This is a genomic window from Paraburkholderia sp. CNPSo 3076 (assembly GCF_026343935.1).
GTDB lineage: Bacteria > Pseudomonadota > Gammaproteobacteria > Burkholderiales > Burkholderiaceae > Paraburkholderia > Paraburkholderia nodosa.
In genome coordinates this window covers 1-57,671 of sequence record NZ_JAPMAL010000020.1, presented here as the reverse complement: position 1 = coordinate 57,671, position 57,671 = coordinate 1, and the positions used below count along the sequence as shown (strand labels likewise).

The 57,671-nt window shown below is 64.2% G+C and carries 45 protein-coding genes, 3 pseudogenes and 1 riboswitch; of the genes and pseudogenes, 31 read left to right on the top strand and 17 right to left on the bottom strand.

Annotated features, from left to right (window positions below; translation table 11 throughout):
- Positions 1-1,394 precede the first annotated feature (1,394 nt).
- From M3A49_RS23580 to M3A49_RS23565, 4 genes are all read left to right on the top strand, one after another.
- On the top strand, positions 1,395-2,645 hold the full coding sequence (locus tag M3A49_RS23580; RefSeq protein WP_266231254.1) for a metallophosphoesterase family protein: 1,251 nt from the start codon (positions 1,395-1,397) through the stop codon (positions 2,643-2,645).
- A gap of 3 nt (positions 2,646-2,648) precedes the next feature.
- Entirely contained in the window at positions 2,649-6,119 is a 3,471-nt protein-coding gene (locus M3A49_RS23575; RefSeq protein WP_266231253.1) for an ATP-binding protein, read from the top strand.
- A gap of 233 nt (positions 6,120-6,352) precedes the next feature.
- Entirely contained in the window at positions 6,353-6,865 is a 513-nt protein-coding gene (locus M3A49_RS23570) for an H-NS histone family protein (RefSeq protein ID WP_266231252.1), read from the top strand.
- Positions 6,866-6,997: 132 nt separating this feature from the next.
- Positions 6,998-7,795 (top strand): sulfite exporter TauE/SafE family protein, encoded by a 798-nt coding sequence (locus M3A49_RS23565; RefSeq protein ID WP_254353069.1) that lies wholly within the window; start codon positions 6,998-7,000, stop codon positions 7,793-7,795.
- Between the two features lie 12 nt (positions 7,796-7,807).
- On the opposite strand, the gene M3A49_RS23560 is transcribed toward M3A49_RS23565, so the two are convergent.
- On the bottom strand, positions 7,808-9,133 hold the full coding sequence (locus M3A49_RS23560; RefSeq protein ID WP_254353233.1) for an MFS transporter: 1,326 nt from the start codon (positions 9,131-9,133) through the stop codon (positions 7,808-7,810).
- A gap of 305 nt (positions 9,134-9,438) precedes the next feature.
- Positions 9,439-10,848, bottom strand: a complete 1,410-nt coding sequence (locus M3A49_RS23555; RefSeq protein ID WP_028208678.1) for a diguanylate cyclase domain-containing protein — start codon at positions 10,846-10,848, stop codon at positions 9,439-9,441.
- A gap of 267 nt (positions 10,849-11,115) precedes the next feature.
- Between M3A49_RS23555 and M3A49_RS23550 the strand changes: the two genes are divergently transcribed.
- From M3A49_RS23550 to M3A49_RS23535, 4 genes are read left to right on the top strand one after another with little or no spacing between them, the layout of a single operon-like run.
- The gene (locus tag M3A49_RS23550; protein ID WP_266231251.1) at positions 11,116-13,002 is read left to right on the top strand and encodes an SPFH domain-containing protein; all 1,887 of its coding nucleotides are present in this window, start codon (positions 11,116-11,118) and stop codon (positions 13,000-13,002) included.
- A gap of 37 nt (positions 13,003-13,039) precedes the next feature.
- The gene (gene hflC, locus M3A49_RS23545) at positions 13,040-14,116 is read left to right on the top strand and encodes a protease modulator HflC (protein ID WP_266231250.1); all 1,077 of its coding nucleotides are present in this window, start codon (positions 13,040-13,042) and stop codon (positions 14,114-14,116) included.
- Positions 14,113-15,147 (top strand): protease modulator HflK, encoded by a 1,035-nt coding sequence (gene hflK / locus M3A49_RS23540; protein WP_266231249.1) that lies wholly within the window; start codon positions 14,113-14,115, stop codon positions 15,145-15,147. Before hflC ends, hflK begins: the two co-directional genes overlap by 4 nt.
- Entirely contained in the window at positions 15,144-17,138 is a 1,995-nt protein-coding gene (locus M3A49_RS23535; protein ID WP_266231248.1) for a heavy metal translocating P-type ATPase, read from the top strand. Before hflK ends, M3A49_RS23535 begins: the two co-directional genes overlap by 4 nt.
- Positions 17,139-17,154: 16 nt before the next feature.
- Here M3A49_RS23535 and M3A49_RS23530 read toward each other — a convergent pair whose 3' ends face one another.
- A complete protein-coding gene (locus M3A49_RS23530) occupies positions 17,155-18,063 on the bottom strand; it encodes a LysR family transcriptional regulator (protein ID WP_254353075.1) in 909 nt (302 codons plus the stop codon).
- 106 nt (positions 18,064-18,169) lie between these two features.
- Between M3A49_RS23530 and mdlC the strand changes: the two genes are divergently transcribed.
- The 5 genes from mdlC to M3A49_RS23505 all read left to right on the top strand — a co-directional run bounded on the left by mdlC (position 18,170) and on the right by M3A49_RS23505 (position 25,046).
- Complete coding sequence (gene mdlC / locus M3A49_RS23525) at positions 18,170-19,813, top strand: benzoylformate decarboxylase (RefSeq protein ID WP_266231247.1); 1,644 nt, start codon at positions 18,170-18,172, stop codon at positions 19,811-19,813.
- 49 nt (positions 19,814-19,862) lie between these two features.
- Complete coding sequence (locus tag M3A49_RS23520; protein ID WP_266231246.1) at positions 19,863-21,314, top strand: aldehyde dehydrogenase; 1,452 nt, start codon at positions 19,863-19,865, stop codon at positions 21,312-21,314.
- A gap of 9 nt (positions 21,315-21,323) precedes the next feature.
- Positions 21,324-22,247: a ketopantoate reductase family protein gene (locus M3A49_RS23515; protein ID WP_266231245.1), complete on the top strand. Its 924-nt coding sequence runs from the start codon at positions 21,324-21,326 to the stop codon at positions 22,245-22,247.
- Between the two features lie 74 nt (positions 22,248-22,321).
- On the top strand, positions 22,322-23,719 hold the full coding sequence (locus M3A49_RS23510; protein ID WP_266231244.1) for an MFS transporter: 1,398 nt from the start codon (positions 22,322-22,324) through the stop codon (positions 23,717-23,719).
- 190 nt (positions 23,720-23,909) lie between these two features.
- Positions 23,910-25,046: a porin gene (locus M3A49_RS23505; RefSeq protein WP_266231243.1), complete on the top strand. Its 1,137-nt coding sequence runs from the start codon at positions 23,910-23,912 to the stop codon at positions 25,044-25,046.
- Positions 25,047-25,126: 80 nt separating this feature from the next.
- On the opposite strand, the gene M3A49_RS23500 is transcribed toward M3A49_RS23505, so the two are convergent.
- On the bottom strand, positions 25,127-26,275 hold the full coding sequence (locus tag M3A49_RS23500; protein WP_266231242.1) for a branched-chain amino acid ABC transporter substrate-binding protein: 1,149 nt from the start codon (positions 26,273-26,275) through the stop codon (positions 25,127-25,129).
- A gap of 395 nt (positions 26,276-26,670) precedes the next feature.
- Here M3A49_RS23500 and M3A49_RS23495 point away from each other — a divergent pair, with 395 nt between their 5' ends.
- Positions 26,671-26,889 carry a hypothetical protein gene (locus tag M3A49_RS23495; RefSeq protein WP_266231241.1) on the top strand — a complete coding sequence of 73 codons (219 nt, stop codon included), beginning with the start codon at positions 26,671-26,673 and terminating at the stop codon, positions 26,887-26,889.
- Positions 26,890-26,973: 84 nt separating this feature from the next.
- A complete protein-coding gene (locus tag M3A49_RS23490) occupies positions 26,974-27,549 on the top strand; it encodes a class I SAM-dependent methyltransferase (protein ID WP_266231240.1) in 576 nt (191 codons plus the stop codon).
- Positions 27,550-27,763: 214 nt separating this feature from the next.
- Here M3A49_RS23490 and M3A49_RS23485 read toward each other — a convergent pair whose 3' ends face one another.
- Both M3A49_RS23485 and M3A49_RS23480 read right to left on the bottom strand, forming a co-directional pair.
- Positions 27,764-28,066: a DUF4148 domain-containing protein gene (locus tag M3A49_RS23485; protein WP_266231239.1), complete on the bottom strand. Its 303-nt coding sequence runs from the start codon at positions 28,064-28,066 to the stop codon at positions 27,764-27,766.
- A 306-nt stretch (positions 28,067-28,372) separates the two neighbouring features.
- Positions 28,373-29,140, bottom strand: coding sequence for a sulfite exporter TauE/SafE family protein (locus M3A49_RS23480; RefSeq protein ID WP_266231238.1), 768 nt, complete (start codon positions 29,138-29,140; stop codon positions 28,373-28,375).
- A gap of 89 nt (positions 29,141-29,229) precedes the next feature.
- On the opposite strand from M3A49_RS23480, the gene M3A49_RS23475 reads away from it, so the two are divergent.
- Positions 29,230-30,111, top strand: a complete 882-nt coding sequence (locus M3A49_RS23475) for a LysR substrate-binding domain-containing protein (RefSeq protein WP_266231237.1) — start codon at positions 29,230-29,232, stop codon at positions 30,109-30,111.
- 266 nt (positions 30,112-30,377) lie between these two features.
- Here the strand turns inward: M3A49_RS23475 and M3A49_RS23470 are convergent, their stop codons facing one another.
- Positions 30,378-31,274, bottom strand: coding sequence for a sensor histidine kinase (locus tag M3A49_RS23470; protein ID WP_266231236.1), 897 nt, complete (start codon positions 31,272-31,274; stop codon positions 30,378-30,380).
- An 18-nt stretch (positions 31,275-31,292) separates the two neighbouring features.
- Here M3A49_RS23470 and M3A49_RS23465 point away from each other — a divergent pair, with 18 nt between their 5' ends.
- Positions 31,293-31,826 carry a hypothetical protein gene (locus M3A49_RS23465; RefSeq protein ID WP_266231235.1) on the top strand — a complete coding sequence of 178 codons (534 nt, stop codon included), beginning with the start codon at positions 31,293-31,295 and terminating at the stop codon, positions 31,824-31,826.
- On the opposite strand, the gene M3A49_RS23460 is transcribed toward M3A49_RS23465, so the two are convergent.
- Positions 31,741-32,424 carry a response regulator transcription factor gene (locus M3A49_RS23460; RefSeq protein WP_266231234.1) on the bottom strand — a complete coding sequence of 228 codons (684 nt, stop codon included), beginning with the start codon at positions 32,422-32,424 and terminating at the stop codon, positions 31,741-31,743. The two genes, M3A49_RS23465 and M3A49_RS23460, sit on opposite strands and share 86 nt — an antisense overlap.
- A 160-nt stretch (positions 32,425-32,584) precedes the next feature.
- On the opposite strand from M3A49_RS23460, the gene M3A49_RS23455 reads away from it, so the two are divergent.
- The 4 genes from M3A49_RS23455 (at position 32,585) to M3A49_RS23440 (ending at position 39,205) form a co-directional block, all read left to right on the top strand.
- On the top strand, positions 32,585-33,262 hold the full coding sequence (locus M3A49_RS23455; protein WP_254353085.1) for a response regulator transcription factor: 678 nt from the start codon (positions 32,585-32,587) through the stop codon (positions 33,260-33,262).
- A 146-nt stretch (positions 33,263-33,408) separates the two neighbouring features.
- Positions 33,409-34,887: an efflux transporter outer membrane subunit gene (locus tag M3A49_RS23450; RefSeq protein ID WP_266231233.1), complete on the top strand. Its 1,479-nt coding sequence runs from the start codon at positions 33,409-33,411 to the stop codon at positions 34,885-34,887.
- Positions 34,888-34,946: 59 nt separating this feature from the next.
- Positions 34,947-36,095: an efflux RND transporter periplasmic adaptor subunit gene (locus M3A49_RS23445; RefSeq protein WP_266231232.1), complete on the top strand. Its 1,149-nt coding sequence runs from the start codon at positions 34,947-34,949 to the stop codon at positions 36,093-36,095.
- Positions 36,092-39,205, top strand: coding sequence for an efflux RND transporter permease subunit (locus M3A49_RS23440; protein ID WP_266231231.1), 3,114 nt, complete (start codon positions 36,092-36,094; stop codon positions 39,203-39,205). The genes M3A49_RS23445 and M3A49_RS23440 overlap by 4 nt, the downstream gene beginning before the upstream one ends.
- Positions 39,206-39,777: 572 nt before the next feature.
- On the opposite strand, the gene M3A49_RS23435 is transcribed toward M3A49_RS23440, so the two are convergent.
- Entirely contained in the window at positions 39,778-40,173 is a 396-nt protein-coding gene (locus M3A49_RS23435) for a DUF3597 domain-containing protein (protein ID WP_266231230.1), read from the bottom strand.
- Positions 40,174-40,361: 188 nt separating this feature from the next.
- Positions 40,362-40,539: riboswitch (yybP-ykoY riboswitch) on the bottom strand.
- Between the two features lie 101 nt (positions 40,540-40,640).
- Here M3A49_RS23435 and M3A49_RS23430 point away from each other — a divergent pair.
- The 3 genes from M3A49_RS23430 to M3A49_RS23420 are packed head-to-tail and all read left to right on the top strand — an operon-like array spanning position 40,641 to position 42,423.
- Positions 40,641-40,916 (top strand): metal/formaldehyde-sensitive transcriptional repressor, encoded by a 276-nt coding sequence (locus M3A49_RS23430; protein ID WP_266231229.1) that lies wholly within the window; start codon positions 40,641-40,643, stop codon positions 40,914-40,916.
- A gap of 7 nt (positions 40,917-40,923) precedes the next feature.
- Positions 40,924-42,219, top strand: a complete 1,296-nt coding sequence (gene dmeF / locus M3A49_RS23425) for a CDF family Co(II)/Ni(II) efflux transporter DmeF (protein ID WP_266231228.1) — start codon at positions 40,924-40,926, stop codon at positions 42,217-42,219.
- Positions 42,220-42,222: 3 nt separating this feature from the next.
- Positions 42,223-42,423: a DUF1289 domain-containing protein gene (locus M3A49_RS23420; RefSeq protein WP_266231227.1), complete on the top strand. Its 201-nt coding sequence runs from the start codon at positions 42,223-42,225 to the stop codon at positions 42,421-42,423.
- Between the two features lie 12 nt (positions 42,424-42,435).
- Here the strand turns inward: M3A49_RS23420 and M3A49_RS23415 are convergent, their stop codons facing one another.
- From M3A49_RS23415 to M3A49_RS23390, 6 genes are read right to left on the bottom strand one after another with little or no spacing between them, the layout of a single operon-like run.
- Entirely contained in the window at positions 42,436-43,479 is a 1,044-nt protein-coding gene (locus M3A49_RS23415) for a hypothetical protein (protein ID WP_416338999.1), read from the bottom strand.
- The gene (locus M3A49_RS23410; protein ID WP_266231226.1) at positions 43,476-44,717 is read right to left on the bottom strand and encodes an MFS transporter; all 1,242 of its coding nucleotides are present in this window, start codon (positions 44,715-44,717) and stop codon (positions 43,476-43,478) included. The genes M3A49_RS23415 and M3A49_RS23410 overlap by 4 nt, the downstream gene beginning before the upstream one ends.
- Positions 44,718-44,762: 45 nt before the next feature.
- Positions 44,763-45,095 carry a Fe-Mn family superoxide dismutase gene (locus M3A49_RS23405; protein ID WP_266231325.1) on the bottom strand — a complete coding sequence of 111 codons (333 nt, stop codon included), beginning with the start codon at positions 45,093-45,095 and terminating at the stop codon, positions 44,763-44,765.
- A 36-nt stretch (positions 45,096-45,131) separates the two neighbouring features.
- Positions 45,132-45,491, bottom strand: a complete 360-nt coding sequence (locus M3A49_RS23400) for a hypothetical protein (RefSeq protein WP_266231225.1) — start codon at positions 45,489-45,491, stop codon at positions 45,132-45,134.
- A gap of 31 nt (positions 45,492-45,522) precedes the next feature.
- Positions 45,523-46,707 (bottom strand): chromate transporter, encoded by a 1,185-nt coding sequence (locus M3A49_RS23395; RefSeq protein ID WP_266231224.1) that lies wholly within the window; start codon positions 46,705-46,707, stop codon positions 45,523-45,525.
- Positions 46,704-47,684, bottom strand: a complete 981-nt coding sequence (locus tag M3A49_RS23390; protein ID WP_266231324.1) for a chromate resistance protein ChrB domain-containing protein — start codon at positions 47,682-47,684, stop codon at positions 46,704-46,706. Before M3A49_RS23390 ends, M3A49_RS23395 begins: the two co-directional genes overlap by 4 nt.
- A gap of 399 nt (positions 47,685-48,083) precedes the next feature.
- Here M3A49_RS23390 and M3A49_RS23385 point away from each other — a divergent pair, with 399 nt between their 5' ends.
- The 4 genes and pseudogenes from M3A49_RS23385 to M3A49_RS23365 all read left to right on the top strand — a co-directional run bounded on the left by M3A49_RS23385 (position 48,084) and on the right by M3A49_RS23365 (position 51,318).
- The gene (locus M3A49_RS23385) at positions 48,084-48,446 is read left to right on the top strand and encodes a DUF2127 domain-containing protein (RefSeq protein ID WP_266231223.1); all 363 of its coding nucleotides are present in this window, start codon (positions 48,084-48,086) and stop codon (positions 48,444-48,446) included.
- Positions 48,447-48,659: 213 nt separating this feature from the next.
- Positions 48,660-48,782, top strand: a pseudogene (locus M3A49_RS42730) (plastocyanin/azurin family copper-binding protein); the annotation flags it as partial.
- 1,075 nt (positions 48,783-49,857) lie between these two features.
- The gene (locus M3A49_RS23370) at positions 49,858-50,655 is read left to right on the top strand and encodes an anti-sigma factor family protein (protein ID WP_266231221.1); all 798 of its coding nucleotides are present in this window, start codon (positions 49,858-49,860) and stop codon (positions 50,653-50,655) included.
- Between the two features lie 3 nt (positions 50,656-50,658).
- On the top strand, positions 50,659-51,318 hold the full coding sequence (locus tag M3A49_RS23365; protein ID WP_266231220.1) for a YceI family protein: 660 nt from the start codon (positions 50,659-50,661) through the stop codon (positions 51,316-51,318).
- A 124-nt stretch (positions 51,319-51,442) separates the two neighbouring features.
- Here M3A49_RS23365 and M3A49_RS23360 read toward each other — a convergent pair.
- Positions 51,443-51,826, bottom strand: a pseudogene (locus M3A49_RS23360) (cytochrome b); the annotation flags it as partial.
- A 356-nt stretch (positions 51,827-52,182) separates the two neighbouring features.
- On the opposite strand from M3A49_RS23360, the gene M3A49_RS23355 reads away from it, so the two are divergent.
- Positions 52,183-52,725 (top strand): hypothetical protein, encoded by a 543-nt coding sequence (locus tag M3A49_RS23355; RefSeq protein ID WP_266231218.1) that lies wholly within the window; start codon positions 52,183-52,185, stop codon positions 52,723-52,725.
- A 64-nt stretch (positions 52,726-52,789) separates the two neighbouring features.
- Complete coding sequence (locus tag M3A49_RS23350) at positions 52,790-53,311, top strand: hypothetical protein (RefSeq protein ID WP_266231217.1); 522 nt, start codon at positions 52,790-52,792, stop codon at positions 53,309-53,311.
- Between the two features lie 924 nt (positions 53,312-54,235).
- Here M3A49_RS23350 and M3A49_RS23345 read toward each other — a convergent pair.
- The gene (locus tag M3A49_RS23345; RefSeq protein ID WP_266231216.1) at positions 54,236-56,158 is read right to left on the bottom strand and encodes a kelch repeat-containing protein; all 1,923 of its coding nucleotides are present in this window, start codon (positions 56,156-56,158) and stop codon (positions 54,236-54,238) included.
- A gap of 379 nt (positions 56,159-56,537) precedes the next feature.
- Between M3A49_RS23345 and M3A49_RS23340 the strand changes: the two are divergent.
- Positions 56,538-57,159 (top strand): annotated as a pseudogene (locus M3A49_RS23340) (tyrosine-type recombinase/integrase).
- Positions 57,160-57,671: the final 512 nt, after the last annotated feature.

The following is a 57,671-nucleotide window of genomic DNA, read 5'->3' as shown; positions in this document are numbered from 1 at the left end:
GGCGGGGGGCCTGGCCATTGCATGGTCCAGTGGGCTACATCGAACGATGTACCGGCCACACCCATGACTTGCAGTTGCTGAGTGCCGTATGCACCAACCGTCACGATGTGCCAACTCCTGGTTTGCCCCGCGAATCGCCAGGACGGAGACCCATCCACGTGGCCTGGAGGCATGGCTTTCGAACACCGCCGGTCTTGATTCGCCCTGACACCTTCTCGGCGATGAGCGCCCGCCCCACTCCCCACAACGAATTTCACGCCTTGCGTTGATGCCGAATCGGTGTGCGGGCGCAGTCCGCCCGTTTAGCCGACGTCTTGACGGCGACGGGCCGCACCATGTCCTCGCATCCGTCGCTCGCGCTTTGCCTGGAGATTCCAACCCGGTTGCCTCCGGCATAGCCGAAGCAGCGCCGCCCAGTCATTCTCATATGACGCTTCTTTTCGGGAGGACCGGCAGGCAAGCGGGTGACAGGATGGATAGCCTGCAGGTCAAAGTCGAGCCCGTTGTGTGCGGCGTGGGAGCGGGGTAGTACCGCTCGTCACGGTGACGTACCACGGCGCTTGATCTCCGCGCTCCTGTGCTGAGCTCGTGCGGTTACTCGTTCCTCAGCCGGCAAGCGACAGTGGAGCACGACTGCTCGTCACTGTATAAATCCCCTTCATCCGTTCAACAGCCGGGTATCACAAATGCAACTAACCGACAAATCCGTTCAGTGCCACCGAGGACGAGGCGAGCAACGTAGGACGCGCGCCCAGTGCTCCGGCCACCTAGAACGAGAAAGCAAAGTAGCGATCGGTGCGCCAACATCGAGGAAATACAGCAGAGGAGTCGAGCACCTCAGATAAGCGAGCCAACCGCACATCGACCTAAACGAGGAGAACAACAGCACCATCGCAGAAAGCTAAACGGCGCGCCGCGCCGATCCTGCCTCAGAAAGCCATCAACTAGCGTGAAACATTTCTCTCTAAACTGAGAAATCGGCGAAACTCTTATCCATCGGGCGTTTCATGCCTGAAACAATCCAAATTCTAGTACTTGTTTCACGGGTATAACGGCTCTCCGACCCCGAAACACGATCAGAATGGTCGCCAACGAGCTAAAGCCCACCTCATCGGCACTAATCGTATATTTCACTACGTATTTTGTAGTTCTCGAACTTGGGGCGAAGTAATGTGCGAAGCAGCGCTTCACCCCTCGACGCACGACATTACCCGAATCCGACCCACCCGCGTCGATTAAAATTGGGCCCCATTGCCGAGCCCCACTCCAGGGCTTCGCGATCCGGGCTCACAGTCATGCCCAAATCGCCAGCGCGCATCACTTGCCGTTCGCGCGATCAAACATCAATCGCCCTTTCTCCATCCAGCGCCCGCAAACACAATAGAGGACACGTCGTGAAGTTCATCCACGCGGCAGACCTACACCTCGACAGCCCGCTACATGGCCTGAGCGCCTATCCCGATGCGCCGGTCGCCCAATTGCGCAATGCCACGCGGGAGGCGTTGCGCCTGCTCGTCGATCGGGCCATCGAAGAAGAGGTCGCGTTCGTCGTCATCGCCGGCGATCTCTACGACGGCGACTGGAAGGACCACAACACCGGCATCTTCTTCGGCCAGCAGATGGGACGTCTGCGCAAGGCCGGCATTCGCGTCTTCGCGTTGTGGGGCAACCACGACGCGGAAAGCGAAATGACCAGGAAGCTCACATTGCCGGACAACGTGGTGGTGTTCAATCATCGCAAGCCTGAAACCCACGCGCTGCACGACATCAAGGTGGCGCTGCATGGACAGAGCTTCAAGGACAAGGTCGTGGTGGAGAATCTCGCCGTGGGCTACCCATCGCCGGTTTCCGGTTACTACAACATCGGTGTGCTCCACACCGCGCTCGAAGGCTATGCCGCGCACGCGACCTACGCGCCATGCACGCGTTCCGAATTGCACGCGAAGGGCTACGACTACTGGGCGCTCGGCCACGTCCACGAATTTCAGCAGTGGGCGGAAGCGTCGACCATCGTATTCCCCGGCAATCTGCAGGGCCGGCACATCCGCGAAACGGGACGCCGGGGCGCCGTGCTCGTGAACGTCGAGGGCGGCCGCACGGAGGTCGAGCGTCTCTATCTCGACGTGCTGCGCTGGGAGTCGGTGCGTGTCGATGCGAGCGACTGCGAAAGCGTCGCGGATCTGTCGCGCAAGATCGGCGCTGCGCTCGAAACGCTGCTGTCCGTAGACGCGCATGTGCCGCGCGCGGTGCGCGTCACGGTGACGGGCAAGTCGCCGGCACATGGACTCTTTTTCGGGCGCGCTACGCAATTGCGCGCTGAAGTGCTCAACCAGATCGGCATTATCGGCAATGACAAGCTGTGGCTGGAAAAGGTCAAGCTCGAAACGAGCGCGGCCGATACGGCTGCTGCACAGAACGAGCAGATCGAAGCGCTCGCCGATCTCAAACTGCTACTCGAAGCCGCCACGCAAGACGCCGAATTTCTCGCGCTGCTCGAACGCGATTTGCGCGCCTTCGTCGGCAAGGTGCGCAGCGAAGTGAAAGAAGACGCGCCACTGCTCGAACTCGCCCGCGAGAGCAAACTCGCCGCGCTGGTGGAGCAGGTCGGCCCCGCGCTGCTTGCGCGCCTTTCCACGGGAGAATGACCGGTGCGTCTCAAGCAACTCGATTTGATCAAATACGGCAAGTTCACCGATACGACCCTGCCGTTTCCCCACGCGGCGCACGATTTCCACGTCATCGTGGGGCCGAACGAAGCGGGCAAGTCCACAGTGCGGACCGCGGTGTCGGAGTTGTTGTTCGGCATGCGCCTGCAAACGCCGCTCGATTTTCTCCATAACACGCCGGAATTGCGCATTGGCGGCGTGCTGGAAAACGGCGCGGCCGAGCAACGATTTCATCGCGCGCGCGGCCGCAACTCGCTGCGCTCCCCGCAAGACGACAAACTGCCCGACGACTTTCTCGCCGCATTTCTCGATGGCACGAGCAAGGAGTTCTTCGAGCAGATGTTCGGCCTCGATCACGCGCGGCTCGTTGAAGGCGGGCGCAGCATTCTCGACGCATCGGACAAGCTCGGCCAGGTGTTGTTCGAATCGGCGGCGGGTGTAGGGAGCCTCGGGCCCGTGCGCGAGGAGCTCGAGAATCGCGCGGCTGAACTTTGGGCTCCACGACGCAGCGGCAGTGCGTACGCACAGGCGGAAACGTCGTTCGCCGAGGCAACGAGCGAACTGAAGGCCGCGCAGGTGCGCACGCGCGATTGGGTCGAGAAGAAAGACGCACTTGAAGCGGTCGAACAGGCAATCGAGCATTTGCGCGCCGAACAGCGCAGTCTCGAGTCGCAGCGCTCGACGCTCGAACGCGTGCGCCGCCTCGCTCCCTATATAGAAGAGCTTTCGCTCAAGCAGAACGAGTTGGCCGCATTGGGCGAGGTCGTCGATTTACCGCCCACCGCGCATGCCGATCTGTTAAAGGCGCAAGCCGACATTGCCGCCGAGCGCAAAGTGCAGGAAGCGCGCCAGGCCGATCTAGCCGGCAAAGAAGCGTCACGTGGTGCGATCGAGCCCGATCGTGCGGCACTTGCGCTCGCCGCTGAAATCGACGCGCTCGACGCGCTGCGCGGCGAATGCGTCAATCATCCGCGCGAATTGCTGGTGCGTGAAACCGAGATCCGCAACCATCTCGACGCCGCGTTCGCGGCTGCGGCACAGCTTGGCTGGCCGGATGACGAAGCCGCATTGCGCGCGGCGTTGCCGGGCGCGCTCGCGCTGAAGACGGTGACGAACCTGCTGCGCGATCACGGTCTTCGCGAGCAGGCGCTCACGACGGCGCGCGAGGCACATGACGAACAGACGCGCAAGCTCGCACAACTGCAGGAGCAGCTTGTGCGCCTGCCCGGCATCGACGTGCCGCATGCGTTGCACGCCGCGCTCGACGATGCGCGCGAATTCCGCAACAGCGTGACGAAGGAAAGCGCGCTCGAGCGCGAACTGGCGGATGCGCAGCGCACGGTTGAAGAGAAATGCCAACTACTGGGCCAGTGGAGCAAGCCGGTGGCAGCGCTGCGCGCGCTCGACCTGCCATCGGCCACGCGCCTGGCCGCCCTGCAAAAGGAAGAAACCGAGCGCATGAGCGCGGTGGCCGCAGCGCGAGAAGCGGCCGCGGCCGCGCAAGAAGATGTCGAGCGTTTCGAACTGCAGGAGACGCATTTCACGCAGGGCAACAAGGTTGTGACGACCACGCAAGTCCAGGCGGCGCGTACGCGCCGCGATCGTGCGTGGGACGAAGTCAAGGCGGCGCGCGTCAGTCTCGCGGAGGGTGCGCCTGCCGTGGACGACGCGATGCGCCTCGCCGACGAACTCGTCGACGCGCAGCTCGGCACTTCGCAGGCGGCGGCCACATTGCAGAATTTGCGTCAGCAAGTCGAAATAGCGCGCGCGAATGCGCAGCGCAAGCTTGCAGCATTACGCGAACGCGAGCGCGAACTCGAAGCCTTTCGCATTACCTGGACGCAAATTGCAATCGACACGCAACTGCCTGGCATGCCGCTTGCGGATATGGGCGCGTGGCTCGCGAATCGCGAAGCGGCACTCAATGCACAGAGCGAAAGCGATCGTCGCGGGAGCGAGCTTGAGGCGCGTCGAGCGGCGCGCATCGCCGCGCATGCGGCGCTACTCGAAACGTTGCGCCCCGTGGCGCAAGCGAATGAAGACGATGCGCTGACGACATTGATCGGCGTGGCCGAAACCGTCGTGCAATCGGCTCAAAAGAGCGCCGTGCAGCGCGAAGGTCTCGAAGCGCACATTCGCGACGCCGAACGCGCGAGCGAAGCTGCGCAATCCCGTTTGACGATTGAACAGGATGCCTATGCAAAGTGGCAGACGCAATGGCGCGAGGCGCTCGCCCAAGCGAATCTCGGCGCGCGCGCGGCAACGCTCGCGGCGGCGGAAGGCGCCGTTGAACTCGCCAATGCCATTGCAGCCGCTTTTTCGGACGCCGAAGCACCCCGCAACCGCATTCGTGCGATCCGCACACAATTAGCGATGCTGGAAACCGACGCGCGCCGCCTCGCCGAGGTGCTCGCGCCCGATTGGCCCGCGTCGAGCGATGGCATTGACGTGACGCGTCAGCTTGCAGCGCGACTCGCTACCGCGCGCGAAACGGCGAAAACCCTCGCCCAGGCCGATGCCGACGTGCAGGTTGCCCGCACGCGCGTAGCCGATGCCGCGGCGGCGGTGGCGGGCGCACAGGCGCGCATCGAGCCCATTCTGAAGCTCGCGGGCGTGGACGAAATCGATGCGGCATTGCCGCTCGCCGAGCGTTCCCACGCGCGCCGCGCGCTGTCGAAAGCGATCTCGGCGGCGCGGGACACGCTCGTGCGCGAAGGCGACGGCCTTGCGCAGGAGGCCATCGCAGCGGAGATCGCGGAGCAGCCCATCACCGAGGTGCCCGCGCTGCTCGCGACCGTGAACCAGAAACGCGAAACGGGCGAGCGCGCGTTGAGCGAGTGCCTGCAGCAACAGGTGAGCGCGAGGCAGGCGTTCGACGCGATCAACGGCCAGGCCAATGCCGCGCTCGCCGAAGCAAAGCGCCAGGAAGCCCTGAGCGCAATGGGCGAAGCCGCGGAGCAATATCTCGAAGCCGCGACTGCGAGCCGCCTGCTCAAATGGGCAACGGATCGCTATCGCGACCAGAAGCAGGGGCCGATGCTGCGTCGCGCGGGTGAAATATTCAGCGGACTCACGCTCGGTGATTTCGCGAGGCTCGTAGTGGATAACGAACGCAATCCGCCCGCATTGCATGCGCGCCGCAGCAATGGCAAAACCGTGGAAGTGAGTGGAATGAGTGAAGGCACGCGCGACCAGCTTTTTCTCGCGCTGCGCATCGCGGCCCTCGAATTGCAACTGGTGAACAAGGCGGCGCTGCCCTTCGTTGCCGACGACCTCTTCATCAATTTCGACGACGAGCGCGCAAAGGCCGGTTTCGCGGCATTACGGAATCTCTCCGCGAAAACCCAGGTGTTGTTTCTCACGCACCATGATCACCTTTTGCCCATGATTCGCGAGATATTTGGCGCGCAGGTCAATGTCGTCGAATTGCAGCGCGCGCCTGCCGTTGCGTAGCGGTGCGAATGTTGCTCAATGAAAATTCATGGGGACTTTGTTTGCGGAATGATCAATAGTCTGATCAGGAAACATGTTTTCCACTACAAAACATTCGTTTAAATTTGCCAGCATGCGTGATTTGACTTCATAATCACCCTGTCTTTCGCGACGCCCCGGCCAACAAGATCGCAATTCGATCGGCCAGTGACGGTTGAAGGGTGTCCGTAAAAACCGTGAATAAGGAGGTGTGAATGGTCACCCTGGATGCAATTCAATCGAAGATCGCAAAGCTGCAAAAGCAGGCCGAATCGATCGTGGAAAAACAAGCGTCGGTCGGTCTCACGAAAATTCGCGATCTGATGGCCAGACATGGCCTGAGCGTGGCCGACATCGACCGTTTTATCGGCAAGAAGCGCGGCCGCAAGCCTGGTAAAGGCGTCAATGCCGCCGGTGCAAAGCGCACCGTTGCGGCCAAATACGCCGATCCGAAAACGGGCGCCACGTGGACGGGCCGCGGCCGTGCGCCGGCATGGATTCGCGACGTGAAAGACCGTTCGAAATTCCTGATCGACGGCAGCGCGGCAATGGCCGCTACCAAGGTTGCACGCAAACCGCGCGCCAATGCGGCGGCGGTGAAAAAGACCGCGGCGAAGCGCGCCAAGGCCGCGCCCGCGAAGAAAGCCGCACCCGCAAAACGGGCGGCGCGTAAAACTGCGGGCCGTAGAGCTGCCGCAAAGCCGGCACAAGCCGCAGCGGCTGCTTAATAAAGCCGCTGAGAAAAGCGCATAAGCGATATTCGCTTGCGAACCGGTGGCCGCGCCCGCGTTTCGACGCCCGCGGCCACTTTCACATGAGCGGCGCGAAACGACGCGCGCCTATTGCCCTGATTGTCACCGATGTCCGGCCTTTCATTATCCTCGGGCCTTCTCGCGCCCCATCTGCAGTCGCTCGACCTACTTCAATTGCTCGGCATTGCGGTTGCGCTCTTGCTGGGCGGTATGGTGAAGGGCGTGACCGGCATTGGCGTGCCGCTCGTGGCCATGCCCATCGTCACGCATTTTTTGCCGGTCAAGGAAGCGGTGCTGCTGCTGTCCATGCCGATCATTCTCGGCAATATTCCGCAGGCGCTGGAGGGGGGCGAAATGCTGCCTACCGTGCGCAATATCGCGGCGCCATTGATTGGCACCGTAATCGGCAATGTGATTGGGGTGTCGGTGCTGATCGCGCTGGAGCCGCATCACGCCCAGGCGGCCTCGGGCGTGGCGTTGATCGTGGCGGCGTTGCTTTTGCTCGTCTCGCCGCGTTTCAAACTCGCGCCTGCGCTCGCGAAGCCAGTGGGTTTCGTGCTCGGTTTTGGGGCGGCGCTCATGGAGAGCATCGCCGCCGTGCCGGGGCCGTTGCTCGCCATGTATCTGATCGCGTCGGGCGCCACGGGCCGCGCCTTCACAAAACAGATTGCGATCATTCTCGTCGTTTCGGTCATCACGCTCATCACGGCGTTCAGCCACGGCGCGCAAGCCAATCTCGTCGATCTCGCGATTTCGGCGGCGGCCAGCGTGCCCGCCATCGCGGGCATGCTGCTCATTCGACCGTTGCGCGACAACCTGCATCCGCTCGCGTTTCGCGTGGTCGTGCTCGTGTGCGTGCTGGCCGCAGCCGTACAAATGATCGTCAAATCGCACGTCCTGTTTTGACGATCGCCTGACTCAATGGCTGATCGCTTCGAGCGAGAGCCCGCGCGTCACCGGCCCAAGCAGAATCATCACGATGCCCACGACCATCGAAGCGCCAATGAACACCGCTACGCCAGGCACACCGTAATGATGGAGCAGGATGCCGATGGCGAGCCCCGCGAACGCGGCGGCAATGCGGCTCCACGAATACACGAAGCCGACGGCGCGAGCGCGGATACGCGTAGGGTAAAGCTCGGCCTGATAACCGTGATAGGCGTAGGACATCACGTTCGAAGCGAGCGTGAACAGCACGCCCAGCACGATCAGCACCCACGGCTGCGTGGCTTGCGCGAATAGCGTAATCACGATCGCCATGATGAGGAGGCCACCGACGATCTGCGTCTTGCGCTCCAGCTTGTCGGCGAACCACACGCCAATCAGCGGTCCGAACGGATTGGCGATGGCAATCACAAAGGCGTACGCAAGACTTTGCGTGATATGGACGCCTCGGGCGATCAGCAGCGTCGGCACCCATGCGGCGAAGCCGTAAAAGCCGATCACCTGCGCCATGTTGAAAATCGACAGAATCACCGTGCGCCGCAAATACGGCGCACGCAATATTTCGCCAAGCGAGCCGCGCCCGGCCTTTTCAAGTGAGATCGCCCCGAGCGGCGGCAAAGCCGTGCCCGTTTCGGCGGCAACGCGCCGCTCGATGTCGGCAACGATGCGTTCCGCTTCGTCCTCACGGCCATTGCGCGCGAGCCAGCGCGGGCTTTCGGGAATACTGCGGCGCAGGAACCACACCACCACCGCGCCCACCGAGCCGATCAGGATCACCACGCGCCAGTAGTCGAGGCCAATAGGATGCGAGTCCTTGAGGATATAGGCGAGAAACGCGACTACGGGCACCACGCTGAACGTGATGAACTGGTTGACCGCATAGGCGCGGCCGCGCTCCCCGCTCGGGATCAGCTCGGAAATGTACGTGTCGATGGTCACGAGCTCGATGCCAATGCCGATGCCGGCGATGAAGCGCCAGATATTGAGCGCCTGGCCGCTCGTCTGAAACGCCATGATCGCCGTGCAGACGATGTACCAGATCAGCGACCACGTGAAGATCATGCGCCGCCCGAACCGGTCAGCGACCTGGCCGAACGCGAGCGCGCCGACCCACAGCCCGGCGAAGGTCGAGAACACGAAAGTGCCGAAGCCGGCCACCTTGAGCGGCCCGAGTGCGGAAAAGAAGCCGAGCGATTCCGGTGTGAAAAGACCCGAATGCACCATGCCGGGCGCGACGTAGCCCGTGAAGAAGAGGTCGTAAAACTCGAATACGCCGCCGAGCGACAGCAGGATCACCATCGACCAGACTGTGCGCGACGGCGGCAGCCGGTCGAAGCGGGCGGCAATTTCCGCCGATTTTTCAATGGACATCCCGATTCCTCATTACATTTTGAAAGCGTGTAGGGAGCAAAATGTGCCTGCGTCGATGTCTTTGCATGGGTTGCGCGCGACGTATGCAAATGCCGATACAGGCCATAGCACGCACTTTATTGATGCATTGACATGGAAGCACCTGGTTGAAACCCAAATGCGTTGCGCTTATGGCAATGCCGCGCTTCGCAATGCCGCTTATGCCAACGCAAGCGGCAACGAATCGGCACGCTTTACGCGATGCTCGCACCTGTGTGGCTCACGCGGTTGCGGCCGGCGTGTTTGGCCGCATACAGCGCGGCATCGGCGGCTTCGATCAGCGCATTGGGGGACGACGCAACGATCGCGTCGCGCGTGGCGCAGCCAGCGCTCACCGTGACGAGGCCGCCTGCGGCGGGAGAGGGAATGCCGAGCTGCTCGACGGCGGCGCGTGCGCGTTCGGCGAGCGCCGCGGCTTCGTCCGCTCCGGTATCGGGCAGGACGAGCGCGAATTCTTCGCCGCCATAGCGCGCGACGAAGCCGCCTGGCGCGTGCAGCGTGCTCGCAAGCGTGGCGGCGAGCGCGCCCGCTACGGCGCCGAGGCAGGCGTCGCCGTGCAGATGGCCGAAGGCGTCGTTGTAGTGCTTGAAGTGATCGACATCGAGCATCACGAGCGAGAGCGGTTGGCCGCTGCGCGCGGCGCGCTCGAAGGCCTGGCGAAACTGCTCGTCGAAATAGCTGCGGTTGTAGACCCGCGTGAGCGCATCGCGCGCGGAGGCGCGGATCAGCGTGGCGTGCTCTTCGGCGAGCTGGCGATAGAGCGCCGTCACTTCCCACACGAGCACGCACACGAGCACGCCAGGCGCGAACATGCTGAACACGCGCGCGACATACCAGCCCACCGTGAAGCGCTCGATGCTGAGCGTATTGAGCGCGGCGTCGACGAGCGAGGCGAGCAGCGCCACCACGATCCACAAATCGAGCACGAGGCGCAGCCGTCCCTTGAGCAGCACGAGTGCGATGGCGATCAGGTTGAGCGCGCAAATCACCAAGCCCGCGAGATTGTTCGCGATGGCCGACGCCGGCGAGGAAGCAGCGGCCGGCGCAGCGTTCGCAACGTCGCGAAACGGCGCGGCGAGATCGACGTGCGTGACGAGCACGCCGAGCAGGGCCGCGACTGCCGCCGGGCCTGCGATCAGCAGCCAGCCGCGTGCGTCGAGACGTTCGCGGGCGAACGGCGGGGCGGGCAGGCGCTTTCTCACCAGTTCGGCCACGATGACGAGCGCGGGAAAGCCCGCGTGCCAGAACACCCACATCCATGCCGCGCTATGCGGGAGCGCGCCGAGCAGCCCCGTGCGCGCGAACACGCCAGGAAACATCAATAGCTGCAGCGCAACGGTAATGGCCGTGAACGCGTAGGCGCCGCCCAGCGCGGCGAGCATGGCCACGCGCGTAGCCGCGAAACGCGCGCCCAGCAGGAATGCCGCGATGCTCGACGTGGTGAACACCGTGAGCGCGCACATCGGCATGAACGGGGCGATGCCGGGCAAAGTGTCGCGCGCATGCGGCGCCGCGAGCGCGAGCGTGAGGAGGATCGCAAACGCGCATACGCTGGCGAAGAGCGCCTGCCTGCGTGTTGCCGGACCGATCAGCAAGCCGTCCATACGATGACTATTGGGTTGATGCGCAGCTCGAGAATGGTGATCGTGGCGTGACAGCGTGAGGGGCCGCTCGCGTCCGGAAAGCAGACTAAATTGACTGAAGGTATTGTGCTCCGAATCGGCTAAATAGTGGGGCACGGATGCACGGGCCCAGTTATATTGAGTTTCGGTTTTGAGCGCGCTACATTGGGCGCGCGAATTTCAGCATCGCGCGATCGGTGGTCGCCACGCGCGGGCCTGTTTCATGTAATTTGCATGTAAGGATTGCTGATGATGCATCGCGTATCGCGCGACCACCGCGAAGGCTATGGCTGGCTCGGTGGTCGTGCGGGCCAGACGAGGCTTGGCTGGTCCGCGTTGGGCTTGGCTTGCGTGTTCGGCGCGCTCGCCTTCGCTTCTGCTCTGCCGTTCGATGCGCGCCTATGCGCCGTGATGTCGAGCGCGTGCCTCAACTTCTTCATCGTCGTCTTCGGCGCGCGGCTGTTGGCGGCGCGCGCGCCAGCCGGCGAACCGGTCTCGAAGACTTCGCTGCGCCTTTTGCGCCTCGCGTTCCAGCGCAATTCGGAGGCCGCCGACATGCGCGGCCTGCTGCGGTCGCTTCCGTGGCAAGGGTGGATCGCGCCGATCGCCGCACTCGTTTCGCTCGCGTTCGCCATCTCTGCGTGGACGTCTCCCGCCTTGGCGCCAACGGTTTCGCAACGTGCATCCGCGCCTTTTCTCGTCGCGGGAGCCGCTGCGCTCGTCATCGCGTTTGCCGCGCTCGTGGCCGAGCGCTTTCATGCGCAGCGCGCCGCGCAGTCGCGCGAATCCGCCGCGCTCGCGGGCCTGTTGCGCGTGGTGCTCGTCGCTGCGTTGAGTATGGCGGCATCGGTGGCGGCGCTGGCTTATGCGGGCGAGGCGCTCACGTGGCTCGTGCGTATCGTCGCCCTGCTTTCTGGCGCGATTGCTGTCGAACTCGGTCTGCGTGCGCTGCACGCCGCGTTGGCAATGCCCGACGAGGGCCGCTTCCTGCATAGCAGCATCGCGGGCGTGCTGAGCGTGCAGGCACGTCCGGTCGCCGCACTCAATGCCCAATTGCGTATGCGCTATGGCATCGATCTGGGGCAGAACTGGGCGCTCCAGAGCTTCGTGCGCCTCCTGCCAGGCGCGCTCGTGGCCATGGTGGCGGCAGGCTGGTTACTCGGCGGCGTGACGATCCTCGGCCCCGATCAGCGCGCCGTGTATGAGCGCTTCGGCGCACCTGTCGCGGTGTGGCAGCCGGGCCTGCATGTGGGCCTGCCCTGGCCCTTCGGCCGCGTGCGCGTGATCGACAACGGCGCGGTCCATCAACTGATCGTCTCGGGCAGCGCGAACGACAGCAGCCGCGCCGCGCCCGCCGTTGCCGCGGATGGCGACACGCCCGCGCAATTGAATCGCCTCTGGGACGTGGCGCATCCCTGGGAGACGACTCAGGTGATCGCGGGCACTAGCGGCGCCCAGCAGGCGTTCCAGATCGTGAGCGCGGACGTGCGGCTCGAGTATCGAGTCGGCCTTACGGACGCAGCGGCGCGCGCCTCGCTCTATCGAGCGGTCGACATGGACGACACGGTGCGCTCGATCGCGAACCGCGAGGTCGTGCGTTACCTCGCGTCGCGTACGCTGCCGTCGCTGCTCGACACGCCGCAAACGGCCATGGCCGGTGCGTTGCGCGGTGCTGTGCAGCACGAGCTGGACCGGCTCGCGAGTGGCATCGAGGTCGTGGCCGTGGTGATCGAGAGTGTGCATCCGCCCGCGGGCGCGGCCGCCGCGTATCACGGGGTGCAGGCCGCGCAGATTCGCGCGCAGGCCAGTGTGGTGCAGGCGCACGGCTTTGCGGCAGCCGCGCTCGGGCAAGCGCAGCAGCAGGCGATCGAGACCGTCGCGCTGGGCAGCGCAAACGCGGCGGACACGCTTGCCGCCGCGCGCGCCCAGCAGATCGGCTTCGACGCCGATGTGATCGCGCAGCAGCTCGGGGGCCCGGCATTCGGCTTCGAGTATTACCTGCACAGCCTGCAAAAAGGGCTGAAAAACGCGAGCGTAACCGTGATCGACGACCGGCTCGCGAGCGGCAGCCGCGCGACGATCGACCTGCGCACGCTGAGCCCGGCTACGGCGGCAGGCATGAAAAAGGCGTGGTGACCCGCTACCCCTATATATATAGCAAGGTGATTCGACAGTGAGCCTTTTGCATACGCACGGCGATGCGCATTCTCATCATCATCATGACCACGGCGCAGGCAGCTCCGGTGGCACGGGTGGACTCGCGCCCGTAGATCCGCGGCGTTTTGCGTTGCGCGTGGCGTTCGCGCTGTTCTGCGTGATCGTCGCGCTCATCGTGGCGAGCGTCGTGCAGGTGCGCGAGGGCGAGGCCACCGTCGTCACGCGCTTTGGCGACCCCGTGCGCGTGCTGCTGCGGCCCGGCCTCGCGTGGCGCCTGCCCGCGCCCATCGAGGCCGCGGTGCCGGTGGACCTGCGTCTGCACACGACCTCGAGCGGCCTGCAGGACGTCGGCACGCGCGATGGTCTGCGCATCATCGTGCAGGCGTATGTGGCATGGCGCGTGCCCGCCAACGCGAATGACATTGGCCGCTTCGTACGCGCCGTACGCAACGAACCCGACGAAGCCGCGCGCCAGATTCGCTCACTGGTCGGCTCGGCCTTGCAGACGACGTCGGCCGGCTTCGATCTCGCGTCGCTCGTGAACACCGATCCGTCGCAGGTCCGCATCGGTGCATTCGAAGAGGCGCTGCGCCGCCAGGTCGATGCGCAGGTGTATGCGGCCTATGGCGTGCACGTCGTGCAGGTGGGTCTCGAGCGTCTCACGCTGCCCGCCGTGACGCTGGCCGCGACGGTCGATCGCATGCGCGCCGAGCGCGAGACCGTGGCCGCGCAGCGCACGGCCGAAGGCCTGCGCGAAGCGGCGCAGATCCGCTCGGACGCCGATCGCGACGCGCGCGTGCTGATCGCCGACGCCAACGTGAAAGCCGCCGATATCGAGGCGCAATCGCGCAAGGATGCAGCGGCGATCTACGGCAAGAGCTACGCCGCCGATCCGCAGCTCTACACGATGCTGCGCTCGCTCGACACGCTCGGGACGGTCGTCAACAGCAACACGAACCTGATCCTGCGCACCGACGCCGCGCCGTTCCGCGCGCTGGTGCAGGGACCGCCCGGGCTCGGTGCGGCCACGGCGCCGTCGGGTGCAGTCGTTGCGCCCGCAACCACTGCGCACGCACGCGGGCGCACGCCATGAGCGCGAGCGACAATTTTCCGGCGCTCGGACCTGGCGCACAGGCGGTGCGTCTGTCATTCTGGTTCGTGGCGGCGCTGGCGGTGCTGGCCGCGCTCGCGTGGGCCACGTCGAACGTGCGCCGCATTCCCGCCGACAGGAGCGCCGTCGTGATGCGCTTTGGCGCCTACGTGCGCAGCCAGGGCGCGGGGCTGCTCGTCGCGTTGCCGCGGCCGTTCGAAACGGTGCTGCTCGTGCCGGGCAGCGAGCGTGTGCTCGAGAGGCGCATCGTCTCGCTCACGCGCGATCCCGCGGCGCCCGCGCAATTGAGCGATGCCAGCGACGCGCTCGCGGGTTCCGGCTACGTGCTCACGGGCGACAACGGCGTCGTGCAGGTGAGCGCGACGCTGTTCTACCGCGTGAGCGACCCTTACGCGTATGCGTTGCAGCTCGAGCATCTCGACGCCGCGCTCGAGCGCATCGTTTCGGCCGCGGTCGCGCAAACCGCCGCGCAACGCGACCTCGATTCAATCCTCGTCGCGCGCCCGGAGATGGTGGCCGCCGATCAGCAGATGGCCGCGCGCCGCGAACAATTGCGTGGCGATCTCGCGCGCGCGGTCCAGCGTCAACTCGACGCGCTGACGGCCGCGCACGCGGGGCTCGGCATCGAGGTCTCGCGCATGGATCTGCAAGCGTCGTTTCCGGCCTCGGCTGTCGATGCGTTCAACGCGGTGCTGACTTCGCTGCAGAACGCCGAACGCGATGTCGCGCAGGCGCGCACGCTCGCCGAAAAGACGCGGCAGCACGCGCAGCAAAGCGCCGACCGCATCGTGCAGGACGCGCAAGCCAGCGCGGCGGAGCGCGTGGCGACGGCGCAGTCGGAAACCTCGACGATCGCACAGCTCGAAGCGGCGCTCGGCGCGAACCGCGATCCGGGGCTGCTCGCGCGCGCGTATCGCGACCGCGTGCAGGCGGTGCTCGCGCACGCCGCGCGCGTGACGACGCTCGACCCCAACGACGCATCGAGCCTCGTGCTACCGGGGCGCGCGCCATGACCACGCCATACGACACGCCGGCGAGTCATCGCGCACCCGGCGCCGCACAGGAAGCCAGATCGGAGCCCGCACCCGATCATGCGCGCGAAGGGCACGGAGGTCACGACGGTCACGCAGGGCAATCCGTCGCCACGCTCGTCATGTCGGAAGCCGAGCGCCGCGCCATCACGCGCCACACGTTGCTCGCGCTGTTCGCGGGCGCGTTGCTGCTGCTCTCGCTCGCGTGGCCGCATCTGGCGCGCGGCGACGCCACGCTCGCGCAAGTGCTGGCGGCGGTCGCCTCGCTCGTGGTCGCGCCGCCCGTGTTCGCGGGCGCGTGGCGCAGCCTCAGGACGCCTTGTCTGCACGGCGTGACCGACCGGCTCATCGCGCTCGCCATGCTGGGCGCGTGGGCCGTGGGCGACATGACGACGGCCGCGCTCCTGCCCATCGTGATGACTTTCGGCCACGCGCTCGAAGAGCGCAGCGTGCTCGGCTCGCAGGAGGCGATCCGGGCGCTAGGCCGCCTCACTGCCGGCGACGTGCGGCGCGTGAGCACCACGGGCGCGATCGAGACCGTGCCCTATGACGCGCTGCGTCCCGGCGACGTCGTCGATGTGCTGCCCGGCTCGCGCGTGCCCGCGGACGGCATCGTGCGGCACGGCCGCTCGGCCATCGACAACGGGCCGATCACGGGCGAATCGTTGCCGCAGGACGCGGGCGAGGGCGCGCGCGTCTTCGGCGGCGCGATGAATCTGGACGGCCCGCTGCGCGTAGAGATCACGCACGTCGGCAAGGCCTCGACGCTGGGCAAAGTTGTCGAGCTGATGCAGCGTGCGGAGGCCGCGAAGCCGCCCATCACGCAGGCGCTTGAACGCTATATGGACGCGTACCTCGCGCTCGTGCTGCTGATCGCGGCGATCGTGTGGTTCGTGAGCGCGAACGCTTCGGCCATGCTGGCGGTGATCGTCGCCGCCTGCCCATGCGCGCTCGTGCTGGCGGCGCCTTCCACCGCGATCGCCGGGATTGCGGCGGGCGCGCGCCGCGGGATCTTGTTCAGGAATGCGGCCTTTATCGACGCGCTGGCCGAAATCGATACGCTCGTGATCGACAAGACGGGTACGCTCACGCACGGCGAGTTGCGCGTGACGACGGTGGTGCTGCAGCCGGGCGCGGACGAAGCCGGCACGCTGGCGCTGGCCGTGCAGCTCGCCCAGGTCAGCGCGCATCCGGTGTGTCGCGCGCTGTTGCGCTACGGCGCGCCGGGAACGCCGCACACCGCGCCGCCTCCGCACGCGCGCGAGATGCGCGGACTCGGCGTGCTCGCGACAGTGCCGGAAGGCGAAGCCGTGCTGGGCCGCCATGACCTGCTCGCACAATACGTGAGCGTGCTGCCGCCGATGCCTGCGGAGCTGGACGGCCCATGCGCAGGCATCGCGCTGAATGGCCGTCTGCTCGCATGGTTCGGTTTTGCCGACACGGTGCGCCCGGAAGCCCGCGACGCGTTGGACGGGCTGCGTGCGCTCGGCATCGAGCGTGCGACGCTGCTCACGGGCGACCGCGAGCGTGTGGCGCGCCGCGTGGCCGCCGAAGTGGGCATCGACACCGTGGTGGCGCATGCGCTGCCGCACGACAAGCTCGACTATGTGCTGGGCGAGATCGGCGCGGGGCGCCGCCCGATGGTGGTCGGCGACGGCCTGAACGACGTGCTTGCGATCAAGGCCGGCGCGACCAGCGTGGCGATGGGCGAGCGCGGCATCGATATCGCCGTGGCCGCCGCCGATATTGTGCTGCTCGCCGACGACCTGCGCCGGGTGCCGGACAGCGTGCGCCTCGGGCGGCGCTGCCGGCGCATTGCGACGGCGAATGCGGCGATCGGGCTCGCGTGGACGGTGGCCGTCATCACGCTGGCGGCGCTAGGCGTGGTGAGCGCCGTGGCGAGCGCGGTGCTGCACAACGTGGGCACGTTCGTGGTGATCGCGAACGCGGGGCGTCTCCTGCGCGAGGAGTGACGAACGACGAACTGCGTTAGTGCGGCACCGCCGTCAAGGTGCGCAGCTGCTCCAGCAGCTTCACCGCCGGGCTCGGCAGAATGCCGTGGCGCCGGCGAAACGCGGTGAGCATGCGCCGGCCCTCCACCCCCGGCATGTCCAGCGTATCGAACACGCCCGCCTTGCTTTCCGTGAGGTACATCGTCGATGCCATCCAGCTCAGGAACCCCGAGCGCGCCACGAGACTTTTGAGCGCCGTGATCGAGCGCGTTTGCACCACCACGTTCGGCAGGCCCAGCCCTTGCGCCGCGAAGACCTGCTCCATGTGCTCGAACGGCGCCGTGCCGCGCGGCGGAATCGCCCATTGTTCGTTCAGGGTGTCCGCGAGCGTGAGTTCGGGCTTCGCGCGCAACGGATGATCGTGCGCCGCCACCACGTAGCTGGAATCCTCCCAGCGGCAATCGCTGATCGCTGCGATTTCGTCGGTGTCGGGCACGGCCATGCTGAGCGCGAGATCGATCTCGCGTTTGACGAGCGCATCCGCGAGCCGGTCCCACACGCCTTCGAGAATTTCGACGCGCAGCCCCGGCCAGCGCCGCAGCACGCCGCTCACGGCGAGCGGCAGCACGAGGCTCGCAATGCTGCCCACCGCGCCCACGCGGATCGTGCCGCGCGCGAGGCCGCGCATGGCGTCGATTTCCTCGCGCGCCTGCTCGGCTTCGCGCTGCAGCAGGATGGCGTGCGGCAGGAGCGCCTCGCCCACGGCGGTGAGGTGCATGCCGCGCGAATGCCGCTCGAAAAGCGGCGCGCCCACCTGCTCCTCGAGGCGGCGGATCGCGCGCGAGAGCGCGGGCTGGGTCACGTGCAGCGTTTCCGCCGCGCGCCCGAGACTGCCCGCGGAGACGATGGTCGCGAACGCCTGCAGTTGCTGGAGGTTGTAAGTCATGCCCAAAGGTAATGCCTTTTGGCGAAATCCGCAATTTTCGGTTACCCGTAGCGTCGCGATAATGATCCTCCATTGAACGACGCGCTTTTTCGACAGGAGGCCTTGGATGACTGGCAGCGCGCCTCAGCAGAACCAGCAGAAGCAGGACCCCACGGCGACCCGCGGCGCCTTTACCGTGCGCGACGCGGTCATCGACTTCGCGCGCCGCGTGGGCATGACCTCGGTCTTCGCGAACCCCGGCTCGACCGAGCTGCCCATGTTCCGAGACTTTCCCGCCGACTTCCGCTACGTGCTCGGCCTCCAGGAAGCGGTCGTGGTCGGCATGGCCGACGGCTATGCGCAGGCCACCGGCAACGCGGCGCTCGTGAACCTGCACTCGGCGGCGGGCGTGGGCAACGCCATGGGCAACCTCTTCACGGCGTTTCGCAACCGCACGCCGCTCGTCGTCACGGCGGGCCAGCAGGCGCGCTCGATCTTGCCGTTCGACCCATTTCTCGCAGCCACCCAGGCCACTGAGCTGCCCAAGCCCTATGTGAAGTGGAGCATCGAGCCGGCGCGCGCGCAGGACGTGCCGCTCGCCATCGCGCGCGCTTATGCGATTGCCATGCAGGAGCCGCGCGGTCCGGTGTTCGTGTCGATTCCCGTGGACGACTGGGACCAGCCGGCCGAACGCGTGCCCGCGCGCTCGCTCGCGCACACCACGCGCCCCGAGCCCGCGATGCTGGCGAACATCGGCGCAGCGCTCGACGCGTGCGCGCGCCCCGCCTTCGTGGTGGGCGGCGCGGTGGATCGCGCGGGCGCGGCCGGCGAAGTGGTTCGGCTCGCGGAGCGCCATCGCGCGCGCGTATTCGTCGCCCCCATGACGGGCCGTTGCAGCTTTCCGGAAAAGCATCCGCTGTTCGCGGGCTTTCTGCCCGCCATGCGCGAGCGCATCGTCGAACTGCTCAGCGGGCACGATCTCGTGTTCGCGATCGGCGCGCCGGCGTTCACGTATCACGTGGAGGGCCACGGGCCGCACGTGCCGCCAGGCGCTGCGCTGTGCCAGTTGATCGACGACCCGAACACCGCCGCGTGGACGCCCGAGGGCATGGCCGCCGTGGGCAATGTGAGGCTGGGCGCGCTGGATCTACTGGAGCGGCCCGCGCCGGCCGTCGAGCGTGCGATGCCCGCGCCGCGCGCCGTGCCGCCGCGCGCCACGCCGCCCGCAGTGACGGGCGAGCGCATGTCGGTCGCCTATGCGCTGCAAACGCTCGCCGAAGTGCGCGACGCGGGCACGACCGTCGTCGAGGAAGCGCCCAGCTCGCGCCCGGTGATGCAGACGTATCTGCCCTACGAGCGCCCCGGCACCTTCCTCACGATGGACAGCGGCGGCCTGGGCTACGGCATGCCCGCCGCCGTGGGCGTGGCGCTCGCCAAGCCCGGCGAGCGCGTGATCGCGCTGATCGGCGACGGCTCCAGCATGTACTCGATCCAGGCGATCTGGAGCGCGGTGCAGCTCGAGCTGCCGATTACCTTCGTCATCCTGAACAACACGCGCTACGCCGCGCTGCAGGACTTCGCGCCCGTGTTCGGCTTCGCGCCGACCGACCCCGTGCAGGGCACCGACCTCCCGGGGCTCGATTTCGTCACGCTGGCCGCGGGCATGGGCTGCCCCGGTGTGCGTGTGAGCGAGGCGGGGCCGTTGCGCGATACGCTTGGCCGCGCGCTGGCCGGGCAGGGCCCGAAGCTGGTCGAGATGCTCGTCGCCTGAACGGTGCGCGCGCAACCCATCGAATTCACGTAAAGCGAGGAAAAAGGACATGCAAACCGTAACGATGCTGATCGACGGCGAAGCGGTGCAGGCACGCAACGGGGCGACGTTCGAGCGCCGCAATCCGCTCGACGGCACGGTGGCGAGCCGCGCGCCCGCGGCTACGGTGGAAGATGCCGTGGCCGCCGTCGATGCCGCCGCCGCCGCATTTCCGGTGTGGTCAGCCATGGGCCCGAGTGAGCGGCGTGCGCTGCTGACCCGGGCCGCGCATGCGCTCGAAGCCAAAGCCGAAGCGTTCGCCGCTGCGATGGCCGCGGAAACCGGCGCGTCGGGCATCTGGGCGGGCTTCAACGTGCATCTCGCGGCGGCGGGCCTGATCGAGGCTGCCGCGCTCACCACGCAGATCGGCGGCGAGCTGATTCCCTCCGACGTGCCCGGCAGCCTCGCCATGGGCGTGCGCCAGCCGGCCGGCGTCGTGCTCGGCCTCGCGCCGTGGAATGCGCCCGTGATCCTCGCGGTGCGCGCCATCGCGCTGCCGCTCGCATGCGGCAATACCGTCGTGCTCAAGGGTTCGGAGATCTGCCCGGCCACGCACCGTCTCATCGTCGCGGCGATGCAGGAGGCGGGCCTGCCGCGCGGCACCGTCAACTTCGTGACGAACGCGCTCGCCGATGCGGCGCACGTGGTCGAAGCCATGATCGCGCACCCGAAGGTGCGCCGCGTGAACTTCACGGGCTCCACGCGCGTGGGCCGCATCATCGCCGAAACCTGTGCGCGCTATCTGAAGCCATCGGTGCTCGAACTGGGCGGCAAGGCGCCGCTCGTCGTGCTCGACGACGCCGATATCGAAGCGGCAGCGCACGCGGCCGCGTTCGGCGCGTTCGCCAATTCCGGGCAGATCTGCATGTCGACGGAGCGCATCATCGTCGACGAGAGCATTGCCGACGCCTTCGTCGCGCGTCTCGGCGAGCGCGCCCGCGCGCTGCCGCTGGGCGATCCGCGCAAGGGTCCGGTCGTGCTCGGCTCGGTGGTGGACATGAGCACCGTGGAGCGCTGCAACGCGCTGATCGACGACGCGCTCGCCAAAGGCGCGACGCTCGTATGCGGCGGCAAGGCCGACAGCACGCTCATGCCCGCCACGCTGCTCGACCACGTCACGCTCGAGATGCGCCTCTACCACGACGAATCGTTCGGCCCCGTGAAGGGCATCGTGCGTGTGCGCGGCGAGGACGCTGCGATTGCCTGCGCGAATGACAACGCGTACGGGCTTTCGTCGGCGGTGTTCAGCCGCGATACGGCGCGTGCGTGGCGCGTCGCGCAGCGCATCGAATCGGGCATCTGCCACATCAACGGGCCGACCGTGCACGACGAAGCGCAGATGCCGTTCGGCGGCGTGAAGGAGAGCGGCTTTGGGCGCTTCGGCGGCAAGGCGGGGATTGCCGAATTCACCGAACTGCGCTGGATCACGCTGCAGACGGCGCCGCGCCACTATCCGTTCTAAGAGCGCGCCATGCATATCGCCATACTCGGCGCGGGCGCGATGGGTTCGCTGTTTGGCGGCCTGCTCGCTCTTGCGGGCCATCGCGTCACGCTGCTCGACGTCGATGAAGCTCACTTGAAGGCGATCAACGAAGCCGGTCTGCGGCTTACGACCGATGCGGGCGAGCGTGTCGTCACGAATCTCGAAGCGTTACGGCCGGAGGCGGCGACCACGCCAGTCGATCTGCTGATCGTTTTCACCAAGACGCTGCACACGCAGGCGGCGCTCGGCGCGGCGCACGCCGTGCTCGGGCCGCAAACCGCGTTGCTTTCGCTGCAGAACGGCCTCGGCAACGCCGAGCGTCTCGCGCGGTTCGCTGACCCGGCTCGCGTGATGATAGGCGTGACGACCTGGCCTGCCGACAAGAACGGGCCTGGCCGCGTGAGTTCGCACGGCCAGGGCGTGATTCGCCTGATGAGTGCGGACGGCGCGCATTCGCCGATGCTTGCCCGCGCGGTCCAGGCACTCAACGACGCCGGCCTCGCCTGCACCGTGGACGCCGATGTCTGGGCCGCGATCTGGGAGAAGGTCGCGTTCAACGCGGCGCTCAACAGCCTGTGCGCGGTGACGGGCTGCACCGTCGGCGAACTCACCAACGTGCCGGACGGCGAAGCGCTCGCGCTCAAGATCGTCGCGGAAGTCGCGGCGGTGGCGCACGCGCACGGCGTGGCCGTGAACGAAGCACATGTGGCCGACAACGTGCGGCACGCGCTCACGCATCACCGCGCGCATCGGCCTTCGATGCTTCAGGACGTGCTCGCTCGCCGCAAGACCGAGATCGAGGCCATCAACGGCGCGGTCGTCGAGGTCGCGCGCATGCGTGCTATCGCCGTGCCAAATACGGCGGCGCTGCTGCATCTCGTGCGCCTCGTCGATGCAAAGGAATCCGTATGAACTAGCCAATCAACGTCGCGACACCATGACAAACGAATGACTGCGCGTTCACAGCGCAGCAAAGGAGACAATTCATGACTTATGCCACGCCCGCCCCCGCTTCGGGAGCGACGCCGCGCGAGAGCGCCGCCATTACCGGCGGTACGGTCGATATCGGCCGCACGCTCGACGAAGGCGCGTATTCCACGCTGCAGAAGATCGCCGTGGTGCTGGCGGCCCTGTCGATCGTCGTCGATGGCTTCGACAGCCAGTTGATCGGCTTCGCGATTCCGGTGCTGATCAAGGAGTGGGGCATCACGCGCAATGCGTTCGCACCCGTCGTGGCGGCGGGGCTGGTCGGCATGGGCTTCGGCAGCGCATTCGCCGGCCTGTTCGCGGATCGCTTCGGACGCCGCTGGGCCGTGGTGGGCAGCGTGCTTGTGTTCGGCACCGCGACCTGCGCGATCGGCCTCGCGCCGAACGTGGCGGCCATCGCCGCGCTGCGCTTCATTGCCGGTTTTGGCATTGGCGGCGCGCTGCCGAGTTCGACGACGATGACAGCCGAATTCACGCCCGCGCGCCTTCGCACGTTTGCGGTGACGGCAACCATCGTGTGCGTGCCGCTCGGCGGCATGCTGGCGGGTATTTTCGCGGCGCAAGTGCTGCCGGTGTACGGCTGGCGCGGGCTCTTTTTCGCAGGCGGCGTGCTGCCCCTCGTGCTCGCCCTCGTGCTGCTCGTGGCGCTGCCCGAGTCGCCGCGCTTTCTCGCACGCCGCCCGAAGCGCTGGCCCGAACTCGTGCGCCTGCTCGGCCGCATGGCACGCGAGGTTGCCCCGGACGCGGTGTTCACCGACATGCGCGAGCAAAGCGCCGAAAAGCACGTGGGCTTCACGGCGCTCTTTCGCGACGGCCGCGCGCGCGACACCGTGGCGATCTGGTGGGCGTTCTTCATGTGCCTGCTCGCCGTGTACAGCGCGTTCAGCTGGCTGCCCGCCATGCTGACGAGCGAAGGTCTGAGCGTCTCGCTCGCCGGTTACGGGCTGAGCGCGTACAACCTGGGCGGCGTGATCGGCGCGTTGCTGTGTGCGCTCGCCATTGCGCGCTTCGGCTCGCGCGGGCCGCTCCTGCTGTGCTGCGCGGGCGGCGCGGCGAGCGCCTGGGTGATGCTCGGCGTGGGCGCGACCCAGCACACGGGCTTGCTGATTGCGGGTCTCGGCCTGCACGGCCTGTTCGTCAACGCGGTGCAATCGACCATGTACGCGCTGTGTGCCTACGTCTACCCAACGGGCGTGCGCGCGACGGGCACGGCCTCGGCGCTGGCGTTCGGCCGCGTGGGCGCGATCCTGAGCGCGTTTGCCGGAGCGGTGGTGATTACCGCAGGCGGCGCGGCGGCCTATCTGACGATGCTCGGCGCCGCCATGGCGCTGGTGCTGATCGCGCTGGCCGTGGTTGGCCGTCATATCCCGAAACGCGCGGGACAGCAGCGGATTTGACCCATTCCTGAGACCGGACGATGGCGTGGACCCGCGCCATCGCGTCCGGTCGGCCAGTTCATTCAATCAAGAGTCCTAATAAACGGCGCGTAACAAGACTGCGTGTCGGCTTTTTTACGCGTCCAATCCAAAACAACGACCGGCTGGCGGCGAGTCCGCGAGACCGGAACACCAGGAGAACACGGAGATCATGAAACTTCGGATCGCAGCAGGGCTGGCCTGCGCGGGCCTCAGCGCGTCGGCGTTCGCGCAGAGCAGCGTCACGCTCTATGGCATCGTCGATACCGGCGTCGAATACGTTTCGCACGCGAACGCGGCGGGCGACAGCGTGGTGCGCATGCCCGGCATTACCGGCGAAATGCCCTCGCGCTGGGGTGTGCGCGGCAGCGAGGGGCTGGGGGGAGGGTGGTCCACGATTTTCTCGCTGGAGAGTGGCTTCAACATGCGCGGCGGCACCTTGAACCAGGGCGGCCGGCTGTTCGGGCGCCAGGCGTGGGTGGGCATGAGCAGTCCCTATGGCAGCCTGACGTTCGGGCGTCAGTACACCATGACGTTCTGGGCGATCGCCGACGCCGATTTGCTCGGACCGGACATTTACGGCGGCACGGCTTCGTTCGACCAGTACCTGCCAAGCTCGCGCAGCGACAACACGGTCGTCTACAAGGGCAGCTACGGCGGCTTCACACTCGGCGCGACGTGGTCATTCGGGCGCGATTCGGCCGGCACCGGCAATTCGCCGGGCCAGGGCACCTGCGCGGGGCCTGTGCCGGGCAGCGCCCAGTCTTGCCGCGAATGGTCGGCGATGCTGCGCTACGACCGCAATGGCTACGGCGTCGCCGCGGCGTGGGACGAACAGCACGGGGGCCCGGGCGCGGCGGCGAACCTCTACGACGGCACGCCGACCTTCGCGCTGACGAACCCGGGCGACACCGACGTGCGCATCCAGCTCAACGGCTACGGCCATATCGGCGCGCTGCGCATCGGCGGCGGCTGGCTGGGCAGGCGCGTCGACACGGTTTCGGCTGAAACGCCCAACGTGCATACGGACCAGTTCTATCTCACGGCACAGTATCCGGTGACGGCGGCCTTTATCGTCGATGGCGGCGTGTACCACATCGTCAATAGCGACCACGACACGCGCGGCACGATCGCCGCATTGCGCAGCACGTATCAGCTCTCCAAGCGATCAGCCGTTTATCTGCAGGGCGCGTATTTGTGGAACAGCGCGAAGGCGGCCTACACGGTGAGCCAGGGCGGCGGCGGCACGACACCCGCACCGGGGGCGGGACAACTGGGGATCATGGCGGGTATCCGGCATAGCTTCTAGGGATGCGGCTGCCAGTGGCAGCACAACCCCGCGCGTTGCACGCGGACCTCGCCTGAACGAGGCGAGGTCCGCGTGGGCGATCAGAGACCGCTTACCGTCTTGACCGTCACCCACTGGCCGTTCTTCACCTGATAGACCGTGGAGGAACCGTTCTTGAGCGAGCCATTCGCGTTGTACTCGATATGGCCGGTAATGCCGTCGAAGGCGATGCTTTGCATCTTCGCGCGATAGTCGTCGGGCTTGGTCGAATTGGCGGCCTGCATCGCCTTGATGGCGGCCCACGCCGCGTCGTAGCCGAACGGCGCGTAAGAGAGCACGTCCACGCCGTACTTCTGCTTGAAGCGGTCGGCGAACTTCGCGCCGACCGGCGTGCTGTCAAGCGGACGGCCGTACTCCCACGCCATGGCGCCTTCGGACACGTCGCCCGCGAGCTTGACGAAGTCCACATCCTTCACGCCGCCGCCGCCCACGTACTGCGCCTTGATGCCGAGTTGGGCCATCTGCTTCATGATGCCGGCCGCCTGCGGATTAAGGGCGCCCACGAAAATCAGATCGGGGTTCTTGCTCTTGATGTTCGTGAGCTGCGTCTTGAAGTCCGTTGCCTGGTTCGTCGTGTACTCGCGGTCGACGATCTCGCCGCCATGCGCCTTGACGGCCTTCACGAATTCGTCGGCTTCGCCCTGGCCGAACGCCGTGCGGTCGTCGATGACGGCGATGCGCTTGGCCTTCGTCGTCGTGACCGCGTAGGCGCCCGCGGTGCCCGCGTTTTGCGCGTCGCTCGAGATCACCATGAAGATGTTCTTGAAGCCGCGGCCGCTGATGACCGGGTTCGTGGCGGCCGGATCGATGTCGGGCAGGCCTGCCTTTTCGTACAGCTCGGAAGCGGGAATGGTCGTGCCCGAGTTGAAGTGGCCGACGACGACCGAAACGCCTTCGTCCACCAGCTTTTGCGCGACCTGCACGCCCACGCGCGGGTCGGCCTGATCGTCTTCGGCGACGAGTTCGAACGAGACGGGCTGACCGTTGATTTTGACGCCTTGCGCCTTGGCGTCGTCGAGGGCCATCTTGACGCCGTTTTCCAGGTCTTTGCCGTAATTGGCGTTCGGTCCGGTGAGCGGCGCGGCAAAACCGATTTTAACGACGGTATCCGCGCGCGAGGCGAGCGGTGCAACAGCGAGAAGTGCTCCAACGGCAACTGCGATAGGGGTAAGAGTCTTCGCAAAACGCATGTTGTTTCCTTTGTCGGCAAGCATGGGTTTACTGCTGTGGCGTGCATACCGGCCGGGCTTGCCCGCTTCGCGCGGTTGGGGCGGCGGCCGGTTCACGACTCTCTTGTTCGCGTCGACTGCGGGTTGGGCTCCTCCAGAATAGGCGTGGTATCGATCGAACCGCCCCGCACGAAAAAGCGCCGGGGCGAGACGCTGAGAGCGACTATAGGAAGCCAATATCGCTTCGTCTTGGCCATTCACGACGGCTTCCATGCGCATTTCTGCATAGCCGGCCAAATCGGGGCAATCAGGACAAGTACGCCCTGCCGGTGCGAAACAAGACGTAATAGAAATGTAATCGACATGCGTGCCGGCTCCGGTAAATCTTCTTTGCGGAATCGTTGATGGTGACGCTGATGCAACTCGATCCATATCGCGGCCACGCGATCCAGCGCACCACACAGAGCGAAGATCCGGTATTCGCCAATCAGTCCGGCTCGACGATGATCGCAAGCGCGAGCCCGTTCGCCGTTGATGGCCGCGTAACCGGGTTGCGTGCACGCGTGAGCGCGGTGGTCGATCCCGCCGCGCAGCCGCAGCCGGTCGAACCGCTTCCGGGGCCTCCCGCACGCTGATTCCGACCGCACCTGGAGGGCGGTGGCGATGCTGGCCCAGGAGGCGCTGATAGACTTCGCGCATGCAACATAGGGGAAGCGATCATGGGCGCGTTCGAGCGTGTTCTGATGCGAGCGTTCGGTCGACCCGAAGGCATCCTCGGCCGGCTCGGCGGCACAGTCATGGCGCGGATGAACCAACCGTGCGCGGCATGGACGATCCACCTTCTCGAGATTCGGGAAAACGACCGGGTGCTTGAAATCGGGTTTGGGCCCGGCGCGGGTATTCAGCTGCTCGCAGCAGCGGCACCCTCCGGGCATGTTGACGGCATCGACCCATCACAGGAAATGCTGGAGCAGGCCACAGCCCGGAATGCCGCGGCAATCGCTCGTGGCCGGGTCCGCCTGCGAATCGGCGCAGTGGAGCGGTTGCCATTCGAAGACAACACCTTCGACAAGGTGCTGGCCATCAACTCCATGCAGGTTTGGCCGGACTCCGAAACCGGCCTGGCCGAGATACGGCGTGCCATGAAAGACGGGGGCGCAGTCGCACTCGGTTTCACTGCTTATTCGGGCCAACAGCCGGGCGGGTTGATCGAACGTCTAACAGCCGCTGGCTTCGTCGAAGCGAAGCTTGTCGAAACAGAGAAGGCTTTTTGCATGCTCGCTGTCAAACCATGAGCGAACAGGCCAGTATCGGCTATTTGGTAGGAATGCAGAATAAGCGTATAACGCTCCCGCTGACGTTTCCGTCCCGGCCGCCGTCAGCGCCTTCCCCGGCGAGAGCGATCAGGCCCCGCGCAGTTGGGCGAAACGGGCAAGGCACGACGCTCCATGCCGTCTCAGGGAGAGACGGCATGCTCTCCATCGCCCGACCTGGTCAGATGAAAAAAGCTTACGACCCGCCGAAGAACACCGGCTTCATCCCAGTCGGGCTGGCCGGATGGCCCATCTGCGACGTGCCGTTCATTGCAGGGCCATAGCCGCTACCCTGGCCGGCGGCGCTAGCTTCGGTGGCCGGCATGTTGGAGGGAAAGTCGACGGTATTCGCGTTGGCCGGATTGAAGCCGGCTTGCTGTAGCTGAGCGATCTCGGCCTGCACTTGCGCGCGCGTCAGCCCTCCATCCGACTGCGCCAACGATGCGATTGGCACAGCAATGACGGCGACCGCGCAAACTGTGTGGACTAGCGTCTTCATAATGGCCCACCTCCGGGTTAGTGACACCGGCTGACTCGTGCTGCAAACGGCCCGTTCATCCGAACCCTGGTTCGGCCCCTTGCCAGACTTTGCAGCGCTCAAGCGTTATCGTTGTCGTCTATTCCGATCGTATGCGCGAGTGATCGTTTTGGCCTCCATCATTTGATGGATGCTCTCGCCAAGCCGCGTCGAATCGATACCCAGGGCGTTACTGCCGAGGTCTGCGGAACTGTGCCGCAAGACTGGCCAGAATGGCCAGTGTTCCCACCGTTTCCAATAAGGCGCAGAGCATGGTGTCCTCACTGATTAGCGATGCAGCAGCAGGGGCGCATAAGTTTTCACGAAGAACGCCAGCGTGATGCAGGAGGTGACAAGCAGCGTGATGGTGCGAATGACGCGCGGCGGCGTCCGGCGCCCGATCCGGGCGCCGCTGTATCCCCCGATGATTGCGCCCACCAGCATGACCAGCGTCTCGGGCCAGTGCACCGCGTTGGCCACGATGAAGGCGAGTACCGCCACCATGTTCGCCGCACTGACCAGCAGCGTGCGCGGCGCGTTGAGATGCTTAAGGTCGGAGTTGTCGAGCAGTCCCCATATCGCAATCATCATGATCCCGACCGCGCCACCGAAATAGCCGCCATAGACGCCGAGCATGAACTGAACAGCCAGTACCGCGTTCGCGTGAATGTGCCAGCGGGCGCGCAACGCCTCGCCAATGCGCCGCCCGAACGCGAGCGCGATGGAAGCAACCAGCAGCAGCCATGGCAGTACGAACGTGAACGCTGCCGATGAGGTCCACAGCAACAGCAGCGCGCCGGCAAAGCCGCCGCAGAGCGTCGTCCCCAGCAGCGCGCGGAGCGACACGTTGCCCACCGGCCGCAGTCCGTCGCGATAGGCCCACGCGCTGGCCAGCCCACCCGGGAACAGCGCGACCGTGCTCGAAGTGTTCGCCTGAACCGGAGGCACGCCCGCAGCAATCAGGGCCGGCAAACTGACGAACGAGCCGCCCCCTGCCAGCGCGTTCATCGCCCCAGCCGCCAATCCAGCGGAAAAAACTAAAACCATCGTGTTCATGGAAGCGATGTTAGTCGTCACGTCGCACTCTCACAATCTGGCAATTCCGGTGCTAGACTTCGGAAACTCCGAAGATATGACACTTGGCCATGCGCTTCGACTTGACGGATATGCGGCTGTTCCTGAGCGTGGTGGAATGCGGGAGCCTGACACAAGGTGCCCGCACGATGCATCTTGCGCTCGCGTCGGTGAGTGAACGCATTGCCAGCATGGAGGCGGCGTTGGGCGCGCCGCTACTGGAACGCAACCGTCGTGGCGTGCGCACTACCGCTGCGGGCGACGCGCTGGTTCGCCATGCCCGTTCGATTTTGGGCCAGGTCGAAATGATGCGCGGCGAACTGCGAACCTACGCAACGGGCTTGAAAGGCCGCATCAGGTTGCTATCCAACACCGCCGCCATGGCGGCGTTCCTGCCGCCGCAGCTTTGCCGATTTCTGGCAGCGCATCGCGACCTGTCGATCGACCTGGAGGAGCGGCCCAGTGCGGAGATCGTCCAGACGCTCGTGGACAGGCGCGCAGATCTGGGCGTCGTTGCGGACATAACGGACCTCGGCACGCTGCAGACGCATCTGATCGCCCGTGACCGGCTCGTCGTGGTCGTCGGCCGGTCGCATCGTTTCGCCCAGCAGCCGGACGTAGCCTTTGCCGACATCCTGGGTGAGCCAATCGTGGGCGTGGCGGACACGGCGCTCGAAACCCATCTCGCGGAACGTGCATCGCGTCTGGGACGCCAACTCGACTACCGCATTCAGTTGCGCAACATCGAACATGTGGCCATGCACGTCGAAGCCGGGATCGGCATTTCGATCCTTTCCGATGGGCTCGCCAGAAAACTGCGCAGCGACGTGGTCGTGGTGCCACTGGCGGAGGCCTGGGCCACGCGGCGGCTTTATCTCTGTGCGCGCGACTTCTCGGCCCTGACTCCGCACGCGGGTCTGCTCGCGCAGCAGTTGCGGGAGTGTGCGCTGTAGAGGTCATTCATCGTTGAATGAGCGGCTGCTGGAGACTGCGAGGATTGGTTGGGGGCGGTTTTCCCTTTGCTCATTCGATTGGACGGCAAACGGACCAGTTTCAGTCACTGGACGATATTCGTTGGTCGTCCGCTTGCGGCTCGACAAGAGACAGTCGTGATTTCACGTCGCACTTTCGCGCCACACTCTGCGCGACACACTACAGAAGCCTGGGTCCTGCGAGAACCCTAAGGAGTGGGCTCGGTGCGCCGGCAGCTGTCGATCGATCATCGGTTATGCGCCAGGTGACTTTGCGTGGGTTTGAAGAGACTGATCTCACAACCGGTGTCCGCATTGTGAAACTCCAGCATCATGCCGTGCATGGCGGCAACGGCGGCGGCAAGACTGAGCCCCAGGCCGCTGCCGGGCGTATGACGGCTGGCCTCGCCACGATAGAAACGGCGCAGTACGGCATCGCGCTCGGCCCGGGCGATGCCTGGGCCATTGTCCTCGACCGTCAAGCCAGCGCCTCTTGCGTGCTGCCATAGCGTGATACGCACGGCTCCGCCGTGCGGCGCGAACTTGATGGCATTTTCCACCAGATTCGCCAGTGCCTCGAACAGCAGATTCGGATCGCCCTGGATCTCCAGCGGCCCGGACACGGTCCGTCGTAGCTCGAAGCTAATCTGCCTGTCTTCGGCAGCCGGCTCGTAGAACTCAAACACATCGTCGGCGACGGCGGCCAGATCGACGCTAGCGAAGCCGGCGCGGCGCACGCCGCTTTCGATTTCCGAAATACGCAGCAGTGCGTTGAAAGTGCGTAGCAGGCCGCTGGTTTCCATGATGGTTTCATCAATCGCCGCGCGATACTCTGCCTCGGTTTTGGCGCGCCGTTGCGCACGTTCGAGTCCGCCGAGCATTCGCGTGAGCGGCGTGCGCAGATCATGCGCAATCGCATCGCACACACCTTTGACTTCGTTCATCAGGCGTTCGATTTCGTCGAGCATCCCGTTCACGACGCCGACCAGCCGATCCACGTCGTCGCGTTTCGAATGCACTGGCAAACGCCTGCTGAGATTGCCCGCGACGATTTCCTCAATCGACGCGGTCACCGCATCGAGCCGCCGCATCGCCGAAATGCCAATCAGGCTCGCCCCGATCAGGCCGATCACGAGCGTGATCATCGCGGTGGAAAGCAGTGCATGCAGCAGTTCGTCGTCGAAGTGGTCGAGTTCGAGGGTGTTCTGGCATTGCAACGCGATGCGGCTATCGGGCAGGCGAGCGGCGATGCATCTGCCAGGCGGGTGGCCCGGCAGATTGGCCAGGCGCATCGAAAACGGCTTGTCGAACACGGGGATCGCCGGCTGATCGCCCGCATAGCCGCCGGCAAGATGTTTGCCGCTGGCGTCGAACAGGCCGAACGGGCGCTGGCGGCGCGGATCGAACTGGTTCTGATGCTCGAATCGCGCGACAAGTACGTCCGGCAATTCGCGTTTCAACTGGGCGTGCTCGCGAATCAGCCAGTCATCGATGCGTTCCTGTTCGAAGCCAGTGATCTCGCGGTACAGGTAACCGAACAGCAGCAACGCGATCACGCCGAACAGCACCAGAAACAGCGTGGCGAGGCGAAAGCCGGTGGTGCGGTGCAATTCAGGCAGGCGCATGCAGCATGTACCCCGAACCGCGCACGGTATCGATCATCGGAGCCGTCCCGTCCGGGTCGAGCTTCTTCCTGAGACGGCTGATATGTACGTCGATCACGTTGGTCCGCTCGTCGAGCCGGTAGTCCCATACCGCCTCGAACAGCATGGTGCGGCTCACCACCTGGCCTTCGTGCTGCATCAGGTATTCGAGCAGCCGGTACTCGCGCGGCAGCAGCGGTACCGGGCGGCCGGCGCAGGTCACTTCCCGTTTGAGTGGGTCCAGACGCAACGGGCCGACCTGGTACTCCTGCACGCCGGGCGCCGCCTCGCGCCGGCGCATCAACGCATCGAGCCGCGCGGTCAGTTCGATGAACTCGAACGGCTTGGTCAGATAGTCGTCGCCGCCGGCCCGCAAACCGCGCACACGTTCGTCGACCGCGGACAGCGCGCTCAGGATCAGCACCGGCGTGAGCACGCCGGCGCTGCGCAATGCAGACAGCATGCCGAGCCCTTCGAGGCCGCCCGGCAACATACGATCGAGCACGATAGCGTCATAAGTGTTGGCGACCGCGAGCATCAAACCGTCGCGCCCTGTGCTCGCGGCTTCGACCTTGCAGCCGTGATCCGTGAGCGCTTCGACGATTTCCGCGAGGGTCTGCTCGTCGTCCTCGACGACCAATACGTTCGACATGCCTTTTCCAGAAATGAGCGAGCGTCGAACGTGCGCCTGCCGGCCGTTTTACACTACGCTCGTACCTACGATGTCCGCAGTATGCCGCGCGAAGCTGTACAGGCATTTCGCGCCAACATGAAATAATTTTAATGTAAGCCCTCCATTGCCCCGATTGCGCATGCGAATCCTGCTGATCGAAGACGATACGCGCGCCAGCCAGTTCCTGGCGCGTGGCCTGAGCGAGAGCGGTCTGATTGTCGACACGGTAGCCGACGGTGCGACCGGGCTCGCCTATGCGCGAGAAGGCATCTACGACGTAATTGTGACTGATCGGCGCTTGCCGGCGCTCGACGGCGTGGCTCTCGTCCAGCAGTTGCGCGCCGGTGGGGATACAACGCCGGTGCTGATGCTGTCGGCGGTCGGTGACCTGTACGCACGCGTGGAGGCGCTTCGCGCAGGCTGCGACGACTATCTCGTCAAGCCGTATGCCTTTGTCGAAGTGCTGGCAAGAATCGAGGCGCTTGCGCGGCGGGCGGATCGCAGCAGGATGAGCGAGCGGCTCGAATGCGCGGATCTGGTGCTCGACACGCGGGCGCGGACAGCAAGCCGCGGCGGCCGAGATCTGCGTCTGCAGCACCGCGAATTCCTGTTGCTCGAATGTCTGGCGCGCCGCGAGGGGCAGGTTGTGACGCGCAGCATGCTGCTCGAGGCGGCGTGGAATTACGATTTCGAGCCGCGCGGCAACATCATCGACATGCACCTGCATCGGCTGCGGGCGAAGGTGGATCGCGACTTCCCGGTGGCGCTGATTCATACGGTGGTCGGCGCGGGATACGTGCTGAACCCGGCACCCTGACTCGCGCTGCAAGCCTCGCACGCCTGGCTTGGGAGCACCAACGCGGCTTGTTGCGCCCCATTAAATTAATTTAATCATCGGGCGAGAGCGCCGACAGGCCCCGCTGGCTAATCTGGCGACATTTCCAGTTGCCGGAGCGTTCTCCAATGTCAGGACTGTCCCGTTTGGCGCCGCTTTCGCGCGCAGTCAGTCCTCCTGCGCGCGTATCGTGCCTCTGGTGCCTGCGCGCCGCCTTGTGTGTGCTGGGCGTCGCGTTGCTGGCCGGGTGTTCCCTTGTGCCTGCCTGGCAACGGCCGGGCGTGCCACTGGCGCAATCTTTCGACGGTGCGGCCGGTGGGTCGCTCGCCGATACGGTGCCCGTCAGAAGCGGCTGGTGGCGCGAGTATCACGACCCCTCGCTCGACGGGCTGGTCGAGCGTAGCCTGCGCAACAACTTCACGCTGGCGTCGGCGATTGCGAGCGTCGAACAGGCACGCGGCAACGCAGAGAAAGCCGGCGCGCCGCAGTATCCATCGCTATCACTCGACGGCACTTTCGATCGCAGCCATCAGGGACGCGGTTCGACCACGAAGAGCCAGAGCCTCTTCGCCGAAGCCAGCTACGAGGTGGACTTCTGGGGCTTCAACGCCGCCAACGCCAGCGCGGCGGATCTGCTCGCGCGCGCGTCGGCGTTCGATCGCGATACGGTGGCGCTGACGCTAACCGCATCGGTCACCGACACGTATTTTCAGGTGCAGAGCCTGCGCCGCCGGCTCGCGATTGCGCGTTCCATTTCTGACGATGCCGGGCACATTCTGCAATTGCTGCTCGCGCAGCAACAGGCGGGCGTCGCGACCGAATTGCAGGTGCAGCAGCAGCGCAACGCGCTTGCCACGTTTCAGGCTGCCGTGCCGGCGCTGCAACAGCAGCTCGACACCAGCATTCATGCGCTTGCGGTGCTGGCGGGCACCGCGCCTGAACAGTTCACGGTCAGCGACACCGCGCTCGCCGACATCCCAATTCCCCAACCGCGTCCGAATCTGCCCGCGAGCCTGCTGGAAACGCGCCCCGACATCCGTTCGAAGGAAGCGCAGTTGCAGTCGGCGAATCAGAGTGTTGGCGCGGCGCGCGCGGCCTTTCTGCCGAACATCGTGCTGACCGCGGACGGCGGCCTGAGCAGCCGGTCGCTGTCGCACTTTCTGTCGAGCCCGTTCGCCAGTCTTGCGGCGTCGCTGGCAGCGCCGATCTTCGACGGCGGCGCACTGCGTGGCCAGTTGCACGCGAGCCAGGCGGCCGAAGCGAAGGGCGTCGCGGACTACCGGCAAGCCGTCATCACCGCGCTGCAGGACGTGGAAGACTCGCTCACGGCGGCGCAACAACAGCAGCTGGCGGAAGCCGCCGACCAGAACGCCGCCGACGCCGCCCGTAAAGCCGCCGCGCTCGCGCAGGCCCAGTACAAGCTCGGCACGGTTGACTTTCTGACCGTGCTCGACGCGCAACGCACGCTGTATCAGTCCGAAGACACACTGGTGCAGGCGCGGCTCGCGCGCCTGCAGGCATCGGTGAGCCTGTTTCGCGCTTTCGGCGGCGGCTTCGGCGTGACCGATAGCACCACCGCTTCCTCTTCTACGCCTTCCCGCTCATGAAACCTGCAGACTCTCCGCACCACGAGGCGCCCCGTACGCGCCGCCGCGCGCCTCTCGTCATGGCGTGCGTCGTCCTTGTCGCGATTCTGGTCGTGTGGTTTTGGCCGAAGCATCCAGCTGTCAAGGCGGCGGCCGCCGTGCCGGTCAATGCCGGCCATCCAGTGAGCCGCGATTTTCCGATCCGCGTCGCCGCAGTGGGTACGGTTCAGGCGCTCAATACCGTGGACGTCAAGGTGCGCGTGGACGGGCAGTTGCAGCGCGTCGCCTTCACCGAAGGACAGGACGTCAAAGCCGGCCAGCTGCTCGCGCAGCTCGATCAGGGACCGCTCGCCGCCCAGTTGCAACAGGCGGAAGCGGCGCAGCGCAAAGACCAGGCATCGCTCGATAACGCGCGGCTCGATCTCGCGCGTTACGCGAAACTGGTCGGCATCGGCGCGGCGACGACGCAGGCCGTGGATACCGCGAAGGCGCAGGTCGAGGCGCTCGGCGCGACCGTTGCAGCGGACGCCGCGCTGGTGCAGAGCGACCGGCTGCAACTGAGCTTCACCACGCTCGCCGCGCCGTTCACCGGACGCGTCGGCGCGCGCGAGGCAGATATCGGCGCAATCGTGCATCCGACCGACACGACCGGTATCGTCACCGTCACGCAGATGGAGCCGATCACGGTGCTGTTCTCCGTGCCGCAGGACGTGCTGCCCGAACTGCTCGCCAATCAGGCGAAAGCGCCGCTCGCGGTGAATGTCACCACGCGTGCCGGCGATACCGCGCTCGCCGACGGCACGCTCGTGTTCATCGACAGCACGGTCGATGCCACGACCGGCCAGATCAAACTCAAGGCTTCATTCACCAACACGGACCGCACGCTGTGGCCCGGCGAACTGGTGAATGCGCGTGTGCTGATGCGTACCGACGCAAAGCGGCTTGCGGTGCCGAGCCGCGCGCTGGTGAATACGCAGAACGGCACGCAGCTGTACGTGATCACCGCGAACGGTACGGCGCAGATGCGTCCGGTGCAAACCGGCGTCACCGTCGACGGTATGACGGAGATTCGCAGTGGCATCGCGCTCACGGATCTCGTGGTGTTCGATGGACAAAGCCGGTTGAATCCGGGTGTGCATGTGGCGGCGACCACGGTAGCGGCGGTTGCCGAGGCGCCGGCCAATGCCAACCCGGCAGACAGCCAGGCTAATCAGGACAATCCGTCATGAGCCTCATGGAATTGTTCATCAAGCGGCGCATCGCGACCAGTTTTCTGGCGATCGCGGTGCTGCTGGCCGGCGGGGTGGCGTATTTCCTGCTGCCGGTCGCGCCGCTGCCACAAGTCGATTTTCCAACCATCCAGGTCGTGGCGAAGTTGCCCGGCGCAAGTGCGGAGACTATGGCGACTTCGGTGGCGACGCCACTGGAGCGGCAACTCTCGCTGATTGCGGGCGTGACGCAGATGACGTCGTCCAGCGCGCTCGGCAACACCAGCATCGTCGTGCAGTTCGACCTGTCGCGCGACATCAACGGCGCGGCGCAAGACGTGCAGACGGCGATCAATGCGGCCGGCGGCACGCTGCCGAAGAATCTGCCCAACCCGCCGACGTATCAAAAGGTCAACCCCGCCGACTTCACGTTGTTGTCTCTGGCGCTGACTTCGCCTTCACTCACGCTCACGCAACTCGACAGCTACGCCGAAGACTATCTCGCGCAAGAGATCTCGCAGATGCCCGGTGTCGGTCTGGTCGATTTCCACGGCCAGCAGCGCCCCGCAGTGCGTATCCAGCTCGATCCTGACAAGCTCGCCGGACGCGGTCTGACGCTGGAGGATGTGCGCTCGATCGTCGGCGTGGAGACGGTGAATGCACCGAAGGGTAGCCTGAACGGTCCCGACCGCTCGGTGATCTTCAACGCGACCGACCAGATCACCACCGCGTCGCAGTATCGCGATCTGGTGGTCGCGTACAAGAATGGCGCGCCGATTCGCCTCTCCGATCTCGGCATAGTGCTGAACGCCGCCGAAGACAATCAGCAGGCTGCGTGGCTCCAGCACGAACGCGCGATCATTCTCGACATTCACAAGCAGCCGGGCTACAACGTCGTGCAGACGATCGCCAACATAAAGGCGAAGTTGCCCGCGCTCGAGGCGTCGCTACCCGCAGCCGCGCACCTGTACGTAGTGGGCGATCGCACGCAGACCATCAATGCATCCGTGCATGACGTGCAGTTCACGCTGATGCTGACAATCGCGCTCGTCGTCATGGTGATCTTCTCGTTCCTGCGCAACTTATGGGCGACCATCATTCCGAGCCTGACGATTCCGCTTTCGCTGGTCGCCACGTTCGGCGCGATGTACCTGCTGGGCTATAGCCTCGACAATCTGTCGTTGATGGGGCTGACCATCGCGGTGGGCTTCGTGGTGGACGATGCGATCGTGGTGATCGAGAACGTGATGCGGCATGTCGAAGAAGGCGTGCCCAGAATGAAGGCCGCGCTGCTCGGCGCGATGGAAGTGCGTTTCACCATCATTTCGATGACGATCTCGCTGATCGCGGTGTTCATTCCGATCCTGTTGATGGGCGGCATCGTCGGCCGGCTGTTCCGCGAATTCGCAGTGACGGTGAGCGCGGCGATCGTGATGTCGGCACTGGTCTCGTTGACCGTCACCCCGATGCTGTGTGGCTGGCTAATCCGTTTGCCCAAGCCGGATGGCGGCGGCTGGATGCACAGCCTCGAAGCAGGGCTTGAAGCGGTCTTCACTGCCGTGGAGCAGCGCTACGAGCGCGGCCTCGATTGGGTACTGAACCGCCCGAAGCTGATGCTGGCTGTCACAGTGGCGACGATTGTCGCCACCGGCGCGTTGTTCGTCGCGATCCCGAAGGGTTTTTTTCCGCAGGAAGACTCCGGGCTCATCATGGGCGTCGCACAAGCCGCGCCAGATATCTCGCCGCGCTCAATGTCCCAGAAGATGCAGCAGCTTGGCCATCTGATCGAAGCCGATCCTGCCGTCGACAACGTGTACTTCTGGATGGGCGCCAACCCGACCGTGAGCCAGGGGCGCGTCATGATCAACCTGAAACCCTTTGGCCAGCGCAAGGACAGTGCCGCGCAGGTTCTCAATCGTCTGAAGCCGCAACTGGCGAAGGTCATGGGCATTTCATTGTCGATGCAGGTTCGCCAGGATATTCAGGTGGGTGGCCGCATCAGCGCTGCGCAGTATCAGTACACGTTGCAGGACCCCGACATCAGCGAACTGAATCACTGGGCGGCCGTGCTGACCGATCGCCTGTCGAAGCTGCCGCAACTCGCTGACGTCACGTCCGACCAGCAAGCCGCCGCTACCAGCGCAACACTCGTAATTGACCGCAGCACGGCTTCGCGTTTTGGCATCACGGCGCAAGCCATCGACGACACGCTCTACGATGCATTCGGCCAGCGGCAGATTGCGACGCTGTTCACGCAATTGAATCAGTACCACGTCGTCGAAGAGGTCGATCCACGCTTTCAACTGACGACGGATGCACTCGCGCATCTCTACGTGCGTTCGCCGCTCACGAATGAACTGGTGCCGCTCAATACGCTCGCCACGATCGAAAACAATGTGTCGCCGATCTCGGTGAATCATCAGGGCCTGTTCCCGGCCGTGACGATCTCGTTCAATCTGGCGGCGGGTCGGTCGCTGGGCGACGCGGTGACGGCGATTCACCAGGCCGAACTCGCAGCAGGCAAGCCCGATAGTTTGACGGGATCGTTTCAGGGCACGGCGCAGGCGTTCCAGGCGTCGCTCGCGAGCGAGCCGTATCTGATCGCCGCGGCGCTCGTGGTGGTCTATCTGATTCTCGGCATCCTGTACGAGAGCGCCATACATCCGCTCACCATCATTTCGACGCTGCCTTCGGCGGGCATGGGCGCATTGCTTGCGTTGATGCTGTGCGGTCAGGATCTGTCGATCATGGGGATGATCGGCATCATTCTGCTGATTGGCATCGTCAAGAAGAACGCGATCATGATGATCGACTTCGCGCTGGTGGCCGAGCGCGAGCAAGGCCTGTCGCCGCGCGAGGCGATCCGCCGGGCCTGTGTGCTGCGCTTTCGTCCAATCATGATGACGACGCTCGCCGCGCTATTCGGCGCGCTGCCGCTCGCACTCGGGCACGGCGCGGGTGCCGAACTGCGCGTGCCGCTCGGCATCGCGATTGTCGGCGGACTGATCGTTTCGCAAATGCTGACGTTGTTTACGACGCCGGTCGTGCACCTGTGGTTTGACCGTCTGTCTCATTGGCTCGCTGATCGGCGTGTGAGGGACAGCGCGGTCAAGGAGCATACCGGCGGTTGATGGCCTTCAGCCTGCCTGGGGCTTTTCTTCCTGATCACCACGGGCGCCGGTGATGCTGCGCGGCGGCCGCGCCCGCTGCTGCGCGCAGGCTCACGGAACACGACGCCGTCGGCGTGCGCGAACGCGACGAGGTCTAGAATGCCGTGCGGCTCGTTGGCGAGCTAAATTCATTCCTCAAAACGCTGTATGCGCGTTTGAGTGCAAGGGACATTTCGCCCCTGTTGGGGTCATGGTCTTGCTTGTATGAACGGCCGCTTGACTAACACGGAGCGGACATTGTCCGCAACAGCGCGGCGGGCAGTTTCGGGTCGATGAACGCCGTCGGCCATGAGAACTGGCCGTCGCGACGGACGAGGGGGCCTGACCAACAAAGGATCAATTTGTTGCGCATGTCGCGCAGGCTTTGTCGGTGAGCTTTTTGCTGGAGATCCGCCGAACAGCCGAGCGCAGATCGGGCGCGTCGTTTGCTGCCGGACGGAAAAGCGGCTACCCGAAGGCAGCCGCGTTACTGCAAGTGTGGTGCGCCGCTCCGCCGTCGCGATCGCCCCAAAACAGGCGACGCTAGCGAGCCGTTAGCCCGCCAGATCTGGCGGCAACTTCCCGCCGTTTGCCGCCAGCGCTTGCATCACCTGTTTGTGCAGCCAGACGTTCATGCTCGCCGAATCGTCCACGTCGCCGTCGTATTTCAGTTCCTGCGCGAGCTGCTTGCGATGCTCGAGGCTACTGTCAACGCCGAGCGCCTTCATTGTGTCGACGATCGACGTGCGCCAGTTCAACGTTTGCCCGCTTTCGCTCACGAGCTGGTCCATGACGGCAGCGACGTCAACGTCAGTCAGCGGCGCGGGCGCGGCATTGGGTGCGCCAGCCTGCGCTGCAGCGGGATCCGGTGTCGGTTCGGCCGCAGGCGGCGGCTGGTCGGGCTTCGCCTTGCCAAAGAGCTTGTTCACGATGTCACCAAAGATGCTCATTTTGAATCCTCCGCAGGTGGGTTATTGACGCAAGCACACTCCGGTCGCGGTACGGGTACTTTCGAGATCCTACGCGACCTTTGTGTCCGCGACGGGGCGATATTTAAAAAAGCCCCGACGCCGGGGTTGCTCATCGACTTCGCCATGAAAGCTTGGTCGGTAGCCGGTCGGCAAACTTTGTTGTTACCGGGCCGCACAGTCAACACGCGATGACACACACCCCCGCGACCCGGCCAGGTGGGGATGCACGTCATCGGTCTTGCCAGGCTTGCGCTGCACACGCCATGTCGCCAGTTAGCGGACAAGTATGTTGACGTGCGCCTCCAGACATTGCGCCTGGAGCGGCTACTCCCCGAAGAGGGCCGCGATTATAAAAGCATCGCGCCGTGTCCCGCAAGGACATTTTAGTATACCCCTCCACCCTATTTCGTTAATATACCCCCCTACGCTATAACTGGAGGCCGAGCATGAGCCATACGATTCGCGAAAAGCAGAAACTGCTCAACCGGGTGCGCCGCATCAAGGGACAGGTCGAGGCCATCGAGCGTGCGCTCGAGGAAGAGCGCGGTTGCATGGACGTGCTGCAGATCATTACGAGCAGCCGTGGCGCGATGAACGGCCTGCTCGCGGTGGTTCTTGAAGACCATATCCGTACGCACCTCGTCGACGCAGAGCCGCACGACGACGAGCACGGCAGCGGCACCGACCAACTGATCGAAGTAGTGCACAGCTACTTCAAGTGAGAGAAACATGAGTCAATTCAAGAACGCCGCTTTCGGGGCGGGACACGATCACATCTTTCTGGGCGCAGCCCACGAAGAGAACGAGCGCAGAACCTGGATGGTGATCGCGCTGTGCAGCGCGATGATGGTGGCTGAAATTGTCGGCGGCAGTCTTTTTGGCTCGCTCGCACTCGTCGCCGATGGACTCCACATGTCGACGCACGCCGGCGCAATGCTGATCGCTGCTTTGGCGTATACCTACGCACGCCGGCACGCGGCCGACCCGCGCTTCGTATTCGGGACCGGCAAGCTCGGAGACCTCGCAGGCTTTACCAGCGCCATCGTGCTCGCGATGATTGCGCTGCTGATTGGGTACGAGGCCGTTTCGCGCTTTCTCTCGCCGGTACCGATCCACTTCGGCCAGGCGCTCCCCATCGCGGTGCTTGGCCTGCTGGTCAATCTGGCGAGCGTCTGGCTGCTGAGCGGCGACCATCACGGGCGCAGCCACGGACACAGTCACGGGCACGCTCATGGCCACGCGCATGGGCATGAAGACGACCACGGCCACGAAGAAGAGGTGCAACGCATCTTCGGTAGCGCCGGCGTCTTTGCCGTTTCGATCTTCGAAGATGGCGTGCCGCCCGTCTTCCGTATCAAGCCAGAAACGGCTGCTTCGAATCTTGGCGCCGATGCTGTTTCAGTGACGACAATCCGCCCCGATGGCGCGCAGCAAACCTTCGCATTTATCGATCGCGGCGGCCATCTCGAGTCGAAGGACGACATTCCCGAGCCGCATGCCTTCAAGGCCGTCGTCCGCCTGCCTGATGGCGAGCATTCAATCGAGTTCGAAGAACACGAGCACGACCACGACGACGCGCAGGCTGCCGCGAACCGTGACCACAACATCCGCTCAGCCTACATTCACGTGATTGCAGACGCTGCAGTTTCCGTGCTGGCCATCATCGGCCTGTTGCTGGCCCGCGCGTTTGGCTGGGTCTGGATGGACCCGCTTGCAGGCACAATTGGCGCGCTCGTCATCGCAAACTGGTCGTGGGGTCTCATGCGCGATACGGGTGGCATCCTGCTCGACATGAACACGGACCGCCGCATGGCCGAGAACGTCCGCCACGTCATCGAAGACAACGGCGACACCGTGCTTGACCTGCATGTGTGGCGCGTAGGCCCAGGGCATATGAGCGCGGTCGTTTCGGTCGCCACAGGTGAAGCACAGCGCAACCCGGGTTTCTATCACGCGGCGCTAAAGCGGTTCAAGGGACTGTCGCATGTGACGGTCGAAGTGAATCCCAACCGGGCCGTAGCCTGAGCCATGGCAGTCAAATCTCCCTGCATCGACCTATGCGCGTTCGATGGCAAGACCGGGCTCTGCACTGGCTGCTACCGGACGCGTGAGGAAGCCCGCGGCTGGAAAAAAATGACAGACCACAGGCGTCATCAGATCCTCAATGAAAAATCCCGGCGGCAGGCAAAGCTGACACGTGAAGCGCCGCAAGCGTCGAAACAGGACTGACAAGGCGCGCCCCTATCGCGGTGCCATGATCCGCAGGACGGGATGCCCGCCGACGTCCTTCAGCGGAAAGTACGACCGGTGCGTCGCCGCATCGAGACTGACAACGTGTGCATTCGGTCCCACGCGCCCGTCGCCAATCTTCGACACACGGGACGCGTCGACGCTGAACATCGACACGACGCCTGCCTCGCCAGCCACGAAGACCGTGTGCAATGCGGGATCGAACGCCAGGACATCCGGCTCGCCGCTGGTATCGAACGCCGAGACAACCTTCATCGTGTGCATGTCGAGTACCAGCAGGCGATCGTTGTCCTCACAGGCTATCAGTGCGAGGTGCAATTCCGGGACAATCAGCAGTCCGTGATTGCCTTTCGCGCCCGGCAGATCGGTACGGGAAACAATCGTGTTGGTAGCTGGATCAATCTCCACCAACTGGCGTCGCGTCTGCACGTTGACGAAGATGTGTCGCGAAACCGCATCGTATTGCGAATTTCCAACTTCCCCGTCGAGCGGAATCGTCGCAATACGCCGGTTGCCCGCGACGTCGATCACGGTCTCCGTCTCTCCCGTCTCATCCGAAACGAAGAGCCTGCGCGCGTCGGGCGCGTACGCCATGCCGTCCGGATAGATGCCGCCTGGCGCGCGGGCGATGATCTTCAGCGTGCGCTCGTCAATAGCGACAATCTCGTTCGTGCCGGTTGCCGATGCATACACGCGGGACAGGTCGGGCACTACCAGTACGCCATGCACGGAGGAGATTCCGGGTATGCGCGTGACGACGCGGGAAGCAAAGGTATCGAACACCACGACTTCGCTGTCACCCAGATGCGCGATGAACAGCAGATGCCGCTCTGGATCGTAGCTTTCATAGTCGAATCGTGACGCCCGTCCTGGCAGCGGAACGTCCCCGACGTGCCTCAGTGGCAGATTGTCGGTTACCGCGTCATCCGCTCCATGTGCGACAGAACTGGCAACACTACCGGCCACAATCGCGAGTGCGAAAAGCGTGCCGAAGAGCCGCGCAACGACGCGACGGCCTGCGCGTCCACATTTCACGATGATCCTCCGTCCGGCCTGATATGACGGAATGCTGCGAGCACTGCGAGATCGTAGGCAATCTTGAGCGTGCCGCAAGCGATCAGTGGCGCCCCGAGCCATCCCGCTCCAAGCAACCCACCAGCAATTGTCGGCGCTACCGCCGCCGCGAGGCTACGCGGCACCGCAGTAAAGCTCGCTGCGGCCGGTCTTTCGGGCGGTGTCACGACAGCCATTACATAGGCACTCCGGGTCGGCACATCGAGCTGCGACAGCGCACTACGCACAAGCAACAAGACCAGGGTCAGTGGTAGCGTTGGCGCGAAGGCAGCAGCGATCAGGCACAAGCTCGATGGGATGTGGGTGAACACCATGGTGTTGAGCAGGCCGATCCTGCGGGCAATCGGCGCGGCGGCCAGTTGCGAACCCGCGCTGAGCAGCCCGGACCAGAAAAAAAACTGCCCTGCGGCGGCGAGCGAAAGACCAAAACTCTGGATCAGCCAAAGCGTCAGCAGCGAGTTCACGAGCAAACCGCCTGCAAACGCGTCAACGCTGAACAGCAGCGCGAGACGTGTGACGATGCTACGCGACGGGCCGAGCGGTGTCCGCGCGGCTGCTGCGTGCGCCTCACGCCGTGGCAACCGGAGGTACAGCAGGAAGACGACGAAGCCCGTGATCGCGTAAACGATGAACATCCCACGCATGGCGACGAGCGAGGTAACACTGGTATGTGCTGCCATCCAATCCGGGAGTCCGGCGAGCAGCGCGCCTAGCGCTGCCGAAAGTCCACCCACGAGGCTGTAACGCGCAAAGAGCGCAGTCCGGGTGTCGCTCTTCGCAGCCTCGGCAAGGCGTGCATGTTCGAGAGGCAGAAACAGGCTGACGTCGCCCGAACTCGGATTGAGCGTGCCGACGAACGCCACCACGAGCAGTGGCCAGAGTGACGACAGCAATCCAAACGCGAGACCGGTTGCCGCCATCAGCGCGGCTGCGAAGAGCAGCAGCGCACGCTGCGGGTAACGGCTGCCCAGCAGGCCAACGACAATCGTCGCAACGGCCGAGCCCAGCAGCGTGGCGGTGCCGATCAGACCGACCGTGAGCTTTCCGAAACCAAGCGACAGCAAATACGCTGGCAGCAGTACGGCGACGAAGCCGTCGCAAATCCCGCGCAGGCTCCGTGCGACGAGCAGCAGCCACGCGCTCTGGTCCACGCCCGCAGGCGGGCGCAGGATTGAAAGTGGCACCCTCGCATGAGCCATGTCAGGACCCGGGTTTTCGCCTCGAAGTCGCGCCACGCGCGTGCATCAGACCGTTGCGCGTGACGGCATTGCCGCCTGCAGTCTCATTGCAGCGTTATCCCAGTTGATGATGCTGAAAAGCTGGGTGACATACTCGTTGCGGCGGTTCTGGTATTTCAGGTAATACGCGTGCTCGAAAACGTCGAGGACCAGGATTGGCTGAATGCCCCACGCCGTAAGTTTCTGGTGATTCTCGCACTGCAGGACCATGAGCTTTCCGGTTGACGGGAGGTATCCAACGACGCCCCAGCCTGACGCTTCAGTGGCAATCGTCGCTGCCATGAGCTGCGCCCTGAACTTCTCGTACGAGCCAAAGTTGGTGTCGATCGCTTTTGCCAGATCGCCCTTCGGCTCGCCGCCCTTACCCGAAATGCTTTAAATCGTGTGCAGGATGTGACTGGACAGCTGATAGGCCAGCTCCCTGGTATGGAACTTCACCGATGCGAAGTCGCCGGTTTCGCGTGCCCTGGCGAGTCCTTCCTCCGCCTTGTTTGCCGCAGCGGCGGCTGGCTTGTGGTGGAAGTTGAAGTGGAGTTCAACCGTGCGGGCATCAACGACCGGTTCGAGCGCGTCATAGGCAAATGGCAGCGCCGCCGCCGCATACTTGCCGTCCGCATTGACGAGTCTGTCGACAAAGCCGGGCGCACTGGCCGCGTGGACCATCTGCGCCTGGGACAGCATCATTCCTGCGCCGACTGCGGCGGAATCGTGCAGAAAAGTACGTCGCGATTTCATATGCATTCCTCGCAGTTATCCCGCACGCGGGTTACCAGGCGTGCAGATGCAGAAGCGGATAGAGGGCAAGGCCGATCAGGGCAGCTGCGACGACGATCACGGGCTCTGGAAGTTTCCTGAAGCGCCACAGCAGCAGCACGGTTGCGAGTGCGATCAGCGCGGTTGGCCAGTCGATGACCGAACGCCTGGCAATGACGATGACCGAACCGGTAATCGCCCCCACTGCCGCAGCGGTAATGCCGTCAACGAATGCCTTCACGGCGGGAAGCCGCCCGTATTTCTTGAAGTACGGTGCGGGCAGCACCGTAAAGAGGTAGCACGGCAGAAACGTGCCGAGCGCGGCGACGCAGGCACCGGCCAGCCCTGCAACCAGATAGCCGATAAAACCGACGGTGATGACGACCGGCCCCGGCGTGATCATCGCAACGGCCACCGCATCGACGAACTGTTTGTCGTTGAGCCAGTGGTGTTCGGTGACGACACCGCCATACAGGAACGGCACGATTGCGAGGCCCGACCCGAATACGAACGCGCCCGCCTTCGTGAAGAAAAGACCAATCTGCCCGAGCAGCGGGAGATCAAGTCCGCTGAATACACCCGCAAGTGCAGGCGCCTGCGTCACAGCCAGTGAGTTGAGGCCATCTTTGCCCAGCCACCGGGGCGCAGCGCGGCGCAACCAGCTGACGACACCACCCGCGATGAAGAGCCAGGCAATCTCCGATTCCGTGGCAACCGTCACGACTGCGAGAGTCAGGAAAACGATCCAGAGCAGGCGGTCGGTTCCGAGCGTCTTGGTCGACAGCGTGAAAGCGCTCATCGCGATGATGCCGACTACGGCAGCGCCAACGCCGTAGAAGACAGCCTGCATCCACGACAGTCCGCCAAAATGCGCGTAGGCCCAGCCGAGCGCGACGACCATCAGGAACGACGGCAGCACGAAGGCGAGCCCTGCAACGGTCGCGCCCAGAAGACGGTAGTGCACGAAGCCGAGATAGATGCCAAGCTGCGCGGCAAGCGGGCCGGGCATCATCTGCGCGAGTGCCAGCCCTTCGCGATAGTCTGCTTCCGCAATCCAGCTGCGCTGCTCGACCAGATCACGGCGCATGTAGCCAACGAGCGCAACCGGTCCGCCAAAGCCCATAGTGCCAAGCTTCAGCATGTAAAGTGCCATCTGGCCGAGCGAGTAGCCGGGCACGTGCGCGGTCGTCGTGCTCATTGGCGTTTTTCCGTTTCGCTGAATTTTTCGCTGGCCACGAAATGCGTGTACATCGAGTCGAGCACCGGGCTCATCGCGGCGAGCAGCTGATCGTCGTCTGCCGCACGCCCGCGTGTCCCGGCCATGACCGCTTCAAACCCGATGGCTTCAGGCACGCTCGCGCCACCTACGTCGAGCGCGTGAACCATTGCGCCGAGCCGCACGAGCGCCGGGTCCCTGTCCAAGCTGAAGCTCGCCAGCAGCACTTCGAACGTGACGCGGTCTCCAACATGGGTAAAGGCTGCACCATCGAAATCGAAGCCGAGCGCGTCGGCCGGGCAGGCGTCCGGCGACGGCAACCAGACAAAGCGCGCGTCGCGGTCGATAAAACGGCGGATCAGCCATGCGCTCGCCACCCGGTCGACCCACATGCGCCTGCGAGTCGCCCAGGTCCGCCCCTGATAATCCTCAACGGATAGCGAGCGGATTGCGCGGTCTGCTGCGTGCGGCTCGCCAGGCGAAAGCACCGTATCGACGTGCGCCACAAAATCCTGCCAGGCCGCCTCGGCACGCGTGGCCGCCTCACCCGGGAAAAAGTCGATTGCGACGATCGTTTCGTAGTCTTTGCGCTGACGCCGCAACACCTTCGTCAGATCGGCGGCGGACTGACCCGAGACGGCCTTCCGGGCATCGGCGAGCGTGCGGATGAGGCCGTCGTACTCGTCAGCGCGATCAAACAGCACGCGGAATTCGGCCTCCTGCGACGCGTCAAGACTAGGCGCGCGCAGCAGGTGGGCTGTGCCGCCGCTTTCGCCAATCGCGACCGACAACTCGCGCAGCACGCCCTCGCGCGCTTCCGTATAAGGCAAGAGGTAGATGCCGTCTCGCAGAACGGCGCAGCCCTTTGACTTGAGTGCGCGCCAGAAGCGCATACGCGCCGTCGCATTCTCGGTGGGCAATGTCAGTACAAGGACCGACCAGGTCGATAATGATTTCATGTAGATTATGCTACTGCCATGTAGCGTCATCTACAAGTTAACTTTTTATCGACCAAAATCCCGTTTGAACCGACGAATGCCTGGCCGGACGCGCGCTCTTCTGCGCAATTTCGGTCCAGCGTCGAAGACCAGGAAGAGCGGTCACCATGAAACCGCCTGCGCGTGGACGGCCCGACGCGATCCCTGGCATCCCGTCCACGATCGTTGTGTTGCTGGCAGGTTCCCTGACCGGATCCAATTCGTGACCCGGTTTGACCACGTATGCGTCTTCAGCTACATCACATAGCGAACAAGATCAGCGCTGTGGTGCAGTGAGATGTGAATCGCAGCAGTCGTCAGAAATGTGACAAGCGCGACCACCCTCAGCACGGGCGAACCTCGCGTGTCGCGGTCCCTAAGATGATCGGCGACGGAAAGAAACGCGATCCACGCCGTGCCGAGGCCTTAGACCGGCCAGAATGTCTTCACACCGTGCAACACCTGTCGGTCGATGCCCAGAGATTCGCCGGGCTCTATCTGCTTGCACACGGAGTGCTAAAGCTTTGGCTCGTGGCCGGTTTGTTGCGCGAGAGACTCTGGTACTACCCTGTCTCGATCGTTGTCTTCGCGCTGTTTATTGCCTATCAGGTCTACCGCATCACGTACAGCCATTCGGTCTGGTTGCTGCTGGTGACGGCATTGGACGTCGTCGTCATCGCCCTCACATGGCACGAGTACCGGTATCTTCGAGACAACTGCAAGATCACCATCCCGGGTTCGTGATGGGGGCCGGGCCCGGAACAGGCCTGCCACCGTCCACGTTTACTGCACATATCGCGCGCCGCAGAGAGCATTCATGCCCTCGCACAGGAAGGGGCATTTGCGCACTCAAAATATCGCGCTCGGCAATCGCTCGACGCGAGGCACGCACGATATGTCGGTGCAAAGGAGGCGACCATGTGTGCCACTTGCAGATTCACTATCCTCGCCGGTGTGATCACACTCGGGATGAGCAAGCGCGTTTCATTCAGACTTGCGCCGGGCCACTACGCGCTGATCTGCAACAAGCCGGGACACTATGCAGCGGGAATGCATACGGAGCTTGTCGTGACACCGTAGGTTGATGCCAACGTCCAGAGCGGCCCAAATCGCGCAGTTCGACTGTACTCGGCGGAAAGAGCAGCAAAAGTGCTGCTCGAACACGAGCGTCCAAGACGCTTCGAGTGTCCTGTGGTGCCACGCAGGGTACTCATTTGGCGATGCCTCGGCCATCTATGACGTGGGTTTGGCTTTGCGCGGAAAAATCAAGGACATGCGATTTACAGATGGTTACAGCGGAGACTGCGCGCTATCACCTGGCTCTTGGGTTCTCACCTAGGCTATCAATATGAGACACGCTGTCCCTGCGAGGCGGCATAACCTGACTGAAGAGACGAGCATCATGAATCGCACAATGGTTTTTTCTGCACTTGGCGTCTGCGCTGCATGCTTTTCTGCTGCTGCATCAGCGCACGCCGATGTCAGCGTCTTTCTCGGTGCTCCGGTCGCTGTGTACCAGGCCCCGCCACCGGTAGTCTATGAATCGCCCCCGATCGTCTATGCGCCCGCATACGGATATTCGGGCGACAACTGGGAGCGACGTCGCTGGCATGATAACGGCCGTCATCGTGGGTGGTACAAACATCACCATGGGGATGACGACGAGCAGTAATCGCCCCATCCACGTGGGTACAGGTGCAGAATTGCGACCACGGTGATTGGCAACGCGCCGCCGTGTCGGACGGCGTAAACAGGGTAGCGTGCACCACAAAGCTCGTTGCAAGGGCCGCAGTATCAGGCGTCACAGCGACACCTCTTCCTCGAAGTAAAGGCGCTGTGCCGGACGAACGTCCACTGGCATGTGCGCTGCCTTTCTGTGGCACGAATGCCAAAATCACCTGATCAAATCCTGCTTTCAATCACCGCGGAATAAAGGTGCATGTAGAACGTTTTCTCGGTGTCCTCAGTACGTTACGAGACCGTGATGCAGATTCGACAGAATCTCTCTGAATAAATGGGCACGCTGGCACCCGCGCTGTGGCCTACCTGTCGCTACGGCGACGTCACGTCTTTTGTGGGAGCCCTAGCGCATGCGCTTGCTGCTCGCGGGGGTAGCCCCACAGCGCCATCTCGTTGGCAGCATCGAGTTAGCACGATGAGCGACGATCCTGATCCCGGTACAGCGTCGGGCTTTGGCGAACCGGAGCTGCGTGCGCTATCGGCATTCGTCGATGGTGAGTTGACGGCAGCAGAACACCAGGCACTCGGAGCACGGTTGGTCGCCAACCGGCGTGCTGCAAGCCTCGTCGCCTGCTATCGCGCGCAGCGGGCCGCCTTGCGCGTATTGTGCGCTGATCTTGACGCACGAACGGCCACGTCATACGTGCTGCTGCGCACGCACACGTCCTGGTGGCGTCGCACGGCGCTCGCCGTCAGCTCGCTCGCCGCCGGCGCTGCCCTCGCAGGGCTCGCCGGCGTGATTACAACGCCTGTTGCGCCGCAATCTGCGCAGATGGCATTTGCCGAGCAAGCCGACCTCGCTTACGTGGTCTACGCGCCCGAGCGCCGTCCTGCGGTTGAGGTGACTGCCGCGCGCAAGGGGGCGCTCTTAGACTGGCTCTCGCAGCGCCTGAATCGTCCGCTCTCAGCACCGTCGCTACAGGAGTACGGTTATGCGCTGCTGGGGGGCCGCCTTCTGCCGGGCATAGCCGGGCCAGCCGCGCAATTGATGTACGAGAACGGGGCCGGCGCGCGGCTTACGCTTTACGTGAGCCCGGCCTCACAACGCGAAATTCCGATCCAGCTCCTGCGCGAAGGCAATCGCCGCACATTCAGTTGGGCAAACGACCACATGGATTACGCGCTCTCCGGGCAGCTGGCTGAGGGACAATTGGGAACGATAGCTGTCGACGTCTGCAGCGAGCTAGGCGGGCATCCCGAAAAGTGGAGGTAAAGCGTGCTGGATCGTAACCCCTTCCGTCGACGTGGCATCGCCATGTGTCGTCTTAAATCACTCGCAACTGTAATCGCGACGTTTGCCTGCGCTGCCTGTGCCGCTATCGGCGTTAGCGCCGATCCGGTCGACATGTCGTCACCGGTGGCACAGTACCGACTTGATCCAGGCCGTTCGGGTGTTACATTCGACGTCACGAACGCGTGGCACTCGAATCTCTCGATGCGATTCAGCCGTATCGGTGCCGAGCTCGATGGATTTCAGGGCCTGGCTTCGGGCCGGGTCATGGTGATGATCGACGCGACAAGCCTCGAAGCGAACGCTCCGTTTGTCACCGGAATCGTCGAAGGCGGCAGCATGCTGGATGTGGCGCATTATCCGGCCATTCGCTTCGTCAGCACCCGCCTTGTCCGGACCGGTCCGTTTAATTGCCTTTTGACAGGCGATCTAACGATCCGCACGACGACGCGTCCCATCACGCTTGCTGTCACCTTCGACGCAGACCCGCACGACCCGCCGGGCGCCCACCAAACGCTGGCCTTCTCCGCCGACGGCCATTTCAGCCGGGCGGCGTTCGGGCTGTCGAAATGGTCCTCCGCTGTCGGGGATGACGTGCACATGCGGATCCGTGCCGAATTCGTCAGGGAGCGCGCGGATCCGTGAATTTGCGTTTTCCGCTTAACGCGCGGACATACGTCATGATCAATGCCTTTCTGGACATCGCGGCAGCGGCGAACGCGTTCAGCATGGGTCGGCTAATGTCGGCCGCCTCGCAGAAGCGATCCTGTCATTCGAGGAAAGGCAGCATGCGCGAAAGCAGGCGATCGTCGTCGAGCCACCGATGCTTGACGGCCGCCGCGACGTGTATGGCAACGAGCGTGAACAGGCCGTAGTTGATCGCGATGTGAGCCGCCTTGAACACGACCTTCAGCACGGGATCAGGCCTGATGATGCGCGGCAGCGGAATCAAGCCCAGATAGACAGCCGGCACGTTGGCCGCCAGGCTGTAGAGATAGCCAGTGACCGGGACCGCGAGCATCAGCACGTAGAACAGCAGGGGCACAACATGCGCCGCGATGCGCTGCCAGGCGCAGGTGCCGGCAGGTAGCGGGGGCGCCGCATGGCTCGCGCGCCAGAGCATGCGCACCACGGCGAGCGCGAACACGGTCAGCACATGCAGTGCGCGGGTATCGGCGTGCCGAACGAGAAGCCGGCTGAGGCATTCATGCAATGCCGAAAACGGTGGTGTAGAAAATCGTTCGCAGCGACCTTGGCCACACCGAGTGCCCCGATCCGGTCGCGGAATATTTCGAAGTCAACTTACGTTTTTATAGCGGAGCCGAAATCCAGATGCGATCTCATCAGGTTCTCGAGGAGAAACATCATGATAGATATCATGCTGCGCTCGTGCTCGCCGCCACCACGCTTGGCATTGCTCCGCTGAACAGCCGTGCCGACGAGACACGGTGAATCCATCGTTTTTCGCTCGCGACAGGCAATTTGCGCGACAGCCGAAAGGGAGGCCACATGTCACTCATCGTCGCAGCACGCTTTACGACATTCCCCGCAGCTGAAGACGCGGCACAACGGGTCATCACTGCCGGTTTCGTCGAGGAGGACGTCACACTGTTTTTCGTCAATCCGTCCGGCCAGCACGGATTCGAAACCATCAGCGACGCAAACGCGAGGGAGGCGCCGGAGGGTGCCGAGATAGGCGTCACGATTGGCGCAGTGGTTGGCGCCCTGGTCGGCGTCGGTATCTTCGCAGTGTTTTCGCCGCCGCTTATCGTTTCGCTGATGGCGACTGGGGTGAGTGCGTATGTCGGCTCATTGGTCGGCGCGATGGTGCGCACGCGTGAAGCCAGCAACGAAGAAACCCGTGAATCCGGCGTGCTGGTGGCCGTACACGTGACGCCGGACAGCCAGTTGGACGCCGCACGGGTGCTGCGCGATGCGGGAGGCGCGGCGATCGAACGCGCGACCGGCCGCTGGCAACAAGGGCGGTGGGCCGACTTCGATCCGCTCAAGCAGCCTGTGCCGCTCAACGAATTCAGTGCGAAGCACGCCTGATTTAAAGGAGTTTTTCGCTGAGATTTTCTCCGAGTCAATCAGGAGACAAATTGTGCAACTTCACATGGATTCCCATCATTTCACCCACGGCCAGCTCGACTGGCGGGCCGCCGTGCTGGCAGGCGTCATCGCCGGCACTGTGTTCCTGGTGTTAGGGGTCGTCCTGATGGCACTGACGACTGGCGGCAGTCTGCTGGAGCCCCCACGCATGGTCGCCGCGATCATTCTGGGACGAGGCGCATTGCAATCGCCGCAAGCATTCTCGCTTGGCATCGTGCTCGCGGCCTTTGTCGTGCATTTTGCCCTTGCCATCGTATTCGCGCTTGTCCTCGGTCTGACCATGACGTCATTCAACCTTGACTCAAGCATGGGGATGGCTTCACTGGCGGGTTGCGCATTCGCTGTAGCCGTATACCTGATTAATTTCTACGGCATGACACGGCTTTTTCCGTGGTTCGCAGAAGCGCGCAACTTGGCGAGCGTGATCGTTCACATCGTCTTCGGTATCGTGGCAGCAAACCTGTACATGAGACTGGAACGCAACACATCGCGCAGGGCCAAGGCGGTCGCGGGCGGGCCGTCGTAGTCCGGTGCCGTGCTGATCGACGATCAGGCCCTGGAATCCGGCGTGCAACGCAAACGGAGCGAAGCCCTACACGATCAGGCTGTGGAACCCAGCCAATGGCACGTGCGAGGTGACGCTCGAAGAGCACACCAGCCAGATCCCCGCGCTTGCCATGCTGGCCGACGGGCGGCGAAGCTCGCTGCGACCGTTTCCAGGTCGCACTCGGACGGTCGCCGCGTTGCGAGACACGCCACTGTCCATGCAAATAGCATGAGACTGTAGCCGGCCAGGAGCGGGCGTTCACCAGAGCGCTCAGGCGGACACTCCATCGTCAGGTCCGATCAGACTGCGGACCTTTGTCCCTGAACAATCCACGTTGCGATCATGCTACCAGGGAACGAAGCCCGAACCTACTGGGCCAGGAACGCCATCGAACAAGTCCCCGAAACCTGGCCGATCGCCAAGCGCACGCCCGGTTTGCTGGCCGTCTGGTCGCGGATTTGACGACAGCATATTCAGGAAGGCTACATAGCCGCCGTGCCGCTTCGGCATAGAATCCTCTCAGGAGGTTCCAGTTATGTCAGCTATCAAGCGCATCGATCCTGGCCATCATGCCTATCAGGCCGCGCCGCACAGGACAACCCGGTACCCTGCGGAGCACGTTACGTTGACGGCCGGATCGAGGAAGAGGCTGCGCCCCTGTGTGCCTCACCTCAAGGTCGGGCGCGGCAAGGTCGGCGTCGGAGGCAAGAGCAGCGATAAATAGGCATCTGCAACCCCAATACGGCGTCGGGCAGTAGAGAGAGGTGGCAATGGGACGTCCCGCACCTCATCGTGGCAGTTGTGTTGTCGGCACAGGTCGGCCATGAAGGGACGTTCGACGTGTGGCATCGAACGTCTGAAGATCTGGCTTCAAGAGCCCCACTCGGATTCCGGATCTTCGTGTCAGTGGAAGAGTTCTGACGAGGACAGAGGCACGAAGCCCGGGCCGAGTCCTCCCTCCGCGAGCACCCTACCGTCGGGCAGCAGCGTGGCGCTCTGCTGGTTACGCGGCTGGCCGAGGCTCGCAGTTCGCGACCACGTACCTGCAGCCGGATCATACAAGTCGGCTGAGGACAGAAAGACTGGAGAGCCAACTCCCCCCGCTGCGAGCACCCTGCCGTCCGGAAGTAGCGTCGCGGAGAAGAAGTAACGCGCCTGGCTCATGCTGGCGGTCTGCGACCAGGTGCCCGTAGCCGGATCGTACAGTTCGGCTGTAGCAAGTGCAGCGGTCCCGCCAATGTTCCCACCCGCCACAAGCACCTTCCCGTCGGGCAATAACATGGCAGTATGTAGACTGCGCGCCTGGGCCATGTTGCCAGTCTGCGACCACGTACCTGTGGCCGGATCGTACAGTTCCGCCGAAGACAGCAGACCTGCACTGCCTGTCCCTCCCGCCACAAGGACGCGTCCGTCCGCCAGGACCGTCGCGGTGGCGCTGTAACGTGCCTGCACCAGACTGCCAGTCTGCGCCCACGTACCCGCGACAGGATCATACAGTTCAGCCGAGGATAGCGACGTGCCGGTTGTGCCCCTGCCGCCCGCGACAAGCACCCTACCGGTGGAAAGCAGTGTGGCGGTATGGCTGTCACGCGCCTGACTCATACTGCCAGTCGGCGCCCATGTCCCCGCAGCCGGATCGTACAGTTCGGCTGAGGATAGCTGGGTTCCCCCGATTCCCCCCGCCACGAGCACCCGGCCCGTGGGCAGAAGCGTAGCGGTATGGAAGAAACGCGCCTGGTTCAGGTTGCCGGTCTGCGACCAGGTATCCGCAGCCGGAGCGTACAGTTCAGCCGAGGACAGCAGCCGGCCCTTGCTGCCGATCCCCCCCGCCACGAGAACGCGGCCGTCGGGCAGCAGTGAGGCGGTGTGCCGGTAGCGCGCCAGATTCATGTAGTCGGCAGGCAGCCACTCGCCAATCACCGCGGTATTCACATCAATGGTGAGCTGCGCGGTGACGCTCCCCGCGCTATTGCTGCCGGTCACGGTGTAGGTCGTCGGTACTCCTGTCGTGGTCGGCATCCCGCTGATCGCCCCGGTCAATGCATCGATGCTCAACCCGCCCGGCAGCGCTGGCGACACGGTGAACCGGGTAATTTCGCCACCGGAATACTGAGGCTCGTTGACCACGATTGGCCGGCCGACGATATACACCGGCACCGGGTCCACATATGTGAGTCCCACCGGCGGCACAAACTGCGCCTGCACCTCGATGCCAAGCTGGGTGTCGATACTGTCCACGCTGTTGCTGCCGGTGACCGTAAAGATCGCTGGCGCGGTCACCGCCGTGGGCGTGCCGGTAATGACTCCGGTCTGCGGGTCAAGGGTCAATCCTGCGGGCAGCGCCGGCGACACGCTGTACTGAGTAATTTCGCCACCCGTGGTGATCGGCGTGTTGGGCGTGATCGACTGGTTAGTCACATAGATGACCGAACTGTCCAGGTAGCCCAGAGTTTCCGGCGCAATAACGTGGTCCTTGACCTCGATCTCGACCCGGGCGGAGGCGCTCCCCGTCGCGTTGGTGCCCGTGACCGTATATTCCGTGGCATTGCTGACCGAGGTGGGCGTTCCGGTGATCACGCCGGTCTGAGGATTCAGGCTCAGGCCCACGGGCAGCGCGGGCGACACGCTGAATTGCCCGATTGCTCCGCCGCTGCTGCTCGGCATGTTGGGGATTATTTCGGTACCCCCCGCGTACACCACCGAACCATCACGTTCTGCCAACCCGGCAGGCGGCGCCGGCTGAACGCCGTTGTCGCCACTACCATGGCATGCGGCCACCAGCATGGTCAGCAGCATCAGCAGGCCGATCAGGCGACCCTTTATCATGACCACGTCCTCCACCTTTTTCTATCAGGATACGTTCTCTGGCCGTAAATGTCGGTCGAATGCGATACCAGCGCTTTTCGCGTTCCCGCACACTGCCCGCTGATCCCGATTTGACGCAGGCGCATATCGGTCCTGATTTCGCAATCGGTCGGAAGGCGAAACGAGTCGTTCGACCGGGTTCAAAATCCGCTCCCTTCATCGGATCGCATAACTGTGCGACGGAGGCTCGCTGGACTTTTGGCTCCTGGAACCGGCCAATGGCGGAAAGGGTTTGCAAAGCGGTCGGATATCTCATGATGCTGTAGGTCTGAGGTGGGTCGGTCAGCGACCACTGGCAGACGTGCACACTAAATCTCCCTCCAAATGCAAGGAGATCATCATGGAAACGCACAATGGCCCAGCCGGCTCCCGTGTGCCCTGGAATAAAAGCAAGCTCACTGGACAGAAGCCACCACTCAAGCTCCCGGAAATCTGGGCGATTCGCACCAGGCTGCAGATGTCTTCGAACGTCCGCGAGCTGGCGATGTTCAATCTTGCGATTGATAGCAAACTCCGGGCGTGTGACACGGCTGCTCGTGAAGGAAGTCTACCAAGGTAGCCACGTCGGAACACGAGCAATGGTCATGCAGCAGAAGACGCAACGACCGGTTCAGTTCGAGATCACAGAGCAGACCCGTCAGAGCGTTGAAGCCTGGATAGAGGTCCGTAAATTGAAACCCACCGACTATCTGTTTCCTAGTCGGCTGCGGACGTCGCCGCATCTTTCGACACGCCAATATGCTCGGCTGGTCCACCGATGGATAGCGTCCATCGGCCTCGACGACACGGCGTACGGGACGCACACCATGCGACGCACGAAGGCTTCATTGATTTACCGCCGAACGAAGAATCTTCGAGCGGTTCAGTTGTTGCTCGGCCATACAAAGCTCGAGAGCACCGTACGTTATCTGGGCATTGAGGTAGATGACGCGCTTGAAATGGCGGAACAGACCGAAGTGTGAAGGCGAACTGGCAGGCAAGCGGGCGCTTGCCGGCATCGGCCTCCGGACGCTCGCCGCCAATCGCTCTCATCGCTTACAGCAACTCGCCACAACGCCGGATCGCGCGGGCCTATTCATTCGGATAGTTATGCGCCGACCCGGTAAGGGCTAGAGTGAGCCAAGAGGGTATCCCCGTATCCCTCGGTCTCCAAAGGAATTGTGCCCGCCCTGTGCGGGCTTTTTTTGTGCGCCGAGCATGCGCAACAGCTTGGGGGTGCGAGTCCCCTGCCCAGCCAGATGGGGCGAAGGGCTAGTGAAACGCAAGGGCGTCGTCGCGAGGCGGGGTCTGAAGGAAGCGTGTAGCAAAGCCGCGACCTGACGAACAGAAACCAGATATGAGGCCCACCAGGTCGGACGAGCGAGCAAATGATCGCGAAGTCCACAACCATCAAGGACCGGGGAGGTAGATCTGGCAGGTGTGCGGTGAAGGCGGTTGAGCTTACCTCGGGAGGCCTGCGTGGTGTCCAGTAGGA

Coding starts and splice junctions, on each gene's coding strand:
- M3A49_RS23570 (WP_266231252.1), top strand. CDS start 6,353: ATGGTCACCCTGGATGCAATTCAATCGAAGATCGCAAAGCTGCAAAAG.
- M3A49_RS23565 (WP_254353069.1), top strand. CDS start 6,998: ATGTCCGGCCTTTCATTATCCTCGGGCCTTCTCGCGCCCCATCTGCAG.
- M3A49_RS23560 (WP_254353233.1), bottom strand. CDS start 9,133: ATGGTGATCCTGCTGTCGCTCGGCGGCGTATTCGAGTTTTACGACCTC.
- M3A49_RS23555 (WP_028208678.1), bottom strand. CDS start 10,848: ATGGACGGCTTGCTGATCGGTCCGGCAACACGCAGGCAGGCGCTCTTC.
- M3A49_RS23550 (WP_266231251.1), top strand. CDS start 11,116: ATGATGCATCGCGTATCGCGCGACCACCGCGAAGGCTATGGCTGGCTC.
- hflK (WP_266231249.1), top strand. CDS start 14,113: ATGAGCGCGAGCGACAATTTTCCGGCGCTCGGACCTGGCGCACAGGCG.
- M3A49_RS23535 (WP_266231248.1), top strand. CDS start 15,144: ATGACCACGCCATACGACACGCCGGCGAGTCATCGCGCACCCGGCGCC.
- M3A49_RS23530 (WP_254353075.1), bottom strand. CDS start 18,063: ATGACTTACAACCTCCAGCAACTGCAGGCGTTCGCGACCATCGTCTCC.
- mdlC (WP_266231247.1), top strand. CDS start 18,170: ATGACTGGCAGCGCGCCTCAGCAGAACCAGCAGAAGCAGGACCCCACG.
- M3A49_RS23520 (WP_266231246.1), top strand. CDS start 19,863: ATGCAAACCGTAACGATGCTGATCGACGGCGAAGCGGTGCAGGCACGC.
- M3A49_RS23515 (WP_266231245.1), top strand. CDS start 21,324: ATGCATATCGCCATACTCGGCGCGGGCGCGATGGGTTCGCTGTTTGGC.
- M3A49_RS23510 (WP_266231244.1), top strand. CDS start 22,322: ATGACTTATGCCACGCCCGCCCCCGCTTCGGGAGCGACGCCGCGCGAG.
- M3A49_RS23505 (WP_266231243.1), top strand. CDS start 23,910: ATGAAACTTCGGATCGCAGCAGGGCTGGCCTGCGCGGGCCTCAGCGCG.
- M3A49_RS23500 (WP_266231242.1), bottom strand. CDS start 26,275: ATGCGTTTTGCGAAGACTCTTACCCCTATCGCAGTTGCCGTTGGAGCA.
- M3A49_RS23495 (WP_266231241.1), top strand. CDS start 26,671: ATGCAACTCGATCCATATCGCGGCCACGCGATCCAGCGCACCACACAG.
- M3A49_RS23490 (WP_266231240.1), top strand. CDS start 26,974: ATGGGCGCGTTCGAGCGTGTTCTGATGCGAGCGTTCGGTCGACCCGAA.
- M3A49_RS23485 (WP_266231239.1), bottom strand. CDS start 28,066: ATGAAGACGCTAGTCCACACAGTTTGCGCGGTCGCCGTCATTGCTGTG.
- M3A49_RS23480 (WP_266231238.1), bottom strand. CDS start 29,140: ATGAACACGATGGTTTTAGTTTTTTCCGCTGGATTGGCGGCTGGGGCG.
- M3A49_RS23475 (WP_266231237.1), top strand. CDS start 29,230: ATGCGCTTCGACTTGACGGATATGCGGCTGTTCCTGAGCGTGGTGGAA.
- M3A49_RS23470 (WP_266231236.1), bottom strand. CDS start 31,274: ATGATCACGCTCGTGATCGGCCTGATCGGGGCGAGCCTGATTGGCATT.
- M3A49_RS23465 (WP_266231235.1), top strand. CDS start 31,293: ATGCAGCAGTTCGTCGTCGAAGTGGTCGAGTTCGAGGGTGTTCTGGCA.
- M3A49_RS23460 (WP_266231234.1), bottom strand. CDS start 32,424: ATGTCGAACGTATTGGTCGTCGAGGACGACGAGCAGACCCTCGCGGAA.
- M3A49_RS23455 (WP_254353085.1), top strand. CDS start 32,585: ATGCGAATCCTGCTGATCGAAGACGATACGCGCGCCAGCCAGTTCCTG.
- M3A49_RS23450 (WP_266231233.1), top strand. CDS start 33,409: ATGTCAGGACTGTCCCGTTTGGCGCCGCTTTCGCGCGCAGTCAGTCCT.
- M3A49_RS23445 (WP_266231232.1), top strand. CDS start 34,947: ATGGCGTGCGTCGTCCTTGTCGCGATTCTGGTCGTGTGGTTTTGGCCG.
- M3A49_RS23440 (WP_266231231.1), top strand. CDS start 36,092: ATGAGCCTCATGGAATTGTTCATCAAGCGGCGCATCGCGACCAGTTTT.
- M3A49_RS23435 (WP_266231230.1), bottom strand. CDS start 40,173: ATGAGCATCTTTGGTGACATCGTGAACAAGCTCTTTGGCAAGGCGAAG.
- M3A49_RS23430 (WP_266231229.1), top strand. CDS start 40,641: ATGAGCCATACGATTCGCGAAAAGCAGAAACTGCTCAACCGGGTGCGC.
- dmeF (WP_266231228.1), top strand. CDS start 40,924: ATGAGTCAATTCAAGAACGCCGCTTTCGGGGCGGGACACGATCACATC.
- M3A49_RS23420 (WP_266231227.1), top strand. CDS start 42,223: ATGGCAGTCAAATCTCCCTGCATCGACCTATGCGCGTTCGATGGCAAG.
- M3A49_RS23410 (WP_266231226.1), bottom strand. CDS start 44,717: ATGGCTCATGCGAGGGTGCCACTTTCAATCCTGCGCCCGCCTGCGGGC.
- M3A49_RS23400 (WP_266231225.1), bottom strand. CDS start 45,491: ATGAAATCGCGACGTACTTTTCTGCACGATTCCGCCGCAGTCGGCGCA.
- M3A49_RS23395 (WP_266231224.1), bottom strand. CDS start 46,707: ATGAGCACGACGACCGCGCACGTGCCCGGCTACTCGCTCGGCCAGATG.
- M3A49_RS23390 (WP_266231324.1), bottom strand. CDS start 47,684: ATGAAATCATTATCGACCTGGTCGGTCCTTGTACTGACATTGCCCACC.
- M3A49_RS23385 (WP_266231223.1), top strand. CDS start 48,084: ATGATCGGCGACGGAAAGAAACGCGATCCACGCCGTGCCGAGGCCTTA.
- M3A49_RS23370 (WP_266231221.1), top strand. CDS start 49,858: ATGAGCGACGATCCTGATCCCGGTACAGCGTCGGGCTTTGGCGAACCG.
- M3A49_RS23355 (WP_266231218.1), top strand. CDS start 52,183: ATGTCACTCATCGTCGCAGCACGCTTTACGACATTCCCCGCAGCTGAA.
- M3A49_RS23350 (WP_266231217.1), top strand. CDS start 52,790: ATGGATTCCCATCATTTCACCCACGGCCAGCTCGACTGGCGGGCCGCC.
- M3A49_RS23345 (WP_266231216.1), bottom strand. CDS start 56,158: ATGATAAAGGGTCGCCTGATCGGCCTGCTGATGCTGCTGACCATGCTG.